Origin of the sequence: Labrys okinawensis, assembly GCF_002982075.1 — a bacterium.
Lineage (GTDB): Bacteria > Pseudomonadota > Alphaproteobacteria > Rhizobiales > Labraceae > Labrys > Labrys okinawensis_A.
Genome location: NZ_PUEJ01000006.1, coordinates 57,193 through 113,227, shown reverse-complemented (window position 1 = coordinate 113,227; position 56,035 = coordinate 57,193). Strand labels below are relative to the sequence as shown.

55 protein-coding genes and 1 tRNA gene (2 of these 56 running past the window's edge) are annotated in these 56,035 nt (G+C 66.0%); 35 read left to right on the top strand and 21 right to left on the bottom strand.

Features of this window, described 5'->3' with window-relative positions; translation table 11 throughout:
- The 6 genes from C5L14_RS17585 to C5L14_RS17560 form a co-directional block, all read left to right on the top strand.
- On the top strand, positions 1-2,048 hold the 3' portion of the coding sequence (locus C5L14_RS17585; RefSeq protein ID WP_105863365.1) for a DUF2126 domain-containing protein. Its footprint begins 1,327 nt before the window's first position; 2,048 of the gene's 3,375 nt are visible here — the last part of the coding sequence; its start codon lies beyond the left edge, outside the window; its stop codon occupies positions 2,046-2,048.
- A 160-nt stretch (positions 2,049-2,208) separates the two neighbouring features.
- On the top strand, positions 2,209-4,722 hold the full coding sequence (locus tag C5L14_RS17580; protein WP_105863364.1) for a circularly permuted type 2 ATP-grasp protein: 2,514 nt from the start codon (positions 2,209-2,211) through the stop codon (positions 4,720-4,722).
- Positions 4,723-4,844: 122 nt separating this feature from the next.
- Positions 4,845-5,192 carry an endonuclease domain-containing protein gene (locus C5L14_RS17575; RefSeq protein WP_105863363.1) on the top strand — a complete coding sequence of 116 codons (348 nt, stop codon included), beginning with the start codon at positions 4,845-4,847 and terminating at the stop codon, positions 5,190-5,192.
- Positions 5,193-5,445: 253 nt separating this feature from the next.
- The gene (locus tag C5L14_RS17570; protein ID WP_105863362.1) at positions 5,446-6,324 is read left to right on the top strand and encodes a transglutaminase family protein; all 879 of its coding nucleotides are present in this window, start codon (positions 5,446-5,448) and stop codon (positions 6,322-6,324) included.
- Between the two features lie 5 nt (positions 6,325-6,329).
- Positions 6,330-6,857 (top strand): molybdopterin adenylyltransferase, encoded by a 528-nt coding sequence (gene mog, locus C5L14_RS17565; protein ID WP_210203256.1) that lies wholly within the window; start codon positions 6,330-6,332, stop codon positions 6,855-6,857.
- 48 nt (positions 6,858-6,905) lie between these two features.
- A complete protein-coding gene (locus C5L14_RS17560; RefSeq protein WP_105863360.1) occupies positions 6,906-7,898 on the top strand; it encodes a GlxA family transcriptional regulator in 993 nt (330 codons plus the stop codon).
- A gap of 198 nt (positions 7,899-8,096) precedes the next feature.
- Here C5L14_RS17560 and hrcA read toward each other — a convergent pair whose 3' ends face one another.
- Complete coding sequence (gene hrcA / locus C5L14_RS17555; RefSeq protein ID WP_105863359.1) at positions 8,097-9,212, bottom strand: heat-inducible transcriptional repressor HrcA; 1,116 nt, start codon at positions 9,210-9,212, stop codon at positions 8,097-8,099.
- Positions 9,213-9,316: 104 nt separating this feature from the next.
- Between hrcA and C5L14_RS17550 the strand changes: the two genes are divergently transcribed.
- Positions 9,317-9,868 (top strand): DUF924 family protein, encoded by a 552-nt coding sequence (locus C5L14_RS17550; protein WP_105863358.1) that lies wholly within the window; start codon positions 9,317-9,319, stop codon positions 9,866-9,868.
- 162 nt (positions 9,869-10,030) lie between these two features.
- On the opposite strand, the gene C5L14_RS17545 is transcribed toward C5L14_RS17550, so the two are convergent.
- On the bottom strand, positions 10,031-11,434 hold the full coding sequence (locus C5L14_RS17545; RefSeq protein WP_105863357.1) for a cobyrinate a,c-diamide synthase: 1,404 nt from the start codon (positions 11,432-11,434) through the stop codon (positions 10,031-10,033).
- A 283-nt stretch (positions 11,435-11,717) separates the two neighbouring features.
- Here C5L14_RS17545 and C5L14_RS17540 point away from each other — a divergent pair, with 283 nt between their 5' ends.
- A complete protein-coding gene (locus C5L14_RS17540; RefSeq protein WP_068293755.1) occupies positions 11,718-12,146 on the top strand; it encodes an Hsp20 family protein in 429 nt (142 codons plus the stop codon).
- A 51-nt stretch (positions 12,147-12,197) separates the two neighbouring features.
- Positions 12,198-12,455 (top strand): DUF1150 family protein, encoded by a 258-nt coding sequence (locus C5L14_RS17535; protein ID WP_105863356.1) that lies wholly within the window; start codon positions 12,198-12,200, stop codon positions 12,453-12,455.
- 160 nt (positions 12,456-12,615) lie between these two features.
- Here the strand turns inward: C5L14_RS17535 and C5L14_RS17530 are convergent, their stop codons facing one another.
- The 3 genes from C5L14_RS17530 to C5L14_RS17520 all read right to left on the bottom strand — a co-directional run bounded on the left by C5L14_RS17530 (position 12,616) and on the right by C5L14_RS17520 (position 15,359).
- Positions 12,616-13,509: a DUF937 domain-containing protein gene (locus C5L14_RS17530; protein WP_105863355.1), complete on the bottom strand. Its 894-nt coding sequence runs from the start codon at positions 13,507-13,509 to the stop codon at positions 12,616-12,618.
- 348 nt (positions 13,510-13,857) lie between these two features.
- On the bottom strand, positions 13,858-14,589 hold the full coding sequence (locus C5L14_RS17525) for a DUF2459 domain-containing protein (protein WP_105863354.1): 732 nt from the start codon (positions 14,587-14,589) through the stop codon (positions 13,858-13,860).
- A gap of 101 nt (positions 14,590-14,690) precedes the next feature.
- Entirely contained in the window at positions 14,691-15,359 is a 669-nt protein-coding gene (locus C5L14_RS17520; protein WP_105863353.1) for a TetR/AcrR family transcriptional regulator, read from the bottom strand.
- An 81-nt stretch (positions 15,360-15,440) separates the two neighbouring features.
- On the opposite strand from C5L14_RS17520, the gene C5L14_RS17515 reads away from it, so the two are divergent.
- On the top strand, positions 15,441-16,178 hold the full coding sequence (locus C5L14_RS17515) for an SDR family NAD(P)-dependent oxidoreductase (protein WP_105863352.1): 738 nt from the start codon (positions 15,441-15,443) through the stop codon (positions 16,176-16,178).
- A gap of 91 nt (positions 16,179-16,269) precedes the next feature.
- On the opposite strand, the gene C5L14_RS17510 is transcribed toward C5L14_RS17515, so the two are convergent.
- Both C5L14_RS17510 and C5L14_RS17505 read right to left on the bottom strand, forming a co-directional pair.
- Positions 16,270-16,458, bottom strand: a complete 189-nt coding sequence (locus tag C5L14_RS17510; protein WP_146126942.1) for a hypothetical protein — start codon at positions 16,456-16,458, stop codon at positions 16,270-16,272.
- A gap of 141 nt (positions 16,459-16,599) precedes the next feature.
- Positions 16,600-16,842, bottom strand: coding sequence for a hypothetical protein (locus C5L14_RS17505; protein WP_146126941.1), 243 nt, complete (start codon positions 16,840-16,842; stop codon positions 16,600-16,602).
- Between the two features lie 328 nt (positions 16,843-17,170).
- Between C5L14_RS17505 and C5L14_RS17500 the strand changes: the two genes are divergently transcribed.
- A complete protein-coding gene (locus C5L14_RS17500; RefSeq protein ID WP_146126940.1) occupies positions 17,171-17,449 on the top strand; it encodes a hypothetical protein in 279 nt (92 codons plus the stop codon).
- 108 nt (positions 17,450-17,557) lie between these two features.
- Here C5L14_RS17500 and C5L14_RS17495 read toward each other — a convergent pair whose 3' ends face one another.
- Both C5L14_RS17495 and C5L14_RS17490 read right to left on the bottom strand, forming a co-directional pair.
- Positions 17,558-18,340 (bottom strand): alpha/beta fold hydrolase, encoded by a 783-nt coding sequence (locus C5L14_RS17495; protein ID WP_105863348.1) that lies wholly within the window; start codon positions 18,338-18,340, stop codon positions 17,558-17,560.
- A 234-nt stretch (positions 18,341-18,574) separates the two neighbouring features.
- A tRNA-Leu gene (locus C5L14_RS17490) sits at positions 18,575-18,659 on the bottom strand.
- A gap of 152 nt (positions 18,660-18,811) precedes the next feature.
- On the opposite strand from C5L14_RS17490, the gene C5L14_RS17485 reads away from it, so the two are divergent.
- Positions 18,812-19,375: an NUDIX domain-containing protein gene (locus C5L14_RS17485; protein ID WP_428832636.1), complete on the top strand. Its 564-nt coding sequence runs from the start codon at positions 18,812-18,814 to the stop codon at positions 19,373-19,375.
- Between the two features lie 63 nt (positions 19,376-19,438).
- Here C5L14_RS17485 and trpA read toward each other — a convergent pair whose 3' ends face one another.
- From trpA to C5L14_RS17470, 3 genes are all read right to left on the bottom strand, one after another.
- On the bottom strand, positions 19,439-20,284 hold the full coding sequence (trpA, locus tag C5L14_RS17480) for a tryptophan synthase subunit alpha (RefSeq protein ID WP_105863347.1): 846 nt from the start codon (positions 20,282-20,284) through the stop codon (positions 19,439-19,441).
- Between the two features lie 138 nt (positions 20,285-20,422).
- Positions 20,423-21,640 (bottom strand): tryptophan synthase subunit beta, encoded by a 1,218-nt coding sequence (gene trpB / locus C5L14_RS17475; RefSeq protein ID WP_105863346.1) that lies wholly within the window; start codon positions 21,638-21,640, stop codon positions 20,423-20,425.
- Positions 21,641-21,655: 15 nt separating this feature from the next.
- Positions 21,656-22,312: a phosphoribosylanthranilate isomerase gene (locus C5L14_RS17470; RefSeq protein ID WP_428832638.1), complete on the bottom strand. Its 657-nt coding sequence runs from the start codon at positions 22,310-22,312 to the stop codon at positions 21,656-21,658.
- 75 nt (positions 22,313-22,387) lie between these two features.
- Here C5L14_RS17470 and C5L14_RS17465 point away from each other — a divergent pair, with 75 nt between their 5' ends.
- Complete coding sequence (locus C5L14_RS17465; protein WP_105863345.1) at positions 22,388-22,855, top strand: hypothetical protein; 468 nt, start codon at positions 22,388-22,390, stop codon at positions 22,853-22,855.
- A gap of 163 nt (positions 22,856-23,018) precedes the next feature.
- Positions 23,019-23,723: a M15 family metallopeptidase gene (locus C5L14_RS17460; RefSeq protein WP_105863344.1), complete on the top strand. Its 705-nt coding sequence runs from the start codon at positions 23,019-23,021 to the stop codon at positions 23,721-23,723.
- Positions 23,724-23,728: 5 nt separating this feature from the next.
- On the opposite strand, the gene C5L14_RS17455 is transcribed toward C5L14_RS17460, so the two are convergent.
- From C5L14_RS17455 to C5L14_RS17445, 3 genes are all read right to left on the bottom strand, one after another.
- Positions 23,729-24,652 (bottom strand): SMP-30/gluconolactonase/LRE family protein, encoded by a 924-nt coding sequence (locus C5L14_RS17455; protein WP_105863343.1) that lies wholly within the window; start codon positions 24,650-24,652, stop codon positions 23,729-23,731.
- 146 nt (positions 24,653-24,798) lie between these two features.
- A complete protein-coding gene (locus C5L14_RS17450; RefSeq protein WP_105863342.1) occupies positions 24,799-25,893 on the bottom strand; it encodes a polyamine ABC transporter substrate-binding protein in 1,095 nt (364 codons plus the stop codon).
- A 288-nt stretch (positions 25,894-26,181) separates the two neighbouring features.
- A complete protein-coding gene (locus C5L14_RS17445) occupies positions 26,182-27,525 on the bottom strand; it encodes a glutamine synthetase family protein (protein ID WP_245443418.1) in 1,344 nt (447 codons plus the stop codon).
- 116 nt (positions 27,526-27,641) lie between these two features.
- Here C5L14_RS17445 and C5L14_RS17440 point away from each other — a divergent pair, with 116 nt between their 5' ends.
- Positions 27,642-28,367 carry a GntR family transcriptional regulator gene (locus C5L14_RS17440; RefSeq protein ID WP_210203255.1) on the top strand — a complete coding sequence of 242 codons (726 nt, stop codon included), beginning with the start codon at positions 27,642-27,644 and terminating at the stop codon, positions 28,365-28,367.
- Positions 28,368-28,401: 34 nt separating this feature from the next.
- On the opposite strand, the gene C5L14_RS17435 is transcribed toward C5L14_RS17440, so the two are convergent.
- A complete protein-coding gene (locus C5L14_RS17435) occupies positions 28,402-29,472 on the bottom strand; it encodes a siderophore-interacting protein (protein ID WP_105863339.1) in 1,071 nt (356 codons plus the stop codon).
- Between the two features lie 328 nt (positions 29,473-29,800).
- Between C5L14_RS17435 and C5L14_RS17430 the strand changes: the two genes are divergently transcribed.
- The 5 genes from C5L14_RS17430 (at position 29,801) to C5L14_RS17410 (ending at position 37,235) form a co-directional block, all read left to right on the top strand.
- Positions 29,801-32,143: a TonB-dependent hemoglobin/transferrin/lactoferrin family receptor gene (locus C5L14_RS17430; protein WP_105863338.1), complete on the top strand. Its 2,343-nt coding sequence runs from the start codon at positions 29,801-29,803 to the stop codon at positions 32,141-32,143.
- 7 nt (positions 32,144-32,150) lie between these two features.
- Positions 32,151-32,882 carry a hypothetical protein gene (locus C5L14_RS17425; RefSeq protein ID WP_105863337.1) on the top strand — a complete coding sequence of 244 codons (732 nt, stop codon included), beginning with the start codon at positions 32,151-32,153 and terminating at the stop codon, positions 32,880-32,882.
- A 15-nt stretch (positions 32,883-32,897) separates the two neighbouring features.
- The gene (locus C5L14_RS17420; protein ID WP_105863336.1) at positions 32,898-34,592 is read left to right on the top strand and encodes an ABC transporter ATP-binding protein/permease; all 1,695 of its coding nucleotides are present in this window, start codon (positions 32,898-32,900) and stop codon (positions 34,590-34,592) included.
- 139 nt (positions 34,593-34,731) lie between these two features.
- Positions 34,732-35,283 (top strand): sterol desaturase family protein, encoded by a 552-nt coding sequence (locus C5L14_RS17415; RefSeq protein ID WP_181161219.1) that lies wholly within the window; start codon positions 34,732-34,734, stop codon positions 35,281-35,283.
- A 98-nt stretch (positions 35,284-35,381) separates the two neighbouring features.
- Complete coding sequence (locus C5L14_RS17410; protein WP_105863334.1) at positions 35,382-37,235, top strand: class I SAM-dependent methyltransferase; 1,854 nt, start codon at positions 35,382-35,384, stop codon at positions 37,233-37,235.
- Between the two features lie 151 nt (positions 37,236-37,386).
- Here the strand turns inward: C5L14_RS17410 and C5L14_RS17405 are convergent, their stop codons facing one another.
- Positions 37,387-38,205, bottom strand: a complete 819-nt coding sequence (locus tag C5L14_RS17405) for an ABC transporter ATP-binding protein (RefSeq protein WP_245197183.1) — start codon at positions 38,203-38,205, stop codon at positions 37,387-37,389.
- A complete protein-coding gene (locus tag C5L14_RS17400) occupies positions 38,189-39,001 on the bottom strand; it encodes an ABC transporter permease (RefSeq protein ID WP_105863332.1) in 813 nt (270 codons plus the stop codon). The genes C5L14_RS17405 and C5L14_RS17400 overlap by 17 nt, the downstream gene beginning before the upstream one ends.
- Before the next feature lie 156 nt (positions 39,002-39,157).
- Between C5L14_RS17400 and C5L14_RS17395 the strand changes: the two genes are divergently transcribed.
- From C5L14_RS17395 to C5L14_RS17355, 9 genes are all read left to right on the top strand, one after another.
- Positions 39,158-40,303 carry a hypothetical protein gene (locus C5L14_RS17395; RefSeq protein WP_105863331.1) on the top strand — a complete coding sequence of 382 codons (1,146 nt, stop codon included), beginning with the start codon at positions 39,158-39,160 and terminating at the stop codon, positions 40,301-40,303.
- A gap of 124 nt (positions 40,304-40,427) precedes the next feature.
- Positions 40,428-40,712 carry an acyl carrier protein gene (locus tag C5L14_RS17390; protein WP_105863330.1) on the top strand — a complete coding sequence of 95 codons (285 nt, stop codon included), beginning with the start codon at positions 40,428-40,430 and terminating at the stop codon, positions 40,710-40,712.
- Positions 40,713-40,827: 115 nt separating this feature from the next.
- The gene (locus C5L14_RS17385; protein WP_281062577.1) at positions 40,828-42,039 is read left to right on the top strand and encodes a beta-ketoacyl-[acyl-carrier-protein] synthase family protein; all 1,212 of its coding nucleotides are present in this window, start codon (positions 40,828-40,830) and stop codon (positions 42,037-42,039) included.
- On the top strand, positions 42,036-42,455 hold the full coding sequence (locus tag C5L14_RS17380) for a hypothetical protein (protein WP_105863328.1): 420 nt from the start codon (positions 42,036-42,038) through the stop codon (positions 42,453-42,455). The genes C5L14_RS17385 and C5L14_RS17380 overlap by 4 nt, the downstream gene beginning before the upstream one ends.
- Positions 42,452-42,850: a MaoC family dehydratase gene (locus tag C5L14_RS17375; RefSeq protein WP_105863327.1), complete on the top strand. Its 399-nt coding sequence runs from the start codon at positions 42,452-42,454 to the stop codon at positions 42,848-42,850. The genes C5L14_RS17380 and C5L14_RS17375 overlap by 4 nt, the downstream gene beginning before the upstream one ends.
- A complete protein-coding gene (locus tag C5L14_RS17370) occupies positions 42,847-43,644 on the top strand; it encodes an SDR family NAD(P)-dependent oxidoreductase (RefSeq protein WP_105863326.1) in 798 nt (265 codons plus the stop codon). Before C5L14_RS17375 ends, C5L14_RS17370 begins: the two co-directional genes overlap by 4 nt.
- On the top strand, positions 43,641-44,765 hold the full coding sequence (locus C5L14_RS17365; RefSeq protein WP_105863325.1) for a glycosyltransferase: 1,125 nt from the start codon (positions 43,641-43,643) through the stop codon (positions 44,763-44,765). The genes C5L14_RS17370 and C5L14_RS17365 overlap by 4 nt, the downstream gene beginning before the upstream one ends.
- Complete coding sequence (locus tag C5L14_RS17360) at positions 44,693-45,997, top strand: glycosyltransferase family 2 protein (RefSeq protein WP_181161218.1); 1,305 nt, start codon at positions 44,693-44,695, stop codon at positions 45,995-45,997. The genes C5L14_RS17365 and C5L14_RS17360 overlap by 73 nt, the downstream gene beginning before the upstream one ends.
- A 36-nt stretch (positions 45,998-46,033) precedes the next feature.
- On the top strand, positions 46,034-47,365 hold the full coding sequence (locus C5L14_RS17355) for a glycosyltransferase family 2 protein (RefSeq protein ID WP_146126939.1): 1,332 nt from the start codon (positions 46,034-46,036) through the stop codon (positions 47,363-47,365).
- 9 nt (positions 47,366-47,374) lie between these two features.
- On the opposite strand, the gene C5L14_RS17350 is transcribed toward C5L14_RS17355, so the two are convergent.
- Together C5L14_RS17350 and C5L14_RS17345 are read right to left on the bottom strand one after the other, a co-directional pair.
- Positions 47,375-48,607 carry an MFS transporter gene (locus C5L14_RS17350; RefSeq protein WP_105863322.1) on the bottom strand — a complete coding sequence of 411 codons (1,233 nt, stop codon included), beginning with the start codon at positions 48,605-48,607 and terminating at the stop codon, positions 47,375-47,377.
- A 34-nt stretch (positions 48,608-48,641) separates the two neighbouring features.
- Positions 48,642-49,856 carry an aminotransferase class I/II-fold pyridoxal phosphate-dependent enzyme gene (locus tag C5L14_RS17345; RefSeq protein ID WP_105863321.1) on the bottom strand — a complete coding sequence of 405 codons (1,215 nt, stop codon included), beginning with the start codon at positions 49,854-49,856 and terminating at the stop codon, positions 48,642-48,644.
- Between the two features lie 194 nt (positions 49,857-50,050).
- Here C5L14_RS17345 and C5L14_RS17340 point away from each other — a divergent pair, with 194 nt between their 5' ends.
- From C5L14_RS17340 to C5L14_RS17315, 6 genes are all read left to right on the top strand, one after another.
- Positions 50,051-50,932 (top strand): transglutaminase family protein, encoded by an 882-nt coding sequence (locus tag C5L14_RS17340; RefSeq protein WP_105863320.1) that lies wholly within the window; start codon positions 50,051-50,053, stop codon positions 50,930-50,932.
- 178 nt (positions 50,933-51,110) lie between these two features.
- Positions 51,111-52,022 carry a LysR family transcriptional regulator gene (locus tag C5L14_RS17335; RefSeq protein ID WP_105863319.1) on the top strand — a complete coding sequence of 304 codons (912 nt, stop codon included), beginning with the start codon at positions 51,111-51,113 and terminating at the stop codon, positions 52,020-52,022.
- Between the two features lie 248 nt (positions 52,023-52,270).
- Complete coding sequence (locus C5L14_RS17330; RefSeq protein ID WP_105863642.1) at positions 52,271-52,687, top strand: DoxX family protein; 417 nt, start codon at positions 52,271-52,273, stop codon at positions 52,685-52,687.
- A gap of 43 nt (positions 52,688-52,730) precedes the next feature.
- Positions 52,731-53,582, top strand: coding sequence for a VOC family protein (locus C5L14_RS17325; protein WP_105863318.1), 852 nt, complete (start codon positions 52,731-52,733; stop codon positions 53,580-53,582).
- A 3-nt stretch (positions 53,583-53,585) separates the two neighbouring features.
- On the top strand, positions 53,586-54,563 hold the full coding sequence (locus C5L14_RS17320; RefSeq protein WP_105863317.1) for a glutathione S-transferase family protein: 978 nt from the start codon (positions 53,586-53,588) through the stop codon (positions 54,561-54,563).
- Positions 54,560-55,174, top strand: a complete 615-nt coding sequence (locus C5L14_RS17315) for an alpha/beta hydrolase (protein ID WP_105863316.1) — start codon at positions 54,560-54,562, stop codon at positions 55,172-55,174. Before C5L14_RS17320 ends, C5L14_RS17315 begins: the two co-directional genes overlap by 4 nt.
- 82 nt (positions 55,175-55,256) lie before the next feature.
- Here the strand turns inward: C5L14_RS17315 and C5L14_RS17310 are convergent, their stop codons facing one another.
- Positions 55,257-56,035 carry the 3' portion of a sensor histidine kinase gene (locus C5L14_RS17310; protein ID WP_105863315.1) on the bottom strand. Its footprint extends 475 nt past the window's final position, so only the last 779 of its 1,254 coding nucleotides appear in the window; the start codon falls outside the window, past its right edge; the stop codon is at positions 55,257-55,259.

Sequence of the window (56,035 nt, the reverse complement as noted above, 5' to 3'; positions counted from 1 at the left end):
TGGCCGAAGGCGTGGCGGAACGCCTGGGCATCGAGCCCGACTTTGCCGTGCCGGCCTATGAGGATGCCGCCCACTGGATCCTGCAGGAGGCCCAGCTTCCCGACAATGTCGATCCGATGGAGTCCAAGCTCGCCGATCCCGAGGAGCGCGCCCGCATCGCCCGGGTCTTCGATCGCGGACTCGACCAGCCGGCTGCCTATGTCCTGCCCGTGCAGCGCTGGAATACGGAGCGGCGCGATGGCTGGGTCAGCGAACTCTGGCGCATGCGCAGGGGGCGGCTTTTTCTGGTGCCGGGCGATTCGCCTGCCGGTTACCGGCTGCCGCTGTCGAGCCTGCCTCACGTCCCGCCCGCGGCCTTTCCGCATGTGCATGCGGCTGATCCGATCGTGCCGCGCGGCCAGCTGCCGGACCGGTCCGAGCTGTCGCGCCAGCTGCGGCGCATCGACGCCAACAATGAGGGCAGCCTCAAGCAGCAGGTGCAGGTCGGCCAGGAGTTCGGCACCGGTGTGGTGCGCACGGCGCTCGCCTTCGAAATCCGCGATGGCGTGCTGTGCGTGTTCATGCCGCCGGTGGCCGGCGTCCAGGATTATCTCGAATTGCTGGCTGCGGTCGAGGAGACGGCCGAGGCCAACGGCCTCACCGTGCATATCGAGGGCTATCCCCCGCCCTATGATCCGCGCATCCAGGTGATCAAGGTCACGCCCGACCCCGGCGTGATCGAGGTCAATATCCAGCCGGGCGCTTCCTGGGCCGAGACCGTGGCGATCACCTCCACCATCTATGAGGAGGCCCGGCTCAGCCGGCTCGGCGCGGACAAGTTCATGATCGACGGGCGCCATGTCGGCACCGGCGGCGGCAACCATGTCGTGCTCGGGGGCGTCACGCCCGCCGACAGCCCCTTCCTCCGGCGGCCGGACCTGCTCAAGAGCATCGTGCTCTACTGGCAGCGCCATCCCTCGCTGTCCTATCTGTTCTCGGGCCTGTTCATCGGGCCCACCAGCCAGGCTCCGCGCATCGATGAGGCCCGGCATGACAGCCTCTATGAGCTCGAGATCGCCATGGAGCGAGTCAGGGGGCCGCATGGCGGCAATACCGCCGGCGGTTCGGGTGACGACTTGCCGCCGCCCTGGCTGGTCGATCGCCTCTTCCGCAACCTCCTGGTCGACGTCTCCGGCAACACCCATCGGGCCGAGATCTGCATCGACAAGCTCTATTCGCCGGATTCTGCCACCGGACGCCTCGGCCTGATCGAGTTCCGTTCCTTCGAAATGCCGCCGGACTATCGCATGTCGCTGGCCCAGCAGTTGTTGCTGCGGGCGCTGATCGCCTGGTTCTGGCGCGAGCCGCAGGAGGGGGCCTTCGTGCGCTGGGGAACCCAGCTGCATGACCGCTTCATGCTGCCCCATTTCGTCTGGGCCGATTTCCAGGACGTGCTTGCCGATCTCGCCCGCGCCGGCTACGGCTTCGATCCGGTCTGGTACCAGGCGCAGCTCGAATTCCGCTTCCCGTTCTACGGCAAGGTCGATTATGAAGGGGTGAGCCTGGAGGTGCGCCAGGCCCTCGAACCATGGCATGTGCTGGGCGAGGAGGGCTTTGCCGGGGGGACGGTGCGATACGTGGATAGTTCAACCGAGCGGCTGCAGGTCAAGGTCGAAGGCTTCAATCCCGCCCGGCATGTCGTCGCCTGCAACGGCCGGCGCCTGCCGATGAACGCCACCGGCCGGTCCGGAGAGGCCGTCGCCGGCGTCCGTTTCAAGGCCTGGCAGCCCGCCTCGGGCCTGCATCCGACCATCCCGGTGCATGCGCCGCTCACCTTCGATGTCATCGACACCTGGTCGAACCGCTCGCTCGGCGGCTGCACCTATCACGTCGCCCATCCCGGCGGGCGCAATTACGAGACCTTCCCGGTCAACGCCTATGAGGCGCAGGCCCGGCGCCTCGCCCGCTTCCAGCCGATCGGCCACACGCCTGGCTGGCCGGCGGTGCCACCCGAGGAGAGCAACGGGGAATTTCCCTTCACCCTCGACCTGCGCAGGGCAGCGCGATGAGGGGGCGGGAAGAGCCGTCCGTTTCCGGCTGGGCGTTCACTTTGCCGGTGGCGCGCGACCCCTCATCCCCCTGCCGGGACCTTCTCCCGCAAGGGGAGAAGGGGTCTGGTTCTGACAGGCTGAGCTTTCCGAGTCGCATCCATCTTCCCGGAATGCCCTGATGCTCGCCCGGTCCCGCAATCCCGGCCTGCGCTCCTTGCTCGCGGACTACCGGCCTTTGCCCGATGTCGCCGACGAGTTGATGACAGCGGCGGGGGAGGTGCGTCCGCATTGGCTGCCGGTGCTCAACGAGATGGCGCGCTACCGGCCGGCCGTCGTCTCGCAGCGCTTTGCGGTTGCTGATCGTCAGATCAAGAATTCCGGGGTCTATTACCGCGTCTACGACACGCCGGACGGCCGCGACCGGCCCTGGCCGCTCGCGCATGTGCCGCTGGTGATTCCCGATGCCGAGTGGCGCGGCATCGAGGCGGGCATCGTGCAGCGGGCGCAACTGCTCGAAACCGTGCTGTCCGATCTCTACGGGCCGGCCACGCTGGTGCGGGATGGTGCCCTGCCGGCGGCCGTGATCGCAGGCAATCCCGATTTCCAGCGCGCCGTGGCCGGCAGCAGGCCGCTCGGCGGCGAGCATCTGGTCATCTACGCTGCCGATCTCGGCCGTGGCCCCGACGGTCGCTGGTGGGTGCTCAAGGACCGCGCCCAGGCGCCCTCCGGCATGGGATATGCGCTGGAGAACCGGCTCGCCATCTCGGCCGCCTTGCCCGCCCTCTATCGCGACATGCAGGTGGAGCGTCTGGCGGGTTTCTTCCAGGCCATGCGTTCCACCCTGGCCGCCAAGGCCGGGCGGGAGGGCTCGCGCATCGGCCTGTTGACGCCGGGACCCGCCAACGAGACCTATTTCGAGCACGCCTATCTCGCCCGCTATCTCGGCCTTCTCCTGGTCGAGGGCGCCGATCTCACCGTGCAGGACGGAACGGTCTATGTCCGCACCATCGAGGGACTGAAGCGCATCGCTGCCCTGGTGCGGCGCCTCGATGCCGATTTCGCCGATCCATTGGAACTCAATGCCGGCTCTCGGCTCGGCGTTCCCGGCCTGGTCCAGGCCGTCCGGCAGGGCTCGGTGGCCCTGGCCAACAGCCTGGGGGCCGGCCTGGTCGAGGCGCCGGCCATGCTGGCTTTCATGCCGGCGCTGGCGAGGCGGCTCACCGGCAACGACCTCATCCTGCCGAATGTCGCGACCTGGTGGTGCGGCGAGGCCGGCGCGCGCGAGGAGGTGCTGCGGCATTTCGAGCGGCTGGCCATCCTTCCGGCCTTCACGCGCGAGGTCGCCGGCCTGACACGCAGCGGCGCGAGTGTGGTGGCAGATCAGGACGAATCGGGCCAGGCGCGCCTGCGCGATGTCGTGAACGCCCATCCCCTCGAGGTGGTGGCGCAGGAAGTCGTCAGGCTCTCGACCATGCCGGTCTGGAACGGCAAGCGCCTGGAACCGCACCCCTTCACGCTGCGGGTCTACGCCGTCGCCACGCCGGAGGGCTGGAAGGTGATGCGCGGCGGCTTCTGCCGGGTGGGCGACAGCAATGATCCGCGCGCCCTGTCGATGCAGCATGGCGGACGCTCCGCCGATGCCTGGGTGACGTCGGAGCGGCCCGTCGATCATGTCAGCCTGCTGCCGGCGCCCGGCAAGGTGGCGATCAAGCGCAGCCTCGGCCATCTTCCGAGCCGGGCGGCCGACAATCTGTTCTGGCTCGGCCGCTATCTCGAACGCGCCGAGGCGACCTTGCGTGTGGTCCGGGCCGTGGGCGAGATCGCTGCGGAAGCCGATGAGGAGGTCGTCGCCGCCACCCAGCGCCTCACCGACCTGCTGGTCGCCTGGGGGGCAGCCAAGGGCGAGAAGGCGGAGCCGGCCGTTTCTCGCAGAACGGCCAAGGCGGTGATCGAGCCGGTGGCGATTGCCGAAGGCGTCCTGAGCGATGTGCTCGACGGGGAGGAATATGGCGGCATGCCCGCCCTGATCGGCGCGGCGGCGCGCACCGCTTCCGCCATCCGCGAAAGACTGTCGCGCGATGCGACCCAGGCCATCGCCGATCTCGGTGCCATGGTGGTCGGCGACCGCAACCTGCCCTCCGCCGACAGGGCGGACCGCTATCTGCACACGCTGGCGGCCTTGTCGGGGCTCGCCCATGAAAACATGAACCAGCTTGCGGGCTGGCGTTTCCTGCGCATCGGACATCATATCGAGCGGGCGATCCAGACCTGCCGCCTCGTCCGCCGCCTGGCCGATGAAAGCGCCAGCGCCGACATGCTCGATGCCTTACTGCGCGTGACGGACAGCCGGATCACCTACCGCGCCCGCTATCTGATGGGAACGCTGCGCCTGCCGGTGCTCGATCTCGTGCTGCTCGACGACGGCAATCCGCGCTCGGTCGCCTATCAGATCATCCACGCCGCCGAGCATCTGGCAGCCCTGCCGCGCACATCCCGGGACGGGGAAGTGGACGCGCTCACCCGCGCCATCCGCCTGATGCGCGCCGAAATCGAGACGACGCAGGCGGCCGACGTCGATGATCGCCTGATCCTCGGTTTCGAAAACCGGCTGCTTGCGCTGTCTTCGGAGCTCTCGGCCCGCTATTTCAACCAGGACGAAGCCATGGCCGAGATCGCCGAGGGGTTGGGATGATGGGGAGGACAAGCGTCGAGTGGGATGGGACGCCGAGAGATAGGACTCAGCGCCGGGATCCCCCTCGCCCCGTTCTTACGGGGAGAGGGTAAGGGTGAGGGGCAGCGCAGAGGATTGTAATTTTGCGCAGCGTTGATCCTTCGACCCACGGCCGCGCTCAACGCCTGCGCGAGCAAGCACCGAAGGCCGAGAGGCTCCTCTGGGCCAAGCTGAGAAACCGTGCACTCGCCGGCCAGAAATTCGTTCGGCAAATGCCGCTGGGTCCCTATTTCGTCGATTTTGCCTGTCGCGAGTTGATGCTGATCATCGAGATCGATGGAGCGACGCATTCGTCAGCCGAGGAAAGGGCTTATGATCGCGCTCGGGAACAATATCTGGCGGCGCAAGGGTATCGCGTCTTACGCGTGCAGAATGCCGATATCTACGAGAGCATCGATGGTGTATGCGAACTCATTCTGGCGACGATCTGAGATAAAGTCTTTGGTCGGCCGCGCTGCCCCTCACCCTTACCCTCTCCCCGTAAGGACGGGGCGAGGGGGCTCAGACGCCGCGTTTGAAGTGGAGACGGCGCATCTGGCCGAGCGGTTGTGCGAGACGATACCTCTCGGAGTATGGCAGCACATTGGAAGCCTCCCTCGCCCCGCTCTTGCGGGGAGAGGGTAAGGGTGAGGGGCAGCGCCACCCATAGATGAATCTGTCTGCATTTTCTGATGAGTTTCGCCCGTGCTCTATCTTATCCGCCACACCACGACCTATCTCTACCGCACCGAGGTCGCGGCGGCCCGCTGCACGCTGCATCTCCAGCCTGAGACCGGCGGCAATCAGCGGGTATTCTCGGCCCAGCTCACCATCACCCCCAGGCCCCTGGAGCAGACCGAGGCGGTCGACTTCTTCGGCAACCGCACCACCCATGTCCGCTTTGCCGGCGCGGCCACCCGGCACCGCTTCGAATCGCGCGTGCGCATCGAGGTCCAGCCGCGCGAGCCGCCCCATGCCCTGCTGACCCCATCCTGGCAGGAGATCAGCCAGGGGGCGCTGCTGGTGCCCGACCTCGGCGGTTCGGCCCCGGCGCATTATCTGTTCGCCAGCCGCTTCGTACCCCTGCTTGCCGAAGCGCGCGATTACGCGCTTGCCTCTTTCGAACCGGGGCGCCCGGTGCTCGACGGGGCCATCGAGATGATGAAACGCATCCATCGCGATTTCGTCTACGATCCCAACGCAACCGATATTTCCACCCCGCTCGACGTGGTGGCCCGCACGCGCCACGGCGTCTGCCAGGACTTCGCGCATTGGATGCTGGCGGGCTTGCGTGCCATCGGTATTCCCGCCGCCTATGTTTCGGGCTATCTGCGAACCCATCCGCCGCCCGGCCAGGAACGGCTGGTGGGGGCGGATGCCAGCCATGCCTGGGTTTCGGTATGGTGCGGCGCCGGGCTCGGCTGGGTCGATCTCGATCCGACCAATGCGGTGCCGGCGAATGAGGACCATGTGCGCGTCGCGGTCGGGCGCGACTATGCCGATGTCGCCCCGGTGGACGGCGTCGTCGTCGCCTCCGCCGGCCACAGCCTGCGCGTCTCCGTGGATGTCGCGCCTTTAGGATGAGCGAAATGACTGCCAGGATCGGAATTCTGACCATCTCGGATCGCGCCAGCGCCGGGATCTACGAGGACAAGAGCGGCCCGGCCATCACCGGCTTCATGCAGCGCGTGCTGACCTCGCCCTGGGACCCGGTGGCGCGCGTCATCGCCGACGAGCAGGATCTGATCGAGCGCACGCTGATCGAGCTCGCCGACGAGGCAGGCTGCTGCCTCATCTGCACCACCGGCGGCACGGGCCCGGCCCGGCGTGACGTCACGCCCGAGGCCACCGAGGCGGTCTGCACCAAGATGATGCCGGGCTTCGGCGAGCTGATGCGCCAGGAAAGCCTGAAATATGTGCCGACGGCCATCCTGTCGCGCCAGACGGCGGGCATTCGCGGCCGGACCCTGATCGTCAACCTGCCGGGAAAGCCGGCCTCGATCGAGCAATGCCTGATGGCGGTCTTCCCCGCCATTCCCTATTGCATCGACCTGATCGAGGGGCCGAGGCTGGAGACGGACCCGGCTGTGTGCAAGGCGTTCAGGCCGGGGCAGTGAAGGGATACGCGCCATGACGGCCTGTTTGGATCGCCCGGAGCCATAATCGTGTTCAAGCCGCATGCAGGGCCCGGGCCGATCCGGATCGATTTCCTGCTGGTTCCCCAATTCTCGATGATGGCGTTTTCCTCTGCCGTCGAACCTCTGCGCGTCGCCAACCGCATGGCCAGGCGGCAGGTCTTCGATTGGCGGGCATGGTCGATGGACGGCAAGCCGGTCAACGCCTCCAATGGCTGGCCAATTCCGGTGGGGGGCGCGCTGCCCGCCAGCGACGACATCCCGACCCTGATCGTCTGCTCCAGCTTCGAGCCGGAGCACTATGCCAGCAAGACGATGCTGGCGCGCTTGCGCCATCTCGCCCGCCGCGGCACCGAGCTCGGCGCGCTCGATACCGGCGCCTGGATCCTGGCGGCGGCCGGCCTGCTCAGCGGCGGCAAGGTCACCATGCATTGGGAGGCGGCGCCGGGCTTCGCCGAGGCCTTTCCCGACATCGAGATCAGCGAGGCCCTGTTCGAGGTGTCGGCCAAGCATTTCACCTGCGCCGGCGGGACGGCGGCGCTCGACCTGATGCTGGACATGATCGCCCGCCAATATGGCCAGGCCCTGGCGGTGGCGGTCTCCGAACAGTTCATCCACGACAGGCTGCGCCCGCGCCATGACCGCCAGCGCATGAGCCTGCCCAAGCGGCTGGGCGTCGCCAACAGCAAGCTGATCCGCGTGGTGGCGGCTATGGAGGCCAATCTGGAGACGCCGCTCGACGCCAAGGCCCTTGCGGCCCTTTCCGGCGTCTCGGCCCGCCAGCTCGAACGCCTGTTCCGGGCCGAGCTCAAGGATTCGCCGGTCAACTACTATCTGCAGCTCCGGTTGCAGCGCGCCCGCCTGCTGCTGCGCCAGACCGACATGAGCGTGATGGAGATCGCCATGGCCTGCGGCTATTCCTCCGCATCCTGTCTTTCGCGATCTTATCGCGCGCATTTTGCGGTGACGCCGCGCGAGGACAGGCGTGAGGGTGAAAATCCCGGCGTGCAGAAGCGATCCTGATCTCGGCTGCCGGCACGCCCAGGCAGAGGGGCCGGTCTACACAAAAGTGGCCCTGGCTTATGTCGTGTCCGGGTTTGACCTGGGCATCCAGTGGCTCGGCCGTCGTCATGAAGGATAGGCTGGGTTGCCGGGTCAAGCCCGGCAATGACAAGGCTCACGCCATAATCGAGGATCGGCCAGGAATTACCCGCATTGCCGTCAGGGCTTCAGCAGTTTCCCGATGACCTTGGCAGTATAGTCGACCATCGGCACCACGCGGGCATAGTTCAGCCGTGTCGGCCCGATCACGCCGAGCACGCCGACGATCTTCTGGTTGGCATCCCGGAAGGGAGCAGCGATCATCGAGGAGCCGGAGAGCGAGAACAGCTTGTTTTCCGATCCGATGAAGATACGCACCCCGTCGCCGCCTTCGGCGCGGCCGAGCAGATCGATCAGGTCCTTCTTGGCCTCGATGTCGGCGAAGAGCAGACGGATGCGTTCCAGGTCTTCGCCGGCGTGCAGGTCTTCCAGGAGATTGGCCTGGCCGCGCACGATGAGCTGGCGCGGCAGGTCGGAGGAGCCGCCGCTCCAGCTTGCCAGGCCGGTATTGATCAGCTTGGTGGTGAGGTCGTCGAGTTCGGCGCGCCCGGCGTCGAGGGCGCTGCTCATCTCGCGTTTGAGGTCCTCGATCGTCTTGCCGCGGGCGCGGGCGTTGAGATAGTTGGAGGCTTCCACCAGCGCCGATGTCGGCAGGCCGACCGGCACGGTGATCACGCGGTTTTCCACCGCGCCTTCCTCGGAGACCAGGATGACCAGGGCCTGGGTGGGTTCGAGGCGCACGAATTCGATATGCTTCAGCCGCTGGTCGCGCTTGCCGGTGACGACGACCCCGGCGCCGCGCGACAGGCCCGACAAGGTGGCCGAGGCTTCGATCAGCACGTCTTCAAGGGAGCGGGAGGGAGTCCTCGCGCGGATCTGGGCATCGATCTGCGCGCGGTCCTGAGCGGCGAGGTCGCCGAATTCCAGCATGGCGTCGACGAAGAAGCGCAGTCCCAGTTCGGTCGGCAGCCGCCCGGCGCTAGTATGCGGCGCCTGGATCAGGCCGAGCAGTTCCAGGTCCTGCATGACGTTGCGCACCGAAGCGGGCGACAGCGAGGTCGGCAGCAGGCGCGAAATGTTGCGGGAGCCGACGGGTTCGCCCGTTGCAAGATAGGAATCGACGATCTGACGGAATATCTCGCGCGAGCGTTCGTTCAGCTGAGTAAGTTCACTCGAAGGAAGGGTCGGCGTCACAGCGGACAAGGTCTGTCTCCTCGACACTAATGTGACGAGCATTCGGCGATTGTTCAATGGTGGAATTGCAGTTTCCGCAGCGCTATGCAGTGTCTCCGCTCGTTCGAGTTTCGCCTATCGTCTCGTCTGGCCAGAGGAAACCCGTCATGGTCGAATCAGTTCCGCCTTCCGCCCGTGCTCTCGTCGATTTTTGGGTCGATGCCGGCCCCGAGCGCTGGTTCGAAAAGGACGAGGCGTTCGACCGCGACTTTCGCGAGCGGTTCCTGCCCCTGCATCAGGCCGCAATGCGCGGCGAACTCGACGGATGGGGCGCGACTGCGCCGGGTGCCCTCGCGCTGGTGCTGCTGCTCGACCAGTTTCCACGCAATGCCTTTCGCGACACGCCTGCAATGTATGCCGGCGATCCCCTGGCACGGCGGGCCGCAGCAGCGGCGCTGGCGGCCGGCCATGACCGCAGCATCGACCCGCAGCTGCGCATCTTTTTCTACCTGCCCTTCATGCATTCGGAGGAACTCGCCGACCAGGAACGCTCCCTCGCTTTGTGCCGGACGCTGGAAGGCGACTATCTGCGCTATGCCCGGGAGCATCGCGACATCGTGGCCCGCTTCGGCCGCTTTCCTCATCGCAACGCCATTCTTGGGCGCATCTGCACGCCGGAAGAACAGCGCTTTCTGGATGACGGAGGATTTGCGGGCTGAGGCCCGGCATTCCAGTCGCAACGACGATTGCGGTGGCGTTTTCCGTCATTGCGGACGCAGCGCTAGAGCGTTTCGCGGTTTGGTGGAATCACCAAGAATCGCAAAGACGCGCCGAATTAAAGAGCTGGAGCAAAGCAGCTTTCCCCCTAAACGCGCTTTGCTCTAGGCCTTGTCGATCACGTGGAAGAAGGAGCCGGTGACTTGGCCGCGGCGCCCGCCCAGGGCGCCCAGGGGCGTGCCGTTGGCGTCGCTGACCTCGAAAAGCGGCGTGTCGTCGGAGCGCAAGGTTGTCGAGTAGTGAAACTCGTGGCCGCGCACCCGGCTGCCACGTGCGCCGAGTGGGCAATCCTGCTTCAGTTCTGCCAGGCGGTAGCCCAGATTCATGCGGCGCTTGGCGAAGCTGGTCTCGAGATCGAGCAGGCCGGTCATGCGATGAGCCGTGCCCTCGGCATCGATCAACACCCGGCCGAGCACCATATAGCCTCCGCATTCGCCGTGCACCGGGCGGGTTTGCGCGAACAGGCGCAGGGCTTTCTGGAAGCGGGTGGCGGTGGCGAGGCGAGCGCCGTGGAGTTCGGGATAGCCGCCCGGCAGCCAGGCGACGTCGGCATCCTCGGCCGGCCCCTCATCGGCCAGCGGCGAAAAGGGGATGATCTCGGCGCCCTGGCGGCGCCAGCCGGCGATGAGATGCGGATAGATGAAGGAGAAGGCGGCATCGCGGGCCAGGGCGATGCGCTGGCCAGGCGGGCGGAGGCCCGCTTCAACCGGCTCACCCGGGCGGAGGCCCGCTTCAATCGGCTCACCCGGGCGGAGGCCCGCTTCAGTCGATTCAACGGGGCGGCGGCCCATATCGCGCCCGGCCGTCGGCAGTCTCGTCGGCTCGGCCAGCGCCCGGATTGCGCCGATGTCGCAATGGGTTTCGACGAAATCGGCCAGAGCTTCAAGGCGACGGTCGAGCTCGACAGTCTCGTCGGCCTGGACGAGGCCGAGATGACGCTCGGGCAGGACGAGGTCGGCATTGCGGGGAAGCGTACCCACCACCGGCAGCCCGGCCTCCTCGATGCCTTTGCGTGCCAGGGCTTCGTGCCGGGGGCTCGCGACCTTGTTGAGCACCACGCCGGCGACCCGCACATCGGGACGGAAGCTGGCAAAACCCTTGGCCACCGCGCCGGCCGACTGCGACTGACCGGAGATATCGAGCACCAGCAGCACCGGCCATCCCAGCAGCGCTGCCAGGCCGGAGGAGGAGCCGTCCCCGCTGGCACCGTCGCTGATAACGCCGTCGAACAATCCCATCAGCGCCTCGCCGATGAAGAGCTCGGCATCGTTGCCGGCCTGCCGAGTGAGGCCGTCGATGAGGGCCGGGCGCATCGCCCAGCTGTCGAGATTATAGCTGACCCGCGAGGCGGCTGCGGCATGAAAGCCGGGATCGATGTAATCGGGCCCGCATTTCATCGGCTGCACCGCGACCCCGCCGCGGGCGAGGGCGCGCAGCAGGCCGAGCACCAGGGTGGTCTTGCCGGAGCCCGAGCGGGGAGCGGCGATGAGAAGGCCGGGAGGGATCATGTGCCGTTCCTGCCCCGCCCGGGAGCCGCACGCAAGAGCGTTTTGCGATTGAATGGAAGACGGGGGATCGCAGGCATCCTTGCCGGCTCTTCGTCAGTCTGGCGGAGCGGGTCCAGGAGCACGCGCCTTCCTCCAGAGGGTTCGATCCGGAAATCCTCACCGCAATTCGGGACCCCTCTTGAAACCCCTTTGTGCTTGCCCATATTGAGATTGTTCCGGAGTTGCCGGAACGGGGACGCCGTCAGGGTCCCGTCACAAAGTCGCTTCCTGCGAGGGCTTTGCAATGTCGCGCGTACCAACCTTGAACTCTCCCTTCCTGCTCGGCTTCGATGAGATCGAACGAGCCCTGGACAGGGTCGCCAAAGCCGCCAATGACGGCTATCCGCCCTATAATATCGAGCGAGTCGGATCCTGTGACCGGCCGCCGGAGAGGCTGAGAATCACACTCGCCGTCGCCGGTTTCAGCCGTGAGGAACTCGACGTCTCGATCGAGGAAAACCAGCTCGTCATCCGTGGACGGCAGGTGGACGACAAGTCCCGCGTCTTCCTGCATCGCGGTATCGCAGCCCGCCAGTTCCAGCGCACGTTCCTTCTTGCCGATGGCATGGAGGTGATGGGCGCCGATTTGAAGAACGGCCTGCTTTCCGTCGATTTGATCCGCCCGGAGCCCGAGCGCGTCGCCAAGCGCATCGACATCGCGGTGCGGGACTGACGGTCCGGTTGCCCCTTTTTTCCATTGTTTTTCAACGTTCAGGAGGTTCCCATGATCCGGAACGATAAGACTGCTGTGCCGACCCCCGAAATGCTGGCTGCCCTAGGCGCCGGGCATGTCGCCTATGTCAAGCCGATCATGTCGGAAGATGCCATGCGGCTCTATCCGCAGTTGGGCGAGATCCGCCCCGGCTTGAAGCTGTTCACCCTCAACGCCGCCGACGGTACGCCGATCATGATTGCCGATTCGGCCGAGGGGGCGGTCGCCAATGCCTGGCAGCAGGAACTGGTACCGGTTTCCCTGCACTAATATGAGCGGTCGCGATGTTTGACTCCCGCGTCATTGCGAGCGTAGCGGAGCAATCCAGGCGGCTTACGAGAAGTGCATCCGCGGGTCGCGGATCGAAGGCGGCGAAGCGCAGGCTTCGTCGCCTTTTTATTGTCGAGGCGCCCTTTGACTGCGGGATGCTTCAACCCAGCAGGCGTGGCGCGGGCATCTCGATCTGGCCGGTGGTGGCCGGCGCCGTCGCCTGAGGGCGTTTGTAGAGGAAGTACCAGGCGAGGCCGCCGACGATCAGGACGGCGATGATGAGGTAGAGCCAGGTCATGCTGCCGCTCGATTGCGGCGGGGGCGGGGGAGCGGCCTGGTGCTGCAGCTGGGGGCTGGGAGGCGGCCTGGTGTCGAGAGTCGAGCGGCTGGCCGGCGCTGCCGCTTCGGCGGATCCGAGGGTGGAGGTGCCCGCCTGCGCTCCCGGCGTGGCCGAGCCCAGCGTGGATTGGGGCGGCGTGGTGCGGAAGGCGCCGCTCACCGCCGTATCCAGCCCTTGCAGGAAGCCGCTGTCGGCGAGCCCTGCCGCAAGGCTGGCCGGGAGCGCCGCCGTAATCGCCTGTTTCTCCGCCGCGAAAAGCGAGGATATGGCATGGCCGTCCGCCCAGCTCTCCGGGGGCTGGTTGCCGAGGGCGCCGACGACTGCCGGGCCGACCAGGCCCAGCACGGAAGCGGCTGCCTGCGGCGGGGCGCCGGTGGCCTGTCCCAGGACATTGGCCAGCTGGTTGACGCCTTCGGTGCCCAGCAGGGGCGTGAGCACGTTGACGCCGCTCGCCAGAATATTGGCATCGCCGCTGATCACGCCGGCGGCCAGCGTATCGAACAAGCCTGGATCCTGGCTGGAGATCAGATCGGAAATGCCCCTGGCGCCATCCGGGGAAGAGGCCTCGCTGGCAAAGGCACCGAGCACGGAGGGAATGGCGGCGCCGACCAGTTTTTGGGCCAGCGCCGGGTCGATGCCGATGATTGCGGCGGTACGCTCGATCAGATCGGGGGTGATCAACTGGGAGACGAGGCTTGGAAGATTGATAGCCATTTTATTCCTCGTGTCAGCAATTCATGGACACCTTAGTACCCAATTGTCTCCGTTGCAAAATCCAAGGAGACGGTTGCGCCTCTTCTTGGGTCCGGCAAATGATTGTCAGGATGAGTTTTTCCGAAAATTCAAATTCCTTTACGGAATAGGAAAGATTTGAGTTTGGCGATGGGCTGCCACGCGGTGGACTCGCCTGGCCGATCGTCGGGCGGAGCGGCCGGGGCCTGCCGAGGCTCGGCACTTGTTAAATCACGGCCGACAGTCGCAATGAGGGCGGTTGACCGGTCAAGCATCAATCCCGTCGGTATAAGCGCGTCAAAACAAAGAATTAGAGAAAAACGGGCATTTCTAGCCTGAGTCGCCTTTGCGGAGCGGCCAGGTCACGCTGAAGCTGAAGGGGGCGAAGCGGGCATGGGGCAGGCCAGCGGCAGCGAGAGCCCCGGCCACCCACTGATTGCAGGTATTGAACGGTCCGTAGCGGCCTTTGGCGAGATAGAACGCCTCGAGCCCGACACCGCCCAGGCGCTGCTGGGCTCTGCCGGCGCTGTCCGGCTGCAGGCTCGCACGGATATGGGCGATCAGGGCCTGCCGGCCCTCCCTGTCGACCGCAAGGGGCAGGCAGTCGGGGTTGGCGACCGGCGGATTGACGGCGACCACCCGGAGGGCGGTGTCGTGCCGGCCGGCCAGGGCCGCCAGGGCCGTCGACACTCTGGCGTCGGCCCAGGTCGGCGTTTCCTGGAAAAAGACGAGGTCTCCCCAGCCGAAGGCAAGATAGGCGTGGGATGGCAGGTCGGGCGGGGTAACGGCCGGAAACAAGCCCGACCAATCGACCAGGCTATCCCGGCTCGGCAGCACGATGTCGGCATGGGCGAGGGAGGCGCACACATAGAGCGTCGGCTCCCCCTCGGCTTGCTGGGTCCGCCCCGCCGCAGGCAGGAGCGCGGAGCCGAGGGCTGCGAGCACGAAGACGAAAAGGGCCAGGAACGGCATGACCGCCAGCACGAACAGGAGGCGCAGGCTGCGCGAGATCCTCGTGCGTCCCACCGTTCCGGCCGCAAATCCACCGGCGGGATCAGGCATGCTGCGAAGACGCCTGCAAGGCTTCCCCCATGATGGTACAATGCGCGCGAAACGAACAAACCTATTCGATCATAAGGCCCGCATGGGGGAAAGACGAGGGGTCAACCCTCGCCGTCCCCGGGCCTGGCGGTCCGCGCGTCCCATCCCGCCATGGCGACATCGGCGACCGCCTCCAGCTCGGCGCGGCTCGCCCCGTCGCGGGCCAGGATCGACATGCCGTTCTGAATGGTTTGCACGAAGCGGGCGAGGGCGTGGAGATCGGTCGCGGCCGGGATCTCGCCATCCGCCACCGCCTGGCCGAGGCGGGTCAACAGCCGTTCGAGCGTGACGGCGCGCGCGGAGCGCACCAACTCGCCCAACTCGGCATGGCCTTCGCTGCCGACCGACGAAAGCGTGATCATGCAACCGCGGGGGATGTCCGCGACGCAGCCGGTCAGGGCGGCGGCCGAATCCATCAGGAGTGACCGGACGGCATCGCGCGCGGTCCCCGCGGCGTGAAACCTTGCCCAGACATATCCCTCATTGGTCTCGGCATAGTGGCGCAGCGCCTCGGCATAAAGGGCCTCCTTCGACTGGAAGGCGGCATAAAGGCTGGGCGCGCCGATGCCCATGGCATGCGTCAAATCGGCGATGGAGGTTGCTTCGAAACCCTTGGTCCAGAACAGGCGGGTCGCTTGCTCCAGTGCAGCGGCCCGATCGAAGGCACGCGGCCGCCCGCGCGCCGGGGGAGGCGCCGAGACGGCATCGGAGTTCGCGTCAGAATTTTGCATCGATCACTACATAAATCCATTGACCCTATTCGGCAATGGGCCTAGCATTTTTGTATCGATCACTAGATAAAGGCTGTGACCATGGAATTGTCTGGAAAGCGTGCGCTCGTGACGGGCGGGTCTCGCGGCATTGGCGCCGCAATTGCGATCGCCCTCGCCGAAAAGGGCGCGGATGTGGCGCTTACCTATGAAAAGTCGGCCGATCGCGCTGCCGAGGTCGTTCGGACGATCGAGGGCAAGGGCCGCAAGGCTGTCGCCATTCAGGCGAACAGCGCCGCTCCGGCGGCGATCAAGCGCTCTGTCGACCAAGCGGCCGAGGCGCTGGGCGGCCTCGACATTCTCGTCAACAATGCCGCGATCGCGCTTTACGCGTCGACAGCCGAGATCAGCGTGGAGGCGATCGATGCGATGCTCGGCGTCAACGTGCGCGGACCTGTGCTTGCCGCGCAGGCAGCCATTCCCCATCTTTCCGCTGGCGGACGCATCGTCACGATCGGTTCCGCGGGCGCCGAGCGCATCGTCGGACACCCCGGCACGTTCTATTATATGACCAAATCTGCCTTGCATTCGTTCACACGCGGCCTCGCCCAGGAGCTTGGGCCACGCGATGTCACCGTCAACCTGGTTCAGCCAGGGTCGACCGATACCGACATGAACCCCGCCAATGGCGAGTCCGCCGACTTCCAGCGCAGCCTGAGCGCGCTTGGGCGTTATGGCGCGCCGGAGGATGTCGCCGCCGCCGTCGCCTTTCTGGCGAGTCCCTCCGCACGGCACATCACGGGTGCCATTCTGACGGTGGACGGAGGACAGACGACCTGAGCGGGATGATCCTGCCGCGAGGGACCGGCCAAGGGCCGGTCCCTCCGACTGCGTCTCGGCGGAAATCAATCCCCCAGGACCGTTCCGTCGCTCACACCTTTTCGGTCAGGTTGCGATAGACCTTGGCCGGCCAGGTCAGGGCATCGGGAAGCGCCCGGGCGATGCTGCTGGCGAAATCGGAGGCCGAGCCGCTGTTCCACTGCCCCTGGACCACCGGCGCCAGTTCGACGCCCACGCCGATCAGATAGACGATGATCAACAAGGTTAGAATGCCACGCATGGTCAGCTCTCCGCAGGCGGCCATACACGACATGGCCTCACATTCGGCCGGAGTGTCGCCAAACTTCGTGGCGGCAGCGTGATCGCCCGCCAAATAGCGCGGGGAAGCGGTGCGCGGGGCGGAACGTGTCGTGATCGGCGCTCAGTCCCGCTCCCGGCCATTGCAATCGGCGGCTTCCTTCAGCCGCCCATAGACGCGTGCCATGGCCTGGCAGACGGCGAGCCTGGCCTTCGCGGTGGCGATGCCGCTCGTCGCGCAGCTTGGCGAGGCAAAGTCGGGACAGGAAATGCCCCGCTCCAGCCGCTCGGCCGAGAGGACGCCGCAATCCTCGAACATCAGGCAGGGCTCCTCGCCGCCGTGCTGACCGGTCAGATGCATTCCCATATCGTTCTCCCCTGGTTCTGTTTGTAGGCTAACAATCCCTCAGCAGCGTGATAGCGGCGTGACCGGATTGTTTGGAACCTTCCGTCGCAGGTCTTGCGCAAAGCCGGCCGCCGCGGAGATAATCGCGAGCCTTGTAACGTGGCGATTACACGCGATAAGCCAGTGATCTCCAGAGCAAAGCGCGTTTAAACGGAAACGCTTGTTTGCTCTCACTCTTTGGTTTGACGCGTTTTGCGATTCTTGGCGTCACCGCCAAATCGCAAAACGCTCTGACGCGCGCCTGAACGCACTTTGCCAGGCCTGCAACAACGCGACGGGGCTGCGGTATATGGCATTTCGACCCTTGGACTATGACGAGCACCCGACCGTTCTCGCGGCCGAGTATCAGCGTATCAAGGCGAGCCTATCCGACAACGAGGCGATGCTGCTGGCCTGCCTCACCAATGTGCTCAACGAACTGCCGGACTGGCTGGACGGGGATTATGCCGCCGGCAGTGCGCTCGACCATGCCAATACCGCGATCGAGGCGATGCTGCGGGGCTCCGGCCTGCTGCCGATTCCCCCGGAAGCGCGCGAACGGGCCGAGAGATTGCGCGACGACAGCTGACTGGCGCCATGGCTCTCTGAAGTCCGGCTCCGGGCGGCGGCGCTCCCGGCAGCGGCGATTTTCCCTGGCCGCGTGATGCGTCGGCATTTTCGAGGCTGGCTGTCGTATTCAGCCTGCCTGCCCTGTTGCTTCCAGGATCAATCCGGTGATCTCGTCGGGCCGGGAGATGAGGGAAAGGTGACTCGCCGGAACCTCGATGGTTGTCGCGCCCATGCGCTTGGCCATGAAACGCTGCAGGTCGGGGTTGATCGTGCGATCCTCGGTCGACACGGCATAGAAGCTGGGTTTGGCGCGCCAAGCCGCACCGGCTGCCTTGCCGGCGAGCAGTTGTTTGCGGAAAGGTTGCTGCACGGCATAGAGCAGCCGGGCCTTGTCGCGCGGCAGATCGCCGCCGAAATCGCGAAGGAAGGCCTCCTCGCCCAACCACCCTTCGTCGCCGTCGAACACGATGCCGGCCGTCGCCGGCGGTGTCGGATAGGTCTTGGCCAGAGCGGCATAGTCCTCATTGGCATCGGGCGCGCGGGCGGCGACGTAGACCAGTGCCGAGACGTTGGGATGCAAGCCCGCCTCCGTCACGATCATGCCGCCGAAAGAGTGGCCGACGAGCACCGTCGGCCCGTCCTGCCTCGCCAGCACGCGCTCGGCCGACGCCACGGCCTCGGGCAGGGACGTCAACGGATTTTGCACCGAGATTGCGTTCAGGCCCTTGGCCTGCAGGCGCGCAATGACCTCGCTCCAGCAGGAGCCATCGGCGAAGAGGCCGTGCACGAAGACGACGTTCCGCGCGCGGACGGGCTTGCCCATTCCGGCCGCGGTCGACTTTTGCGACATGATCAATGATGCCGCAACACCGGCGGCGAAGGTTTTCGAGAAGGTACGACGGTTCATCATGGTGCTTTATTCCAGGCGCTTTCCGATGCAGGACGGAACGTGATGCGTTCCGGTGGAGTCTTCGCTCCGGCAGGCCTGATCGTTACGCTCCCGCGCTGTTCTTGCCGAAACCGGCGCAAAGATGATTCCGCCGCCATCCCTTTCCTGCGCCCCGCAGGATCCGGCCTGCGCCCTGGATTTAGGCAATAAAAAAGCCCCTTCCAAATCAACGATCTGGAAGGGGCTTTCCGAAACTGGTGCCCAGAAGAGGACTCGAACCTCCACACCTTGCAGTACACGGACCTGAACCGTGCGCGTCTACCAATTCCGCCATCTGGGCGCGGGGGTCTTCTAGGGGGGCGGAGAGCCGATGTCAACGCCCATTTGCAGTTCTTGCGACAGCTTGATGAAAGCACCGTGAAACGGGCGTTCCGCCTTGCGTTTGACACCTTGCTGGGCTTGTCTGCGCGGAATTCGAACGGAGTGATTGCCTTGCCTGCAGCGATTCTCGACGAGGCCCTGCTTTATGACGGCTGGAACCGCCTGCTGATGGTCAAGGCCCGCACGCCCGGCGGCGCGGTGATTCACCGCAGCGTCGAGGACCACGGCGATGCGGTGACGGTCCTGCCCTTCGATCCGGAGCGCCGCCAGGCGCTGCTGGTGCGCCAGCTGCGCGTGGCGATTCTCAAGGGGCATGGCGTGCAGGCCTCGCTCGAAGCACCGGCCGGCGTCCTCGACGAGGACGATCCGGCCGATTGCGCCCGGCGCGAGGCGATGGAGGAGGCGGGGCTGGCATTGAAGGCCCTGGTCCCGCTCGGTGCGGCCTTCGTGATGCCGGGCATCTCGACCGAGAAGATGCACATGTTCCTGGCCGAATATTCGGCGGCAAGCCGCGTGGGGCCGGGCGGCGGCCTGGCGGAGGAGAACGAAGAGATCGAAGTGGTCGAGATCGGGCTCTCGGAATTGGCCGCCATGGCCGACCGCGGCGAGCTTTGCGACCTCAAGACCTACAGCCTGGTGCAGACGCTCCGGCTCAGGCGGCCGGAGCTGTTTTAGGGGTTGATCGCGTGGGCCCCATCCCTTCTCCCGCAAGGGGAGAAGGGCATAGGTATGCGGGCCTTATTTCCTGACGCTGCGGGCGCCCTTGGCGATGTCGCCGACCAGCGCGAGCACGGCCGGGACGGTCTTGTCGGTCGCCTTGTTGTCGGCATCGAGGCTGGTGCGCACCGCTTCCACCAGAGCCGAGCCCACCACCACGCCGTCGGCGCCCTCGGCGATGGCCCGGGCGTGCTCGGCGGTCTTGACGCCGAAGCCGACGCAGACGGGCAGGTCGGTATGCTGCTTGATGCGGCCGACGGCGCCGGCCACCACGCCGAAATCGGGCGTGGCCGAACCGGTGATGCCGGTGATCGAAACATAATAGACGAAGCCGGAGGTGTTCTGCAGCACCTTGGGCAGGCGCTTGTCGTCCGTGGTCGGCGTCGCCAGGCGGATGAAGGCGATGCCGGCCTTCAGCGCCGGCAGGCAGAGCTCATCGTCCTCTTCCGGCGGCAAATCCACCACGATCAGGCCGTCGACCCCAGCCTCCTTGGCATCGACCAGGAAGCGTTCGACGCCATAGATGTAGATCGGGTTGAAATAGCCCATCAGGATGATCGGCGTGGCGTCGTCGCCCGGGGTCTTGTCATTGCCCTTTCGGAATTCGCGGATGACGCCGAGCGTCTTGGTCAGCGTCATGCCCGCCTTGAGGGCGCGCAGGCCCGCGGCCTGGATGGCCGGGCCGTCGGCCATCGGATCGGTGAAGGGCATGCCGAATTCGATGATGTCGGCGCCCGCCGCCGGCAGGCCGGCGAGGATCTCGGCGGAGGTCTCGATATCGGGATCGCCGGCGGTGACGAAAGTCACCAGGGCGGCGCGCCTTTCGGCGGCCAAAGCGGCGAAGCGGGCGGTGAGGCGGCTGGTCATGGGGTCACAAGCTCGGAGCAGGGGGCGGCAGGATGGGATGACGCCCCGGGACCGCCGGCATCCTGCCGGCCTCTTCCGCTCCCACGGGCGCAACGTTTCCAAGAGCCGGCAGGATGCCGGCGGTCCCAGTGAAGAACATCACAGCGACGTTCCCAGAATCTCGGCAACCTGCGGCACGTCCTTGTCGCCGCGGCCGGAGAGATTGACCACCATCAGATGATCCTTGGGCCTGGCAGGCGCGAGCTCGGCCACCTTGGCGAGGGCGTGGGCCGATTCGAGGGCGGGAATGATGCCCTCCAGGCGCGACAGCAGCTGGAAGGCGTCCAGCGCCTCCTGGTCCGTCGCGGACAGATAGGTCGCCCGGCCGATTTCGTGCAGCCAGGAATGCTCCGGCCCGATGCCGGGATAGTCGAGGCCGGCGGAAATGGAATGGGCTTCCTCGATCTGGCCGTCGGCGTCCATCAGAAGATAGGTGCGGTTGCCATGCAGCACGCCGGGGCGGCCGCCGGCGATCGAGGCGGCGTGCAGGCCGGTGAGGCCGTGTCCGGCCGCTTCCACGCCGATGATCTCGACGGAGGGATCGTCGAGGAAGGGATGGAACAGGCCCATGGCGTTGGAGCCGCCGCCGATGCAGGCGATCACGCTGTCGGGCAGGCGCCCTTCGGCCTCCATCATCTGCTCGCGGGTCTCGCGGCCGATGATCGACTGGAAGTCGCGCACCATGCCCGGATAGGGATGGGGGCCGGCCACGGTGCCGATGCAGTAGAAGGTGTCGTGCACATTGGTGACCCAGTCGCGCAGCGCCTCGTTCATGGCGTCCTTGAGCGTCTTGGAGCCGGACTGCACCGGGATGACCTCGGCGCCGAGCATCTTCATGCGGAAGACGTTGGGCGCCTGGCGTTCGACGTCGACGGCGCCCATGTAAACGACGCATTTCAGGCCGAAGCGGGCGCAGAGCGTGGCCGTGGCGACGCCGTGCTGGCCGGCGCCGGTCTCGGCGATGATGCGCGGCTTGCCCATGCGGCGGGCCAGCATGATCTGGCCGAGCACATTGTTGACCTTGTGCGAGCCGGTGTGGTTCAGCTCCTCGCGCTTCAAATAGATCTTGGCGCCGCCGAAATGCTCTGTCAGCCGCTCGGCGAAATAGAGCGGCGAGGGGCGTCCGACATAGGTGGAAAGATGCCCCGCCATCTCCTTGTGGAAGGCCGGGTCCGCCTTGGCCTCCTTATAGGCCGCCTCCAGCGACAGGATCAGCGGCATCAGCGTCTCGGCGACGAAGCGCCCGCCGAACTGTCCGAAATGACCGCGCTCATCGGGTCCGTTGCGGAAGGAATTGAGCTTGGGGGTCTCGGTCATCGTTGCGGCCTGTTGTCAGCGGGATGACGTGAAGCTGGCGCGCGCCGTCTCCACGAAAGCCCTGATCTTGTCGGGGTTCTTCACGCCGGGCCGGTCTTCGACGCCCGACGAGACGTCGACCCCGTCGGGGGTGCTGATGCGGATGGCTTCGGCAACATTGGCGGGATCGAGCCCGCCCGATAGCATGAAGGGCAGGGTGCGGTCGAGATGCTTGAGCAGCGTCCAGTCGAATGTCAGGCCGTTGCCGCCGGGATGGGCGGCATCCTTCGGGGGCTTGGCGTCGAGCAGGAGCCAGTCGGCCACACCGCGATAGGCGGCCGTCCCTTCGAGATCGGTGGCGGCGGAGACGCCGATCGCCTTCAGGACCGGCAGGCCGTAGCGCGCCTTGACGGCGGCCACGCGCTCCGGACTTTCCCTGCCGTGCAACTGCAGGGCGTCGGGAGCGAGTGCGGCGACGATCGCATCGAGCCTGATATCGTCGGCATCGACGGAGAGGGCGGTCTTGCGGGCGCGGCCCGACACCTGCGCGCCCAGCTGCGCCGCCAGATCATAACCGATATGGCGGGGCGATTTCTCGAAGAACACGAAGCCGACCATGTCGGCGCCGGCAGCGAGCGCCGCTTCCAGCGTTTCGGGGGTGGAGAGGCCGCAGATCTTGATCAATGCCATAATCAGGTCGAGATAGTTGCATCCGGCGCGCAATGCCAGTGAAATTACAGGCAGCATAGAGTCGGGGAGAGCAGGGGAATGTTCCCGAAAGGGCTGTTTATTGGCGTTTTGACCGCGCTGGCCGGTCTGGCAGGCATCGCTGGGCCTGCCTCGGCGGCGCTGTGCTATGCCCGCGACTATGATACGGCCCATTTGGTCAAGCATGTCGACCAGCGCGTCACCCGCATCACCGTGCGCCTCCTGGCCGACAATGGCTCGGGCATCGGGGTCGGCCTGTGGTTCCGGGGCGACAAGCGTCAATGGTGGGCGGGCGGCGGCTGCCGGCAGCAGGGAGCTGTGTTTTCCTGCAAGCTCGACGGTGACGGCGGCGCGCTCACGGCGACGCAGAATGCCAAAGGCATCCGTCTCGACGTCCCCGCTGCCGGCCTGCAGGTTGAGCATCCCGATGCCCAGGGCAATGCCAGCTTCCAGGTGGTCGACGGGCCCGAGCATCGGGTTTTCCTGCTCTGGCCGGCGCCGGAGGCGACATGCGAGCCGCAGAATTGAGGGCTGGCCACCATCCCTCATCCCCTGCCGGGACCTTCTCCCGCAAGGGGAGAAGGAAGCAAATAGGTTGAGGCCATTGATTGCGTCGATCGCTCTTCGTCCCCCTCGGAACATGACCAACAAAATCCCTTCTCCCCTTGCGGGAGAAGGTCCCGGCAGGGGGATGAGGGGAGCAGCACTTCCCTCGTTTCTGCTGACGACCATCATCGCCATCAGCCTATTCTCTGCGCCCGCCCTTGCTGCCGACCTGCCGCCCGGCTTCGTGCGCCTGGCCGACATTGCCCCCGGCATCCGCCAGGATATGCGCTATGCCGGTTCGCATAATTTCGTCGGCCGGCCTGTCGCCGGCTATGAAAGCCCGGCCTGCTGGCTCAAGCGCGAGGTGGCGCAGGCGCTGGCCGCGACGGCCCGCGACCTCGAGAAGCGCCAGTGGCGGCTCGTCGTCTATGATTGCTACCGGCCCAAGCGCGCCGTTGCCGATTTCGTCGCCTGGGCCGGGGATGCCGCGGACCAGCGGACCAAGTCCGAGTTCTATCCCCGCACGCCGAAGTCGAGGTTGTTCGCGCTCGGCTATGTCGCGCGCACATCGATGCATTCGAAGGGCATCGCCGTCGATGTCGGAGCGGAACAGGTCGATGCGGCCGGGCGGGCCGCCCCTCTCGATTTCGGCGGTGGCTTCGATCTGTTCGACGAGACGTCCTGGACCGCGAGCAAGGCGGTCCCGGCCGAAACCGCCGCCAATCGCCGAATCCTGGCTGCTGCCTTCGCCGCCCATGGCCTCGTCAATTACGCCCGGGAATGGTGGCATTTCAGCCTGCCCGGCGCCGCTGGGGCGCCGGGTTATGACGTGGTGATCAGGGAGCCCTGAGCCCGTTATTTCTTCGGCCGCTTGGCGCCCTGGGTGTTCAGATACACCGCATAGAGAGACGTGGTGCCGCAGATATAGAGGCGGTTGCGCTTGGGGCCGCCGAACTCGACATTGGCGACGACTTCGGGGATGAGCACCTTGCCGAGCAGCGTGCCGTCGGGGGCATAGCAGATCACGCCTTCGCCCGACGAGGTCCAGACATTGCCGTGGATGTCGACGCGCAGGCCGTCGAACAGGCCGGCCGGGGAGGTGGCGAAGACCTCGCCGCCCGAGAGCGTGATGCCGTCCGCGCCGACGTCGAAGACGCGGATATGGCGCGGGCCGTCCTCGACATGGGTGGCGCCGGTGTCGACGATGTAGAGCCTGGATTCGTCGGGCGAGAAGGCTAGGCCGTTCGGCTTGACGAAGTCGGTGGCCACCGCCTGCAGCTTTCCGCCGCGCGCAGGGATGCGATACACATAGGACGCGCCGATCTCGGAGGGAGCGGCATCGCCCTCATATTCGGAATCGATGCCATAGGTCGGGTCGGTGAACCAGATGGAGCCGTCCGACTTCACCACCGCGTCATTGGGCGAGTTCAGGCGCTTGCCCTCATATTTGTCGGCGAGGATGGTGCGGCTGCCGTCATGCTCGATGCGGCTGACGCAGCGCCCGCGATGCTCGCAGGCGATCAGCCGGCCCTCGCGGTCGACGGTGTGCCCGTTCTGGTTGCGGCTGTCATGGTCATAGACCGAGACCGAACCGTCCGTCTCGTCGTAGCGCATCAGCCGGTTGTTGGGGATGTCGGACCAGATCAGATATTTGCCGGCCGGAAAATAGGCGGGCCCCTCCGCCCAGCGCGTACCCGTATAGAGCTTGTCGAGCTGGGAGTTGCCGAAGATGAGCGCCTTGAAGCGCGGATCGACGACCACGAATTCCTTGGGGAGCATGTCGGTTCCTCGTTCGTTTTGGTTGGCCGCATGGAACGACAATTGCCCGGCAAAATCAATTCATCGGACAAAAGAAAACGGCGCGGAAACCGCGCCGTTTGAGATCCCTCCAGTGTGCCGGAATTCCGGCGCGCATTGGTATCGGTTCACTGGCCCGTCTTGACCCGGGTCCAGGTGCGGGTGACCAGTGTCTGGACCTTGGCCGCGTAGGGTTGCACGGTGTAGGTCTTGGCCAGCATCTCGTCGTTGAGATAGATCTGCGGATTGTCGGTGATCGCCTTGTCGACCAGGGGCTTGGCCGCCAGCACGCCGGAGGCGAACTTGGTGGCATCGGCATTCTTGGCGGCGACGTCCGGACGGATCATGTAGTTGATGAAGGCATGGGCCGCGTCGACATGCTTGGCGTCCTTGGGAATGGCCATGGTGTCCATCGACATCAGCGTGCCTTCCTTGGGCACGACATAGTCGACCTTCACGCCGTTCTTGGCTTCCTCGGCGCGCGCCTTGGCCTGGTAGGTATCGCCGGCCCAGCCGATGGCCAGGCAGATGTCGCCGTTGGCGAGCGCGTTGATATATTCGGACGAGTGGAACTTCTTCACATAGGGCCGGACGGATTCGAGCAGCTTGCCGGCGGCCTCGATGTCCTTCTTGTCGGTCGAGCCTGGTTCCTTGCCGAGATATTTCAGGGCGGCGGTCAGGACGTCCTCGGGGCTGTCGAGGAAATAGACGCCGCAATCCTTGAACTTGGCGAGGTTCTCGGGCTTGAACACCACGTCCCAGCTGTTCAGCGGCTTGTCGCCATAGACGGCCTTGGCCTTGTCGACATTATAAGCGATGCCCGTGGTGAACCAGGTGTAGTCGACGAGGTATTCGTTGCCAGGATCGTAAACCGCAAGATTTTCCATGATCTTGGGCCACAATTCCTTGTAGTTCGGCAGTTTGGACTTGTCCAGCTTCTGGAATACGCCGGCCTTGATTTGGCGCGATGCGAAGGTCGCAGAGGGGAAGACGACGTCATAGCCGGAATTGCCGGCGAACAATTTGGTTTCCAGCACTTCATTGGAATCCATGGTGTCGTAGACCACCTTGATCCCGGTTTCCTTGGTGAAATCTTCGAGCACGGTCGGGCCAATGTAATCCGACCAGTTATAGACGTTGACGACCTTGTCCTCGGCCATGGCCTGGCCCGCGAGCAATGCCACGGCCGTGGCCGCGAGAGCCAGTTTCTTGAAGGCTGACATCGGGAACACCTCCTCTGGGTGAGCGCCGCGCATTCCCGGACGCGACGCTGTCGTGCGAAAGCTAGAACTCCTGCTGAATCTGCTCAAGCCTTCCGAAGGGTTTTTCGTGATGTTTAATGAGGCAGAAGCAGTTCGGGACAGGAGCGGATGTTCAAGGCGGTCCATGCCAAAGGCTGTAGTCTTGACCGTCTCGAGGGGTGGATCCGTCATCCCCGGCCTCGCCGGAAGCGGCAGGAAGGGACGGCGGACGGAACTTCATGGCCGCCGGTCGAATGCGGGCGAGCCGTTCTATAGATAGGTTTCGTACTCCAGGCTTGAGATCCGGCGCTCGAACTCGGCGCATTCGAGTTCCTTCATCACCGCATAGATTTCGGCGAAATGCGCGCCGAAATGCCGGCGGGCGAAGTCCGAGGCCCGGAACAGGGCGACGGCTTCCTGCATCGAACCCGACAGCCGGGGGGCGCCGAGATCATAGGCATTGCCGATGATCGGCTCGGGGGCCGGCATCTTCGTCTCCATGCCTTCGTGCATCGCCGCCAGGATGGCGGCGAGGACGAGATAGGGATTGGCGTCGGCGCCGGCGATGCGGTGCTCGATGCGGGTGGCGGCCGGGCTGCCATTGGGGATGCGCACGGCCACCGAGCGGTTGTCATAGCCCCAGGTCAGCGAGACCGGCGCATAGGAACCCGGCATCAGGCGGCGGAAGCCGTTATAGCTCGATACGAACAGCAGCGCCGTCTCGGGCATATGGGTCAGCATGCCGCCGACGGCATGGCGCAGGGTTTCGGCGCCGGTATCGGGCTTGGCGAAGACATTGGCGCCTTCGGCATCGAGAAGGCTGGCATGGATGTGCATGCCGGAGCCGGCGGTGTCGAGATAGGGCTTGGGCATGAAGCTGGCGCGCAGGCCGTGCTTGCGCGCCACGCCCTGAATCATCCGGCGCAGCAGCACGGCGTCGTCGGCCGCCGCCATGGCATCGTCGCGATGGTAGAGATTGATTTCGAACTGACCCGGAGCGGCCTCGGAAATCACCGAATCCGCCGGCAACCCCTGGATCTTGGCCGCCTCGCGCATCTCCTGGATCACCGGCGCGAAGGTGTCGAGATCGGAGATCGAATACATGTTCTGGCGGGCGGGGCCGGTGTCGCGGTGGAACACCGTCTTGGGTGTCTCGCCCGGTTCGCCGCCGCCCTGCAGCAGGTAGAATTCGAGTTCGAAAGCCACCACCGGCTTGAGGCCGCGGGCGGTGAACTTGTCGAGCTGGGCCTTGAGGATATGGCGCGGATCGAGCATCCAGGGTCGGCCATCCGGCAGATACATCGAGATCAGCGCCTGCATGGCGGGTTGGGGAGACCAAGGCACCGGCTTGAGCGTGCCGGGAACCAGGCGGCACAGGCCGTCCTTGTCGCCGGTCTCGATGTGGATGCCGGTTTCCTCGACCTCGCGTCCCCAGACATCGAGGCCGAACATCGATTGCGGCATCGCCACCCCGTCCTTGAGGACCTTGTCGATCGCCGAACCGGGCAGCCATTTGCCGCGGAGAATGCCGTTGGTATCGGGAAGCAGCACTTCGATGACGTCGACTTGCGGGGCTGGAGACAAGCCTGCCGCCTCGCCGGCGAGTTTGTTCACGCCGTGCGTTTGGAATCCCATGGTACACCGGGGTTGTGAATGCGTCGCATCTTGACGCATCCTTCATCTGGACTAATTGTGATCACAAATTTGTGCCATGTCAAATGGAGTCCGTTTTGCCCAAGCCGAGTTCGCCCAAGCCGAGTTCGCCCACGCCGAGTTCGAAGTCGAGTTCGCCGAAGCCGGGCAGCAGCGAGCCCGCCGGCAAACTGGCGCCCGTGCATGACAAGGTCTATGCGGCGATCCGCAGCGGCCTGGTCGGCGGGCAATTCGTCCCGGGCCGGGCCGTGACCCTGCGCGGCCTGGCCGAGATGCTCGGCGTCAGCCCGATGCCCGTCCGCGCCGCGGTGACGCGATTGGTCACCGAAGGCGCCCTGACCCTGACCGCGACGCGCCGGGTCAGCGTTCCCGTGATGACGCCGGCCCGCTTCGAGGAACTGGTGCGCGTGCGCATGCTGCTGGAAGGGGAAGCCGCCGAAAGGGCGCTGCCCGCCATCGACGCCGAACGCCTCGCCGCCATCAGGGCGCATGACGACGAGGTCGAGCGCTGCCTCGCCGAAGACGATGCCGAAGGCTATATGCGAGCCAACCACGCCTTCCATTTCGCCATCTATACGGCGGTGCCCTCTTCGGTGCTGCTGCCCCTGATCGAGACGCTCTGGCTGCAATTCGGCCCGTTCATGCGGCTGGTCTATGAGGACCTCGACATGAGCGGGCTCGTCGATCAGCACCATCGCGCCATCATTGCGATCGAGCGGGGCGACGCCAAGGGCCTGCGCGACGCCATCGAGGCCGATATCGGTGATGGCATGCGCATCATCGGCAAGACGGCGCTGGGCTGAGCAGGCTTGGCAAGCGGTGCGCCGTATCGCTGCTTCAGTGGCCAGGTTCGCCGCGATGCCAGTAGGCGACGGCGCTGACGGCATGTTTGGGAAGCCGCAGGACCTGGCGCCAATGGTGGCGCAGACGCCGTGCCGTCTCCGCTTCCGCGCCGAGCCAGCACTGGAAACGGCCTTCGGAGGGAAGGGGCGCCGCGATGGCCGCCTCGGCCAGGAGGTCGCTCTCGCCGGCCGGCCGCCCCCGCCTCAGCAGCCATTTGAGTTCGACGCCTGCCGGCGGCACGAGGGCCTGGATCTCGTCGGCATCCGCCACCTCGATCAGGGCCAGCCCGCGCGCTTGGGCAGGCATGGCCTCGAAGATACGGGCAATCGCGGGAATGGCCGTCTCGTCGCCGGCGATCAGGTACCAGTCGGCCTCGTCGATCTCGCCGCCGCCAGGCCCGATCATGCCGACGATGTCGCCGGGCATGGCCCGTGCGGCCCAACCCGAGGCAATGCCTGCATCGCCGTGCAGCACGAAATCGACGTCGATCTCGCCTGCTGCCGCGTCGATGCGCCGGATCGTGTAGAGGCGTTGTGTCGGCCGGCGTTCTTCCGGCGGCCAGGTGCGGCGCCCGTTCTTGGCAGGGCGAGGCCATTCCGGCTTGTCCAGCCCTGCCGGCGGAATGAGTAGGCGGATATGGATGCCATCCCGCGTGAAGCGCTGAAGATCCTCCCCGGCAAGGGTGATGCGACGGATCAGCGGCGTCACCTGAGCGACCCGCCTGACCTGCATCTCGCGAAGGCCGGGTAGAACGGTAATATCACACCCGTCGCCCGTCCACGCCAGTTCGGGCTTTTCGGCCTGTGCCGCCTTTTCGAGGCGCAGACTCAGCATGAATTTGAGAGCCGACAGGCCCTGTTCCGTCGCGGCCTCGGCGCGGATCGTCAGTTCGCCCGGACGCGCGGCGAGATAGGCGGTTCCCCGCCCGCGCGGCAGCTCGACTTGAGCAGTTTCCCCTGTGCGCCTGGTGGGAAACTCGTCCGTCTCGAAGTCGTTGCAAATTGAATTCAAGTATTCATTTCCAAGACTTGTCTCGATGCGAAGCTCGGAATTCAGGATGCTCATGGCGATATATCTCGGTGGGGAAAGCTGTCGGCAAGCCGTCACTCTCCTATCGTGACTCAGAAAATGATTCAATATCAATATTTTAGATGAATTAAAACCTGTGCAGCAACGGATGTTCGCGAGGCCTGGCGACGATTGCGGCCAAGGATCGAACGTTAGTATGCCAAATTGTGCAGTTTGAAGTTTTTCCGAATAAACTGTGTACTAAGTGTGCTTGTTTTTTTTGCATATATTGGAATTTTTATAATTATCGTACAATTTATTATTTTGTGTTGATTCATGTTGCTTGTATCGTGTTTATGCCCTCGGGGTTTACTTGGGGGTTGAAATGGAGACGAGGATCATCGTGGCGGCAGGCCTCCTTCTGGCAGGCTGTGCAATGGCGGCCCGGGCGCAGGAGGCCGAGCCGCGGCAAGACCATCCCGCCGCTCCGGCGCCAGCGGCGCAAGCCGGCACTGACGAGCCGGTGATGCTGGAGCCGGTTACCGTTGTGGCGGAGCGCGCCAAGCGCCAGCTTCTCGACGTTCCGGCCACCGTGACGGTGATTTCGGACAAGGAGCTGAAGTCGCATATGGTGCGCGACATCGATGACCTCACCCGCTACGAACCGGGCATCACCGTCGGCCGCAACAGTTCGAGCACGGATCCCTTCGGCGGCAATGGCGGCTTCACCATCCGCGGCGTGGGTGGCAACCGCATCCAGATGCGCGTCGACGGATCGCGCATCCTCGACGGCAACACCGACGGCACGCGCGACTTCGTCGACCTGCCCTTCATCAAATCGGTCGAGATCATTCGCGGGCCTGCCTCGGCGCTTTACGGCACCGACGCGGTCGGCGGCCTGGTTGCCTTCACCACCAGGGACCCTGCCGATGTCATCAAGGAGGGGCGCAGTTGGGGGCTGGAAGCGAGCACCAATTTCGACAGCTACAACAAGGCGCTGGTGAATACCGTCCTCGGCGCCTGGCGGGTCTCTCCCAATCTCGAGATCCTGCTGGGTTATTCGGTCAAGAAGGCGAGCGAGGCCAAGCTCTCACGCGCCCGGGCCGATGGCGGCCGCTATGGCTGCCCGCGCTGGGTCGAATACGGCGCCATCGATTGCGGCAGCTTCAACCCGCTGGACGAACTCGGACAGAACTTCCTCGCCAAGATCGTCTGGCGGCCCACCGAATCACTGGAGCTGAAGCTCACCGGCGAGATCTTCGATCGCAACAGGGATGCCGATATCCTGTACAATCGTGGGCCGGTCACGGTGCGCACGCCCGCCAATCCCAATCCGCCGCAGCTGCCTTTCATTCATTCCTACACGGCCGACCAGAAATTGACGCGCTACCGCATCGCACTCGACGGCCTGTGGAAGTCCGACTACGCCTTCGCAGACCAGATACGCTGGAACATCACCTGGTCGCCGCAGCGTCGCGAGGTCACCGGCCGCGAACACCGCACCCTCGCCAATGGCAATCAGCAATATCAGGACAATGTCACCGAGTTCGGGCAGCGCTTCCTGCAGGCCGGCCTGCAGATCGATTCGTCCTTCAAGCTCGGGCGCAGCGACCATAAGCTGGTCTGGGGCTTCGACGGCGAATATGGCTACACCGACTATGTCCGCAATCGCACCACGCGCGTGTTCACCCCGGGGGGCGTACCGGTCTCCAACACCACCGTCGTGCCCTATACCTGGAACTTCGCCGATTCCAACACCAAGCGGCTCGACGCCTTCGTGCAGGACGAGATCAGCCTGCTGGACGGCAAGCTTCTGCTGACCCCGGCGCTGCGCTATTCCTGGAACCAGATCACGCCCAAGCCCAAATCGGACTACCGGCCAGTGCCGGGCTATGTGCTCAGGCAGCGCGACGAGGCGGCGCTGACCAAGAAACTCGGCATCATCTACAAGCTCGACGAGACCTATTCGGTGTTCGGCCTCTATGCCGAAGGCTTCCGCATGCCCAACGCCGAGCAGCTCTATACCGGCTCCTCCTCGGGCCAGCCGGACAACAATCTCGTGCCGGCGCCGAACCTGAAGCCGGAGCGGGTCCGTTCCTTCGAGGCGGGACTGCGCGGGCGCTATGGCTGGGGTTATTTTTCTCTATCCGCCTTCCATGCCGACTACACCAACTTCATCCAGAATTTCGTGGAGATACCGGCCAGTTCGGGGAACGGGCTCGACTATACCTGGGCCAACCGCGCCAAGGTCCGGCTGAGCGGCATCGAAGGTTCCGCCGAGGTGCAATGGGCCGAACACTGGAGTTCCAGCCTCAGCCTCACCTATCAGTACGGCGACCAGAAGACGACGCGCGACGCGCCCTGGACCCCGTTCAACGGCGCCAGCCCCTTCACCGCCGTCGCCAGCCTGCGCTGGACCAGGCCGGAGCAAGGGCTGGAAGTCGAGATGATCGGTACCTTCGCTTCCAAGGTCAGCCGTGCCAGCGCTCCCGATATCTTCAAGCCCGGCGGCTATGCCGTCTTCGACCTTCTGGGCAGCTGGAAGCCGACCGAGAACGTCACGCTAAGGGCCGGCGTCTTCAACATCGCCGATACGCGCTATTTCCGCTGGCCGATGCCGACCACCTATAGCCGGACGGCGAGTTCCAACGTTGCCTTCTCCAATCCGCTCGAATTGCAGACCGCCGCCGGCCGCACGTTCAAGCTCGGCGCCAACATCACCTTCTGAGGGCATCATGAGTCAGCAAAGACTGCAGCGCGAGCGCCTGCTGCATCCGGCCGCCGATGTGCTGGAGGCGGTGGGACGCCTCGGCCGGGTGATGCTCACCACCAGCCGGGGCGGCGCCACGCATGAGCGCATGGGCACGGTGGAGCGGGTCGTACGCTCGGGCCTCGGCATCCGGCTGGTCGGGGCGGCCCATGATGCCGAGATCGACGCGGCGGCGCTCGGCGCCGTCATCCTCGATCGGACCGGCCGCATGAAGGACAAGGCGCTGCCGCGTCTGGATTTCCACGGCAGGGACGGTGCGGTGCTGTTCAGCCTGGTCGGCCTCGATGGACTCGAGCCTTTCGATGCGGGCATCGCCGACCTGCGCGGCATGCCGGCCGAGGCGGCGGTGCCTGCCGCGCCGGCGGAGCGCGGCGAAATGGCCGAGGCCGACCCCGGCGCCATCCCTTTCGAAGTCGCCCGCTGCGCCGGTGTGCCCGTCGGCATCGAGTTGCAGCGCGAGGGGCTTCGGCAGGCCTGGTCCGGCATCATCGAGGCGGTCAAGCCGGCCATGGGCTTCATCAATGTGATGCAGCCCGATTTCCACCTGCATCTGCGCGCCGGGGCCGTGGCGGCCTGGCGCATGCGGGCGGGCCGGGCCGGAGCGGGCGGGGTGGAACTGCTGGCGGAAAATGCCGGGGGCGACTGGATCGGGCTGGTGGTGCGCGGCCCGGAGGCTGCCCTGATGCGCCGGAACTGAACGAAGGTTGATTCGATGCCACCGATCCTGCACCAGATGGGGCGATTGCTGCGCCTCTGCGTCACCGGGCCAGGCGGCTGGGCCGGCCTGGCCCTCCTCCTCGTCGTGCTCGGCCTCAATCTCGGCGGCGTCTATGTCAGCCTGTTGATGATCGACTGGACTGCCCAGTTCTTTGGGGCCCTCGAAAAACGCGATGCCGGCGCGGCGGTCGGTCAGATCGGCGTATTCGGCCTGCTGATCGCAATCGGCGCGGTGATCCATCTGTCGGCCGTCTATCTGCGCAAGAGCGTGCAGATCCGTTGGCGGCGCGCGCTGACTTCGGCCGCGCTCGACCGCTGGCTCGGCAACAGGACCCATGTGCGCCTGCGCCACGCCGCCGCCGCGCCCGACAATCCCGACCAGCGTATCGCCGAGGATTGCCGGCTCTTCGTCGACAAGTTCACCGAGGAAGGGCTGGAACTGGTCTCCAATCTGGTGGGACTGGTTTCCTATGTCGCTCTGCTATGGTCCCTGTCCTCCTTCCCGCTCGCCTTCACCTTGTTCGGTGTGGCGGTGGAAATTCCGCGTTACATGGTGTGGGTGGCCCCACTCTATGTGCTGGTCGCCTGCGGGCTCACCCATTGGCTCGGCCGTCCCCTGCTGCGGCTCAACATGCAGCAGCAGAGCCGGGAGGCCGATTTTCGTTTCGCGCTCGCAAGGCTGCGCGAATCCTCCGACGCCGTGGCGCTCATGGAAGGGGAGGCGGCCGAACGGCGCCTGCTCGATGCCCGCTTTGGCGCCATCATGGGCAATTGGCGGGCCTTGATGAACCGCGATCTCATCCTCGGCTGCTTCACCCGGCCCTATCACACCACCGTGCTGCGCATTCCCTTGTTCCTGGCCCTGCCGGCCTATCTTGCCGGGCATGTCGCACTGGGCGGGCTGATGAAGCTCGCTTCCGCCTTCCAGAACGTGGTCACCACCCTGTCCTGGTTCATCTTCTCCTACCGCGACCTGGCTGAACTCGCCGCCGCCATCCGCCGTCTCGACGGCTTCCTCGATGCCCTCGGCCGGGCCGCGGAGCGCGAGGGCGTCCGGACCGGCAGGAGCGGGCTCGATCATCTTTCCATCCAAGGCCTCGCCTTGGCCACGCCCGAAGGCCGTCCCCTCAACATCCTGTCGGATATGAGATTGGAGAGGGGCGAGAATGCCTGGCTGGCCGGCGCGTCTGGCCTCGGCAAGAGCACCCTGATCAAGGCGATGGCCGGCCTGTGGCCACATGGCGAGGGACGGGTAACCCTGCCGGCCGGCAGGCGGATCGCCTTCCTGCCGCAGGCGGTCTATCTGCCTCTCGCGGATCTGCGTACCATCCTCGCCTATCCGCAAGATCCCGGGGCACTGCCGCGGCAAGCCTATGCCGAGGCGCTCGAACTTGTCGGCCTCGAGCATCGGCTGCCGGGTCTCGACGATGGCGAGCCGCCGCTCGGCCTTTCCGGCGGCGAGCAGCAGCGCCTGGCTCTGGCCCGGCTGATCCTGTCGCGGCCGGACTGGGCCGTGCTGGACGAGCCGACCAGCGCCCTCGACGCCGCCGCCGAGGCGCAATTGTTCTCGGCGCTGCGGGGCGCGCTGCCGCAGACCAGCTTCGTCGTGGTGGCGCATCGCGAGCCGGCCGGCCTGGGGCCGCTGCGGCGAATCGAGCTTGAGCCGCACAGGCTGGAGGCCGCCTCATAGAGAGGCATGATTTTTGCTTTGTTCACCCGCGACGAGAGAGGGCCGAGCGCGCTGCTAGGACGCAGCACTTTGTCCTCAAACTGTCGCAATCGCGGAGAAATATGCTCTAGCTTCCAAAGTGCATCGAATGGTGAAGCGCATGCGTTTGAACAAAATTCTCTATTTTGGCGATTTTGTACTCTGCCCTGCTGCGGCCTTCGGCCTGCTTCTCTTGACTCTTCTGCAGCATGACGCCACCGCCGCCGGCATCTGGGCGATGGCATTCGTGCTGGGCTGCATCGGCTGGACTTTCGTGGAATATGCCGTGCATCGCTGGGTTTATCACGCGGTACCCTTCTTCGACCGCATGCACGATGCCCATCATCAAGAGCCCAAGGGCATGATCGGAGCGCCGTCTTTCTTGAGCGTCGGCGTGATTTTCCTGGTGTTCTACTTGCCGCTCTATTTCGCCAGCCAGGCCTTTGCCGGCGGCTTTACCAGCGGCATCCTGCTGGGCTATGTCGCCTATATGCTGGTGCATCACGCCTCCCATCACTGGTCGCCGCAGCCGGGCAGTCTGCTCTATCGCCTGCGCTTGGCGCATATGGTGCATCATTATCGCGGCGAGGAAGGCAATTACGGCGTGGTCACCTCGTTCTGGGACCATATCTTCTCCACCTATGTCGAACCGCAGCGGCGGCGCGCATCCTGATCGGGCAGGCGGTTGGCCCGGCGATCCCGTCAAATCGCGAAACGCTTCGTATTCCGGCATTGATCAGGCCGGCGCCGGTCGCGTAGGGTCGGGATCCCATGCCCAATCTCGTACACGACATTGTCCGCTACCAGAACAAGCGCGGCGGCGCCCACCGAGCCGGTACCCTTACGACGTGGCCGCTCGAGCGTATGGAATATTATCTGAAGGATCACTTCAAAGGGCAGCCGCTACGCTCCGTCGAAACGGGTTGCGGTGCCTCCACGATATTGTTCTCCCATTACGCGCAAGAGCACACCGCCTATTGTTACGACGACAGGGCCGAGGAGAATTCGAGCGTCAATTTCGCGCTCGGATTTCCGGGACAGAAGAAGAATGTGAACTGGATCTTCGGGCCGACGCAGCGGACGATTTTCAGCAACCCGCTTCAGCATGACGTCGACATCGTCCTGATCGATGGCCCCCACGGCTATCCGTTTCCGGAATTGGAGTATTTTGCCTTCTACCAGCACCTCAAGGTCGGCGGCATCCTGATCCTCGACGACATCCACATCCCGACGATCAACAATCTCTATCGGTTCCTGATGCAGGACGACGGCTTCCACCCGCAGGGGCTCGCCGGAGCGACGGCCTATTTTCAGCGGAGCGCCAGCCCCGCCTTCAACATGGAAGGCGATGATTGGTGGCTGCAGCGCTACAATGTACAGAAGTTCCCCGCGCGCCGATTCGATCGCATCGAGGAAAATTTCAAGCTCCCTGTTAGAATCGACTTCCAGGGAAAGCTCAATGAACCGCCGCCATTCCTGGCACGCGGCTTTTCGCTTCAGAACGGGCGGCCCGTGACGGAGGGATACACCTCGCTGATCCAGTTGAAACTCGGGCTGAAGGCACCGACGAAGCTGACCTTCGATATCGAACTGAGGCCGATCGGTGTCAGCGAGCGGCGTAAGCAGTTGTCGGAGCAGCCGGGCTTCGGCGTGGTCGTCGACAACAGCGAGATCGGCTCCTACGACTTCGAGGGCGCTGGCCGGCGGAGGATACGCTTCGAGGCACAAACCCGGGGCAGCGACGTCGTCGAAGTGGAATTCCGGCATCATGGCCTCATGGCGGGCAACGCCCTGCCCGATTGGGAGAAGTCGGAATCCTTCGACAATCGTTATCCCAATTTCTGGCTCGATTCGATCGATGTCGCTTTGGATGATCGGCTTGATGTCAGGCCCAATCTCATCAGCCGTGTCGACGGCAGCGTGATATCGTTCGATTACAAGGCCGAGCGCGTGAGCTTCCTCGTCAATGACGAGGCTGATTCGGTGCAGGCCTTCCATGCCAGCGGACAATTCTACGAAGCCGAGGAACTCGAACGCATTCGAGCGCGCCTTCCTGACAATGCCGGCATCCTCGATGTCGGCGCGCATCTCGGCAACCACACGGTCTTCCTCGGCAAATTCGCCGACGCCCGCATGATCGTCCCGATCGAGCCGCAACCGGGGGCCGCGGCCTGCCTGCGCATCAATTGCGCCTTGAACCGGCTGACCAATGTCGACCTCTCCTATCTCGGCATTGCCCTGAGCGATCAGGCCGGCACCGGGCAGACCTTCACCCACAGCAAGCACAATACGGGCGGCACGGTGATCCGGCAGGCCGACGAAGGCCCGGTGCAGATCGCCAGGGGGGACGATCTCTTCGCCGGGCATGACTTCGATTTCATCAAGATCGATGTCGAGGGCATGGAGTTGAAGGTGCTGGGCGGGCTTGAAGCCACCATACAGCGTTGCCGCCCGATCCTGTTCGTCGAGGTCACCGAGGCCAACGAGGCCCAGTTTCGCCGTCTCGTCCGGGACTGGAACTATGCGGTCCTGTGGTCCGGCCAGACCTATCCCAAGCTCACCAATTTTATGCTCGAACCCGGCAAGCCGGCCAAACCGGCCAGGCGATGGTTCTGGCGGTCATAGAGAAGGCGGGCTCTTCAATTTAGGTTGCGCTGCCCCTCACCCTTCCCCTCGCCCCGCAAGAGGCGGGGCGAGGGGAAGGGTGAGGGGCAGCGCAAACGTTTTTCGGATTCCGAAGCGGGAGGAGTATGCCTCCACCTCCCTGCTATTCGCCTCAGGTCATGAAGGCGAAGCGGTTGGGATCGTCGGCCTCCTCGGCCAGCGCCTTGCGATAGTCGCGGATGACGGCATGCGTCTCTCCGTCGGCCCTGAGGCGGCCGCGGTCGATCCAGATCGTGCGTTCGCACAGCTCCGCCACCTGGTCGAGATCATGGGAGACGAACAGGATGGTGCCGCGCTGGCGGAAGGCGCGGATCAGGGTGCGGCAGCGCTCGCGGAAGGCATCGTCCCCCACGGCGAGGGCCTCGTCGACGATCAGCACGTCCCCGTCGGCATGCGCGCAGATGGCGAAGGCAAGGCGGGCGCCCATGCCGCTGGAATAGAGCTTCACCGGTTGCTCGAAGAAATCGCCGAGGCCGCAGAGTTCCTGGATGGCGGGCAGCCTCTCGGCGACCTGCGCACGCTTGAGGCCGAGAATGGCGCCCGAGAGATAGCAGTTCTCGCGGCCCGTCAGTTCGTAGTCGAAGGCGGCGCCCAGCGCCAGCACCGGGGCGATGCGCCCCTTGACGGTGAGCGTGCCGACAGTGGGGGCGGTGATGCCGCACAGGATTTGCAGAAGGGTCGATTTGCCCGAGCCGTTGCGCCCGACGATGCCGACCGCGGCGCCCTTGGGAATGGCGAAGCCGATCTCCTTGAGCGCCCAATATTCGTCGTAATAGCGCCTCTTGCCGCCAAGCAGCACCTGCTTCACCTGGTCGATCGGGCGGCGGTAGAACTGATACGCCTTGCCGAGATCGCGGCACTCGACCGCGAGGTCCTGGACGAGATCGTGGACGAGATCTTGGGCGAGCGTCTGTTCAGATGATATCGACAAGGATCGTCTTCTTTCGCATGAACAGGGTCCGGCCAGCATAGAATACCGCAAGCGAGGCGGCGAGGCAGGTCAGGTAGAGCAGGCCATCGGGCCAATTGCCGCGCAGGATGGCGGTGCGCATCATCTCGATGATGCCGGTCAGGGGATTGAGATAGAGCAGCCAGCGCCAGCCTTCCGGCACATTCGAGGCTTCGTAGAAGACGGGCGTGGCGAACATCGCCACCGGAATGATCGAGATGATGAGGTGGTTGAGATCGCTGGTCAGCGCGCCGATGGTGGAGAGGATCCAGACGATACCGAGCAAGGCGAGGCCGAGCGGCAGGAGAATGAAGGGCAGCGCCAGCCAGGACCAGTGGATCGACTGGTCGATCAGGATCTGCCCGGTCAGCAGCACGGCGAGCGCGATCAGCATGTAGACGCCGCCGCGCGCCACCGCGATCCAGGCCAGGATTTGGGGCGGGAAGATCGAACGGCGGATGATGTGCTTGTGCTCGGCCAGCAGGAGCGGGGCGCGATAGGCGATCTCGGCGAAAAAATTGAAGACGACCAGGCCGACGAAGATTGAGAAGGCATAGCCGAAGCGCCCGCCGCTGTCCTGGGCGGCGCCGACCTTGAGCGCGCCCGAGAAGACCAGCGTGTAGATCGACAGCATCACCAGGGGCGCCAGCACGGCCCAGGCCCAGCCGAACACGGAGCCGCGAAAGCGCACCTGCAATTCGCGGGTCAGGATGGCGCGAAACAGTTCGCGCTGGCGCCAGATATCGGCAAAGGGCTGCAGCAGGGGCTGGGTTTCCATGAGGGCATGCCATACCCAAAGGGCGGAGGCGGAACAAGAGGCGCCGAGGGCAGGTCTTCGGATCGGCTTGGCCTTTCCGGCGGGCGGCGCGGTTCCAGGCGGGTCCGAAGCTCCGCCCCCGTTGCCTTTCCGGCCCGAACTTGACAGAAGGGCGGCATGCCCGTCAGCGTCCGCCCCGTTTCCTCCAAGCGCGAACTCCGGCAGTTCCTCGCTTTGCCGCGACGGATCTATGCCGAGTTCAGCGATTATGTCGCGCCGCTCGATCATGATCGGGCCCAGTTGATCGACCCCGCCAGGAGCGCCTTCTGGACCCATGGCGAGGCGGCGTACTGGCTTGCCTATGACGGGGAGGGCAGGGCCGTCGGCCGCATCTCCGCGCAGATCGATCATCTCGCCACGGGCGCCCAGCATGAAGGCATCGGCTTTTTCGGCTGTCTCGACGCGGTGGATGATGAGGAGGTGGTCGTCGAACTGGTGCGGACCGCCGCCGCTCATCTCGCCGGCAAGGGCAGGACGGTGATGCGCGGCCCCTTCACGCTGTCGATCAATGCCGAATCAGGCCTGCTGATCGATGGTTTCACCGCACCCGCCATGGTGCTGATGCCCTGGCACCCGCCTTATCTGCGCGGCCATCTGGAAGCGGCGGGGCTCAAGCTGGTGAAGACGCTGCACTCCTACGGCTTCGACCGGCGCCGCAGCGATCTTGCCGAGCGGCTCGAAAAGCTCGGCATGGAGCGTCGCCGCAAGGGGTTCGACATCCGCGCCATGCGCATGGACCGGCTGGCCGAGGATGCCGAGCTCGGGCGCCTGTTGTTCAACGGCTCCTGGGCCGCCAATTGGGGGTTCGTGCCGGTCTCGCAAGCCGAAATGGCGGCGATGATCAAGGCGTTCAAACCCCTGCTCAAGGCCGATTACGGCGTCTTCGTCGAACGAAACGGCGAGTTGCTCGGCTTCGCCCTCTTCCTGCCCAACATCTTCGAGATCACCGGCGACCTCGGTGGGGCGCCGTCCCCGCTCGGCTGGCTGAAACTGGCCTGGCGCGGCCTGACGCGGCGGTTCACCGGCGGCCGCGCCGTGCTGTTCGGGGTGGCGCCGCGCCTCGTCGGCTCGGTCTCCGGCGCCAGTGTCGCGCTCATCCTGGTGGACGAATTGATGCGCCGGGCGGCCATCACCGGTGTGCAAGATTTGGAATGCGGTTGGATTCTTGACGACAACTATGCCATGACGAGCGTAGTTGAATGGCTTGGGGCCCGGTCGACACGCCGTTTCGGCGTCTTTGAAGCATCGATTCAGTCCCATTAGGCCCGTAGCGTTTTGTGGTTTGACGGCATTGCCAAGAATCGCAAGACGCGTTGAAACAAAAAGCTTGAGCAATCGAGCGGTTAGCTAGAACGCGTTTTGCTCAAGGGACGTGTCCAGGAAGAAGATGTCGACCCATACCCAAGATAACATCCTGTCCGATCCGCAGCGTGTCTATGACGAGGTCGTCAACCTGATCGTATCCGAGGGCATGGTGGATCGCGAGAAGGTCACGCCGGATGCCACCTTCGAGACGCTCGGCCTCAAATCCATCGACATCGTGATGATCCTCACGGCGGTGGAGGAGAAGTTCGACGTCTATATTCCGATGGACGGTTCGATCGCCGAAGCCAAGGATCTCAAATCCTTCATCGACGGCGTGCTGGCACGCATCGCCAGCGAGAAATCCTAGGACAAACCGCGATTTTCCCGAATCGGACTTTCTGTTTAACTCTTTGTTTTGACGCGTTTTCCTAGTCGAAAAGTCTGTCGGCTTCTCTGGAAAACGCTCTGGAACGGGCTCTGGTTTGAGTAGAACACGCGTCTACATTACCGGCATGGGAGCGGCGACGGCGGCGGGGCTGGGCGTGCCGGCGCTGTGGGAGGCCGCCCGCGAGGGCCGGAGCGCCATCGGCCCACTCGAGGTGGCACGGGAACTGCGCCACAATATCCGCATCGCCGGCCAGTTGCGCGGTTTCGACCCGGCCGCCCATATCGAGCCCGACGTGCTGGCCTTTTGCGACCGTTTCACCCAGCTCGCCATCGTCGCCGGCGACGAGGCCCTGGCCCAGGCCGGCTTTGCCCGCGGCGACCGGCAGGGCGAACGCACGGCCACCATCGTCGGCACCGGCATCGGCGGGGGTGAGACCATCGAGATCGGCATCCACAACGCCTATGTCACCGGCCAGCGCCTCGATCCCTGGAGCGTGCCGCGCCTGATGCCGAATGGTGCCGCTTCGCAGCTGAGTGCCCGCCATGGCGCGCGGGGCCCGTCCTTTGCGGTGGCCAGCGCCTGCGCCTCCGGCACGCAGGCCATCGGCCTCGGCGCCCATTTCATCCGCGCCGGCCTGGTCGACCGGGCCGTGGTCGGCGGAGCCGAGGCCTGCATCACCGCCTCGGGGATGAAGGGCTGGGAAGCCCTGCGCGTGCTCTCGCCCAATGCCTGCCGTCCCTTCTCCAAGGACCGCAACGGCATGGTACTCGGGGAAGGCGCCGCGATATTCGTGCTGGAGAGCGAGGAGAGTGCCCGGTCCAGGCGGGCGGCGCCGCTGGCCGAACTGTGCGGCTACGGCACGTCCAGCGATGCCGGCGACATTGTGCGCCCGGATGCCGGCGGCGCGGCCTCGGCCATGCGCCAGGCCCTCGAGGATGCCGGTCTGGAGCCGGAGGCGATCGGCTATGTCAACGCCCATGGCACCGGCACGCTCGCCAACGACGCCACCGAAGCCGCCGCTCTTGCCGCTGTTTTCGGCGGGCATCTGCCCGGCCTGCCCGTCTCTTCCACCAAGCCGGTGCATGGCCACGCCCTGGGCGCGGGCGGCGCCATCGAGCTGGCGATCACGGTGATGGCCCTGCGCGAAGGCGTGGTGCCACCGACCCTCAACTGGACAACGCCCGATCCCCGATGCGATCTTGATTGCGTGCCAGGGCAGAAGAGGGCGGTGACGATGCGCCATGCCATGACGAATTCCTTCGCATTTGGCGGCATCAATGCGGTGCTGATCGTCGGACAGGCATGAGCGCGCCGCCGCCTCTGCGGATCGGACCCATCGCCGCCCGGGTCGAGGCGGATGCCGTGCGGCGCTATCGCGAGGCGACTGCCTTCGACGGCATGACGGGCGAAGGAATGGCGCGTGACGGCGACGAGGTTCCCGCGACCTTCCCGGCGATCTGGCTGTGGCACCCGGCCGCCAAGGCTGCCTTCGAGGATCTTGCCGGCGAGGAGCATCTCATTCCCGTGCTGATCGCCCAGCGTTTCAGCTATCGGCGCGCTTTGCGCATCGGCGAGGAGATCCGCTTCGTGATCACCCGCCAGGCGGATGCCGCCCTGCCCGACGATGTGCAGATCGAGGCGCATATCGAAGGCTCGGATGGCGAGGTCATCGCCGATTTCGCCGCGACCTATCGGTTGTTCCAGCCGGAGCTGGCGCAATGAGTGCCGTGATGCCGCCCCTCGTCATCGGCCCGATCGGCCCGGCCACGGTCGAGGCGTTCGCCCGCGCCTCCGGTGATACCAATCCGCTGCATGTCAGCGCGGCCATTGCCCGCACCATCGGCCTCCAGGCCGCGCCCGTGCACGGCATGCTGCTGGTTGCCTATCTGCACGAGGCGGTGCGGCGCTTTCTGCCCGAGGCGACCGTCGCCGGCCTGTCGACCCGCTTCATGGCCCCGGTGCCCGTCGGGGCGAGCGTCGAGATATCAGGGCGGACGGTCAAGCGCCACGAAGACGGCGGGCCGGCCGTGCTGCGCCTCTTCGTCAAGACGGGGAACGGCGTGCTCGCCTGCATGGCGGAAGCGACCTTGTCGCGCGCGATGGAGGACGGATCGTGAGCCGCCGGACCGTGCTGATCACCGGAGCCAGCAGCGGCATCGGCAGGGCCCTCGCCCTCGAATATGCCGCGCGCGAACATTGTCTTCTTCTCGTCGGCCGGGATGAGGCGCGGCTGGCGGACATTGCCGAGCTCTGCCGGGCCCGTGGCGCCACGGTCGTCGCCGGCCGGATCGATGTCCGCGATCGCCAGGCGCTTGCCGGCTGGATCGTGGCCCGGGACGGCGAGACGCCGATCGACCTGGCCATCGCCTGCGCCGGCATCGTCTCGGGCACCAGTGCTCTTCGGCCGCTCGATCCCGGCGAGGCGATGCGCGCCGTGCTCGCCGTCGACCTGATGGGGGCCGTCAACACCATCGAGCCGGCTCTCGAGGCCATGCGTCCCCGTCGCCGCGGCCATGTCGCCCTGGTCGGCTCGCTCGCCGGCCTGCGCGGCTTTCCCTCCTCGCCGGCCTATTCCATGGCCAAGGCTGCGGTTCATGCCTATGCCGAAGGTATCCGGCCGGCGCTGAGGCGGGAAGGCATCGCGGTCAGCCTGGTCGCGCCCGGCTTCGTCACCACACCGCTCAACCGGGATCTGGTCGCACCGCAACCCCTGAAGATCAGCGCCGCGAGGGCCGCCGGCATCATCCGTCGCGGGCTCGACCGCGGCAAGCCGGTGATCGCCTTCCCCTTCATCCTCTATGCCGGGATGCGCCTGCTCACTTTGATGCCCGCCCGTTTCGGCGACTGGCTGCTCGATCGCCCCGGTGTCGATGTGCCGCTGACGCACGAAAAGGAGGTGGGCGGGCCATGACCTTGCTCACGGGCCTGGCCGCCCTGTGGTGGGCTGGCCTCATCCTCCTGCTCCTCGGCTCGGCCCTGCTGGCCTCGATCCAGCCGGCGCTTGCCGCCGGCCGTGCCGGTTCCCGGACGCAAGAGCTCTTTTCCGTGCTGGTGCCGCTCCGGCGCGCCGATGAAGCACAGAATGAGGCGAACCGCCGGCTCGGTGATCTGGATCACCCTGGCCTTGAGATCCTTTTCTCGGTGAGCCGTGAAGCAGGATGCGGGGCGGCCTCCTATCCTCCCTCTCCAGGGGAGGGTATGGAGCGGTTGCGCGCCTCGCTGCTCTTCACCACGCCCATTCCCGGCGCCAATCCGAAGATCGCCAATCTGATCGAGCCGGTCGAGGCGGCGGCCCATGACCTCCTGCTGATCAAGGATGCCGCCACCATTCTGCCGCCCGGCGCTCCGACCGCGATGATGGCGAGCCTGGTGCCGGGCGTCGGGCTGGTCTGTGCCGTGCCGGTGGCGCGGGCTCCCGGCAATTTTGCGGCCATGCTGGAGGCCAGCCTTGTCAACACCTATGGCGGGCGGCTGCTGCTGGCGCTCTCCGCGCTCGGGGGTGGGGCCGGCATCGGCGCGGCCATGCTGCTGCGGCGCGGCGATCTCGCGGCCGCCGGCGGCCTGCGGGCGATCCTCGACGCCGTTGCCGACGACCACGCCTTGGCAAAGCTCCTGAGGAACAGGGGCCTGCGCCCGGTCTTCGCCGGCGCGACCGTCGACCAGGACCTCGGCGCCCGCCGGCCCGCCGAGATCTGGCGGCGGCATCTGCGCTGGGCGATCTGCCGGCGGCTCGAAGAGCCTCTGGCCTTTGCCGCCGAGCCCCTGACCGGCCTGCCTGCCGCCTGCCTCGCGGCGCTTGCCGGTGCCGCCTTCCTCGGTCTGCCCGGTATGCCGCTCCTCCTGCTCACGCTGCTGATCTGGCCCGCGGCCGAATGCTGGCTCGCCTGGCGCAAGGGCTGGCCGCTTTCCCCGGCCATGCCGCTCGCCGTGCTCGCCAGGGAGGCGATGATGCCGGCGCTGTGGCTGAACGCCTTGCTGGCGCGGCGCCTTTCCTGGGGCACGGCCACGATCGCGCTCGCGGGGCGGGGCTGATGCTGCTCGTCATCGATGCGATCGGCCTTGTCGCCGGCCTTTTCCTTGTCGTCCTGCTCGGCCAGCATCTGCGCCTTGCCTGGCGCGCCCGCCGCTACCGGACGCCCCCGATGCGGCAGCACGCCGAGCCCGTGCCTATCCTCCTGCAGATCCCCCTCTACAACGAGGCCGGCTCCGTCGAGGGCGCGCTGGCTTCGGCCCTGGCTCTCGACTGGCCGGCCGACCGGCTGACCATCCAGCTTCTCGACGATTCCACCGACGAGACAGCTGCCCTTGCCGCCGCCGCCATCGCCCGGCTGCCGCCCGGCGGCCCGGCGGTGCAGCAGGTCAGGCGTCCGAGCCGGGACGGCTTCAAGGCCGGCGCCCTCGCCGAAGGCATGAGGCGCTGCGATGCCCCGCTGATCGCCATCCTCGATGCCGATTTCAGGGCGCCTTCCGATTGGCTGCGGCAGGCAGCCGCGGTGTTGGCCGCCGATCGGCGGGCCGCCTTCGTGCAGTTCCGCTTCGAATTCGGCAACCGCGACCAGAACTGGATGACCTCGGGCCAGCAATTCTCGGTCGACACGCATTTCCTCGCCGAGCAGGCCGGCCGGCAGGCCGGCGGCGACATGTTCCAGTTCAACGGCACCGGCGCGGTCTGGCGCCGTGCCGCCATCGAGGCGGCCGGCGGCTGGTCCGCCGATACGCTGGCCGAGGATCTCGACCTGACCTTGCGAACCTATGCCGCCGGCTGGCACGGCCAGCTCGTGCTGGAGGCGCCACTGAGTTGCGAAGCGCCGGCCGACCTTGCCAGCTGGCGCGTGCAGCAGGCGCGCTGGTCGACCGGCTTCGTCCAGGTCGCGCGCAAGGGGCTGCCGCTCGTCTGGGGCTCCAAGTGGACCCTGGGCGCCAAGTTCGGCACCAGCCTGCTGCTCGGCCTGCAGCTCGGCCTGCCCTGCCTCGTGCTGGCGGCCGGCGCCTTCGTGCTCGACGGCCTGCTGCGCGGCTTCGGCAGCGGGCATGCCCTTCTGGCGGCGGCCGCCGCCCTTTATGCCGCGACTTCCGCCATCCTCATCACCCTGCCGCCATTTCTGCGCTTGCGCCGGGGTGGTATCTTCCGCTACGGGGCAACCCTGATCGCAATTCCGGTCCTGCTCATCTTTTTGGCTTTGGCCAATTCGGTGGGTGTGATCGCCGCTCCCTTTGCGGGCCGACACGATTTCGTGCGCACGCCCAAGCGTGGTGACCGATGACAGGCTGTAAGCGAGTGTGGGGCTGAGAGACGGAGTTTGACGGGTTTGTGGGAGAGTTTCTGGGCGATCGCCGGCTGGCTGGCGGTGATATTGGCCGTGATATCGTTGTTCGGCTGGACGGTCACCTTCGGCTCGACCCTGGCGACCTTCTATCTCGTCTTCAAGCATTGGCGCCTGCGCAAGGCCGGCATGGAGGCCGAGCGCCGACTGCTGGCGCATGGCCTGCCCACCGAAGCCGAATTGCCGGATGTGGTGGTGCAGATCCCCACCTATAACGAAGGCGCCATGGTGGCCCGTGCGCTCGATGCCGCCACCGCCCTCGACTGGCCGCGCGAGCGCCTGCATATCCAGATCCTCGACGATTCCACCGACGGTTCCACCATCTTCGCCAATGAGGAGGTGGCGCGGCGCCGGGCACAGGGCTTCGACGTGGTGCTGATCCATCGCAAGGATCGCAGCGAGTACAAGGCCGGCGCGCTCGCCAATGCCATGACGCTGACGCCGCACGGCTTTTTCGCCATTCTCGACGTCGATTACGTCCCCGATCCCGACTTCCTCAAGAAGACCATGACCTGCCTGCTGGCGGATCCGCAGCTTGCCTTCATCCAGGCCCGTTTCGATTACATGAACCGGGACGCCAATCCGCTGACGCGCACCCAGGCGGTGCTGCTCGACGCGCATCTCGCCATCGAACAGGGCACGCGCTGCTGGGCCGGCCATCCCCTGCCGTTCAACGGCACCTGCGGCGTCTGGCGCCGCGAGGCCATCGAGGCGGCGGGCGGCTGGCGCGGCGGCACGCTCGCCGAGGATCTCGATTTGTCCTACCGGGCCTGGCGCATCGGCCGGCGCGGCTCCTTCCTGATGAGCGTGCCGGTGCCCGGCGAGCTCCCGGAGACGATGAAGGCCTGGATGGTTCAACAGCAGCGCTGGACCAAGGGCTTCGGCGAGGTGATGCTGCGCCTGCTCTGCCCGATCCTCGCCGACGGTTCGCTCTCGCTCGCCGATCGCCTGAAGGCGGCGATGCACCTGGGGGTGTGGTGGTCGGGCCTGGCCTGGGCCGTGGCCTTGCCGGCCGGCATCGGCGCGATCGTGCTCGGAGCGCCGCTGCGCTGGGAACTGGCCGGCATCCTCGTCGGCCAGCTCCTGATCGGCTATATCGCCCTCTTCGTGTTTCTCAGGGCCGGCAATCTGTCGCTGCGGCCCGGGCAAACCCGTCTTTCCGACTTCGTGCGCGAATTCGTGCAGGTTTCCCGCGATCTCTTCCGGATCGGTGCGGCGATAGGGCCGGCCCAGCGCGAAGTGATCTTCAGGAAGCGCAGCGAGTTCGTGCGCACCCCCAAGTCCACCCCGGCGCCGAAGGTGGTTTGAGTTCGTGCCTCAGGGCGCTCTGAGCCGCGCCCGGATCCCGAACAGGCCGGCCATGGCGAGGGCGGCGAAGCCGGCGCCGGCGAAGAAGGTGCCGCCCGGCCCGGTCATGTCCCAGAGCAGGCCCGCCAGCACGCTGGCCGCCAGCAAGGCGAGGCCGGTGACGAGATTGTAGACGCCGAAGGCCGTCCCGCGCAGCTCGGCCGGGGCCGCCGTGGCGATCAGGGCGGCGAGCAGCCCCTGGGTGAAGCCCATATGCAGGCCCCACAGCGCCACGCCGATGCCGACACCGATGATACCGGGGGCGAGGGCGAGCACGATATCGGCGACGATCAGCAGGACGAGGCCGAGGATGAGCAGGAGGACGCGGTCCATGCGGTCGGCCAGGATGCCGACGGGATAGGCCGAGAGCGAATAGGTCAGGCTCATCACCACCAGCACGACGGGGACCAGGGCGAGGGGCAGGCCGATCGACTGGGCCTTCAGGATCAGGAAGGCTTCGGAAAAACGGGCCAGGGTGAAGACCGCCGCGACCGCCACGACCCACCAATAGGTCGCGCCCAGGCGGGCGAGCTCGTCGCGGCGGAGCGGCATGCGCACGCGCCGGAGCGCCTGCGGCCGCGGCGGTTCCTCGACGAAGACCAGGATCAGGGCGACGGCGGCGAAGGCCGGGATGACGGCGATCCAGAACACGGCCTGGAAATGGTCCGCCGTCAGCCACATCAGGCCGATGGCGATGAGCGGGCCGGCGAAAGCCCCGATGGTGTCGAGGGATTGCCTGAGGCCGAAGGCCGCCCCGCGCAGATGCGGCGGCGCGAGATCGGCGACCAGCGCATCGCGCGGCGCCCCGCGGATGCCCTTGCCGAGCCTGTCGATGAAACGGGCGGCTACGAGCCAGTCGAGCGAGGCGGCGAGCGGGAATATCGGCTTGGTGCAGGCGGCGAGGCCGTAGCCGATCGCCGCCAGGAGCTTGCGCTTGCCGAGCCAGTCACTGAGCGCACCCGAAAACACCTTGGTGATCGAGGCCGTCGCCTCGGCAATGCCCTCGATGATGCCGACGGCCAAGGTGGAGGTGCCGAGCACGGCGACCATATAGACCGGCAGCAGCGCATGGATCATCTCCGAGGAGACGTCCATCAGCATGGAGACGAAGCCGAGCGCCCAGATGCCGGCGGGGAGCTTGCGACTGGTCGAGGAGGGAGAGGCCGGCTCGTCCGGGACGGCCGATCGGTTAGGCTGGTTCATCAGGGCGGCTCGGGAATGAATGGGGCCGTAAGCGCTAAGCCGCCGGCCTGAGCACGCCGGTCTGGCGGCCGGCCGCGGCGATGATGTCGAGGGCGGCCTCGATATCGGCGGCGCCGTGGGCGGCGGAGACCGAATAGCGCAGCACCACCTCGCCATTGGGCGTGGCCGGCGGGATCAGCATGTTGACGTAGAGCCCGGCGCGGAGCAGGGCGGTCCAGGTATCCAGCCCGGCCTTGATGCCCGGCATGCGCACGGCGCCGACCGGGCCGGGCGGGGCCAAAGGCGGCAGGCCGAGGCCGGTCAGGCCGCGATGCAGCGTCTCGGCATGGGCGGACACGGCGGCGCGGCGCTCGCTGTCGCCCGCGATGATCGACAGCGCCTGCCGGGCGGCGGCCACCACCGGCGGCGGCAGGGAAGCGGTATAGAGATAGCTGCGTGCGGCAAAACGCAGGGCCCGGAAGGCCGGATCGCTGGTGACGCAATAGCCGCCGACCACGCCGACGCTCTTGGAGAAGGTGCCGACGATCACGTCGACCCTGTCCTCCACGCCCTGGGCTTCGGCGACGCCGCGCCCTCTGGCGCCGTAGAGCCCGAGCGAATGGGCCTCGTCGACCAGCAGCACGGCGCCGGTTTGCGAGGTCACGGTGCTGATCGCCTCAAGGCTGGCGACATCCCCGAGCACGCTGTAGAGGCCCTCGACGATGACGAGCGTGCGGCTGGCCGCGATGCCGCTTTCCGCGATGACCCGGGCGAGATCGGCAGCGTCATTGTGCTTGAAGGTGAGGATCTTCGCGCCCGAGAGCCTGCAGGCATCGAAGATCGAGGCATGGCAGTGGGCATCGAGCACCGCGGCGTCGCCCTCGCGCACCAGCCCGCCGATCGCGCCGAGATTGGCCATGAAGCCGGTGGAGAACACCACGGCGTCGCGCCGGCCATAGAGCTCGGCGATGGCCTTTTCGAGCTCGACATGCAGGGCCTGATTGCCGCTGGCGACGCGCGAGGCGGTGGAGCCGGTGCCGAAGCTCGCCAGCGCGGCGCCGGCGGCCTCGATGCAGGCGGGATCGAAATTGAGGCCGAGATAGGAGTTGGTACCGAACATCAGGGTCTCGCGCCCCTCGATCATCGCCCGAACCGGGCTCAGCACGCGCTCGATCACCACGTTGAGCGGTGTAAGGGCGCCCCCGGTGGAGCGGTCGAAAATATCGGCGAAACCCTGCGATCGTGCCCTGATGCCCGGCGGCCCTGCCATCGTCACTCCTTGTTTCCAAGCCAATCCAACGGATTGGCTCGAGTGTCTTTATGATTCGCGGCGAATTCGCCAGATCATGAAACTCGATCGCCCGGCAAGAGTTTCCCAATCGCCGGCTCGTTCGGTCTTACCCTATTTTTTCGTATCGTCCATCCGGACCGGAACGAATCTGCTGCCTGAAGGGAGTTCGTGCCTTGAAACGCCTGATCGTCAGCCATCGCACGACCTATCGCTATGCCGAATCGGTCAGCTTTGGGCCGCACCGCATGATGCTGCGCCCGCGTGACAGCCACGAGATGCGGCTGATCTCGGCCACCCTCTCCACCTCGCTGCCGGCCGAATTCGTCTGGACCTATGACGTGTTCGGCAACGAGGTCTGTACAGGCGTGTTCACCGGGCAGGCCAGCGAATTGTCGATCGAGAGCCGGCTCGAGATCGAGCGCTTCGCCTCGGCCGTGCCGACCGCCCATTTGACCGGCGGGGAGGCACCCTTTCCCGTGACCTATTCGGCCGACGAGACCATCGATCTCGGTGCCGCCATGCTCGCCTCGGCCGACGACTATCCCGACGATCTCAGGCTCTGGATCGCCGGTGCCCCCAGGCGCCATCCGGGCGGGGCGCGGGATCTGCTCACCGGCCTGTGCCAGGAGATCCATGGCGAGTTTGCCTATGTCACGCGTTTCGAGCAGTCGACCCAGGACCCGGCCTTCACCTTCGCGAACCGCAGCGGCGCCTGCCGCGACTTCGCGGCCCTGTTCATCGCCGCAGCCCGGCTGCTCGGCTTCGGCGCGCGCTTCGTCTCCGGCTATCTGTTCGATCCGCCGCCGGAGACCGGAGCGCCCGTGCTGCAGGGAGCGGGAGCAACCCATGCCTGGGCCGACGTCTATCTGCCCGATATCGGCTGGATCGAGTTCGACCCCACCAACGGACTGGTGGCGTCCGACCGGCTGATTCGCATCGCCGCCGTGCGGGAGCCGCACCAGGCCATACCGATATCGGGTTCCTTCATCGGCACGCCCTCCGCCTTCATCGGGCTCTGGGTCGGCGTGGATGTCGAGGAGGTGGAAGGGGCTTGAATCCCTCACCCCCAACCTGAAACAGCTCGACCTTTGTCATGCCGGGGACAAGCCCGGGCATGACAAACCAACCCTCGCGCTTTCCCAGTTGAAATTGTTGCGTTCGACGGCCATTTCTTCCATCTTCGAGCGGTTTCTGTAAATTCTGACTATATTCGCTCCAGACCGGAAGCAATGCATGGAACGGCTCGAATGCGACCGCATGTTCGTGGCAGTGCTGGAGGCCGGCAGCTTCTCCCATGCGGCGGCGCGGCTCGGTACCAGCTCCGGCCAGGCCTCCAAGCTGGTGTCGCGGCTGGAAGCCGATCTGGGCGTGCAACTGCTCAAGCGCACCACGCGGGCCCTGTCGCCGACCGAGATCGGCCGTGCCTATTACGAACGCATCAAGGCCGTCCTGGAGGAATTCGATGCCCTCGACGCTTCCGTCCGCAGTGCCTCGGGCCTGGCGGCCGGGCGCATCAAGCTCTCCGTGCCCCTCAGCTTCGGCACCATGCATCTGGCGCCGGCCTTCGTCGCCTTCGCCAAGCTCTATCCCGACATTCAGCTCGATGTCGGTTTCACCGACCGCGTGGTCAGCCTGGTCGATGAAGGCTTCGACATGGCGATCCGCATCGGCAATCCCGGCGATTCCAGCCTGATTGCCCGCAAGCTCTGCGAGACCCGCATCGTGACGGCGGCGGCGCCCGCCTATCTCGCTGCCCATGGCGAGCCTCTGCATCCGCTGGAGCTGACGCGGCACGAATGCGTCATCGATACCAATTTCAGCGACCCGCTGAGCTGGCGCTTCCAGGCCGATGGCGCGCCGCTGCAGGTGGGGGTCAGGGGGCGGCTGCAATTCTCGAACGGAGAGGCCAGTTTCAAGGCGGCGGAAGCCGGGCTCGGCATTGCCTGTGGCCCGAGCTTCCTGGCCGGTGAAGCGCTGCAGGCGGGTCGCCTCAAGCCCCTGCTGCGCAGCTTCGAGCACAGGCCGCTCGGCGCCTACGCCCTCTATCCGCCCGGCCGCCATCTGGCGACCAAGATCCGCGTCCTCGTCGACTTCCTGGCAGAACGCTACCGCGGCAGGCCTCCCTGGGAGCAGGGGTGGTCCTGAAACCGATCCGCGTAAAGTTCGACGCACCATCTCCGTGATTGCGCGCTGAAGCGAAGCAATCCAGCGGCTTAAAGGTGGAGGGTCTACGGCCCATGGATTGCTTCGCTTCCGCGCGCAATGACGGTCAGCTATCATGGATCTCGATATAAATTCCGATATGGAAGGAATATTCTGTCTGGTACCGGGATAATCTCCGGGATGGAAATGGTGCAGTGTGCGGGCAGCAATCCTATCCCCCGGAGACGATCATGTTCGACACCCGCACTGCTCCCTATGCCGCCCTCCTGCTGCGCCTGGCGCTCGGTATCCTCTTCCTGGCCCATGCCGGGCTGAAGATCTTCGTGTTCACGCCGGCCGGCACCGCCCAGTTCTTCGCATCGCTCGGCTTGCCGCCAGCGCTCGCTTATGTGACCATCGCCTGGGAGGTCATCGGGGCCCTCGCGCTCATTCTCGGCGTCTGGCCGCGCCTCGCCGCCCTGGCCCTGATTCCCGTCCTGGCGGGCGCCATCGCCACCGTGCACGGCCCGGCCGGGTTCTTCTTCACCAATCCCAACGGTGGCTGGGAATATCTGGCGTTGTGGATCGTCGGCCTGCTCGCGCTTGCCTTGATCGGCGACGGCGCCCTGGCGCTGCGGCCGACCCCTTCGCGCGGCGCCGCCAGCTAACGCGGTACCCCTCGCGTCAACCCGCCCTCATCAGGAGGATGCCATGTCAGCCAGTGACGCACCCCTCAGCATCGGCGCGGTCAGCCTGACCGTGCACGACCTCGATGCCGCCAGCCGCTTCTATGAACAGGCGATCGGCCTGCAGCCCCTGTCGTCGGAGGCGGGCCTGCGCCGGCTTGGAGCCGGCGACGCGGTCCTGCTGGAACTGCGCCACGACCCACAGGCCCGGCGGCGTTCGCCCCGCGAGGCCGGCCTGTTCCATACGGCCTTCCTATTGCCCAGCCGAGCCGATCTCGGTCGCTGGCTCAAACATGTCGTCGAGACGCGGCTGCCGCTCCAGGGTGCTTCGGATCACCTGGTCAGCGAGGCGATCTATCTGTCCGATCCCGAAGGCAACGGCATCGAGGTCTATGCCGACCGCCCGCGCAGCGCCTGGACCGTCGACGGCGGCACGGTGGCCATGTCGACCGAACGCCTGGACGTGCAGGACGTGATTGCCGAAGCCGGCACGACACGCTGGCAGGGCTATCCTGCCGGCGGCATCGTCGGCCATGTGCATCTCCAGGTCGGAGCCATCGAGCCGGCGGATGCCTTTTTCGGCGGCGTACTCGGTTTCGATCTCACCGCGCGCTATCCCGGCGCCAGCTTCTTTGCGACGGGCGGTTATCACCATCATCTCGCCGCCAATATCTGGAACAGCCGCGGGGCGGGCGAGCGCGCTTTCCCCTCGACGGGCCTGGCCGAGGTGGAGATGATCGCAGCCGATGAAGAGATCCTTGCCGCCCTGCGGAACCGGGTGCAGGCTGCCGGCGTTGCCATCAGGGAAAAGGCGGGCGGTTTCGCCCTGCACGATCCCTGGGGAACCTCGTTCTCCGTCGTCACCCGCAAAGGCTGAGTCATGCTGGTCAACGGAAAATGGAGCGCCGACTGGCATCCGGTGCAGGCGACCGACAAGCAGGGCGGCTTCGTGCGCCAGGCCTCGAAATTCCGCAACTGGGTCACGCCCGACGGCGGCGCCGGGCCCACGGGCGAGGCCGGCTTCAAGGCCGAGGCGGGGCGCTATCATCTCTATGTCGCGCTGATCTGCCCCTGGGCCTCGCGCACCCTGATCGGGCGCAAGCTCAAGGGCCTCGATGACGTCATCTCCGTCAGCGTGGTCGAGCCGGCCACCACCGAGCAGGGCTGGCGCTTCGGCACCTATCCCGGCGCCACGCCCGACACGGTGAACGGCGCCACCTATATGCATGAGATCTACACCCGCGCCGATCCCACCTATACCGGCCGCGCCACCGTGCCGGTGCTGTGGGACAAGCAGCGCGGCACCATCGTCAACAACGAGTCCGCCGACATCCTGCGCATGTTCAATGACGGGTTCGGCGCGCTCGCCCGGGGCGAGATCGATCTCTATCCCGGGAATCTGCGCTGGGAGATCGACGCCCTGAACGAGGCGATCTATCCCAGCCTCAACAACGGCGTCTATCGCGCCGGCTTCGCCACCACGCAGGAAGCCTATGAAGAGGCCTTCTGGGGGATCTTCGCCATGCTGGATCGGCTGGAGCGGCGCCTCACCGCCGGCGGCCCCTTCCTGTTCGGCGCCCGCCTGACGGAGGCCGATATCCGCCTGTTCGTGACGCTGGTGCGCTTCGATGCCGCCTATCACGGCCTGTTCAAATGCAATCTCAGGCGACTGGCCGACTATCCGGCGCTCTCGGCCTATCTGCGCGCCGTGCTGGCCGTCCCCGGCATTCGCGACACCGTCAGCATCGATCACATCAAGCGCGGCTATTATTCGATCAAGGCGCTCAACCCCAATGGCATCGTGCCTGTCGGCCCCGATCTGCCGGGCCTCGCCGCCGTCGAGGCCAAGGCGGCATGAGGGACAGTCTGATCATCCTCCTGCATGGCGTGGGCAGCAATGGCGGCGACCTCATGCATCTGGGTGACATCTGGCGCGAGATGCTGCCGGGCGCCGTGCTGGCCGCGCCGGACGCGCCCTTCGCCTCCGATGCCGGCAGGGGACACCAGTGGTTCAGCGTCGCCGGCGTGACTGCGCAGAACCGCGGCGGGCGCGTTGTCGCGGCGCGCCCGGCCTTCGACGCAACCTTGCGGGATGTGATCGATGGGCACGGCTTTTCGCAAGCGCCCGGTCGCGTGGCTCTGGCGGGCTTCTCGCAGGGCGGGATCATGGCGCTCGACGCGCTTGCCTCCGGCCGCTGGCCGCTGGCGGTCGTTGCCCTTTCCGCCAGGCTGGCGACTCCGGAGCCGCTGGCGCCGGCGGCCGGAAGCGCGGTTTTGCTCGTTCATGGCGAGGACGACAGGATCATTCCTGCGCGCGAAAGCCAGGCGGCTGCCGAGCGCCTCGAGCGAGCAGGCGTCGACACGGAGCTTTTCATCGAGCCTGGCCTCGACCACACCATTTCGCCGGAAGGCGCCATGAAGGCAGCCGATTTCCTGGCCCGGCGCCTCGGCACCCAGGCGCATGCGTGAGGTTGGTGCTGCGCCACAGCCGGTTTGTCGGATGGCTGGCGCAGCCCCTCACCATGATCTCCCGTCTCGGAGCATTCCACCTTCACGCCAGCGGCAGTTCCACCACGAAGCGGCTGCCGCCGCCTTCGCGGCTTTCGCAGCGTACCGAGCCCCGGTGGCGCCCGGCGATCTGGCGCACCAGCGCCAGGCCGAGGCCCCAGCCACCGGCGGTCTCGCTGCGGCCGACGGGCCGGTAGAACGGCTCGAACAGATGCTCCCGCTCTTTCTCGGCAATGCCGGGGCCGCGGTCGCACACCTCGATGCGGGCCTGCCCCTGGTCGCTGGCGATGGTGATTTCCACCGGCGGCTTGCCGTGCTTGCCGGCATTCTCCAGGAGATTGCGCATCAGCCGCCGCAGCAGCGTGGCATCGCCGCGGATTTCCACCGGCTCTCCATCGGCGGCGGCGCCGGTGCGGGCAGCCTCTTCGGCCGCCAGGCCCAGGAGGTCGACCGGTGCTCCTTCGAGCGGCGTGGCGGCGGCATAATCGAGCCGGCTGGCGAGCAGGATTTCCTCCACCAGCTGGTCGATCTCCTGCAGGTCGCGGTTGATCTCCTCGCGCACCGCCGCGCTGGGCTTGTCCGCGCCGATTTCCACCGCCATGCGCAGCCGTGCCAGCGGCGAGCGCAATTCGTGGCTGGCATTGGCGAGCAGCGCCTTCTGGGAATTGACCAGGGCCTCGATCCGGCTGGCGGCGCCGTTGAAGCTGCGAGCCACCATGGCGACCTCGTCGGTTCCCTGTTCCGCCACGCGCCGGCTCAGGGCGCCGCTGCCCCAGCTTTCGACACCGGCGCGCAGCGTTTCGAGGCGGCGCGTCAGCCGCG

Coding starts and splice junctions, on each gene's coding strand:
- C5L14_RS17325 (WP_105863318.1), top strand. CDS start 52,731: ATGTCAGCCAGTGACGCACCCCTCAGCATCGGCGCGGTCAGCCTGACC.
- C5L14_RS17495 (WP_105863348.1), bottom strand. CDS start 18,340: ATGATGAACCGTCGTACCTTCTCGAAAACCTTCGCCGCCGGTGTTGCG.
- C5L14_RS17505 (WP_146126941.1), bottom strand. CDS start 16,842: ATGGGAATGCATCTGACCGGTCAGCACGGCGGCGAGGAGCCCTGCCTG.
- C5L14_RS17465 (WP_105863345.1), top strand. CDS start 22,388: ATGTTCCCGAAAGGGCTGTTTATTGGCGTTTTGACCGCGCTGGCCGGT.
- C5L14_RS17515 (WP_105863352.1), top strand. CDS start 15,441: ATGGAATTGTCTGGAAAGCGTGCGCTCGTGACGGGCGGGTCTCGCGGC.
- C5L14_RS17535 (WP_105863356.1), top strand. CDS start 12,198: ATGATCCGGAACGATAAGACTGCTGTGCCGACCCCCGAAATGCTGGCT.
- C5L14_RS17390 (WP_105863330.1), top strand. CDS start 40,428: ATGTCGACCCATACCCAAGATAACATCCTGTCCGATCCGCAGCGTGTC.
- trpA (WP_105863347.1), bottom strand. CDS start 20,284: ATGACCAGCCGCCTCACCGCCCGCTTCGCCGCTTTGGCCGCCGAAAGG.
- C5L14_RS17410 (WP_105863334.1), top strand. CDS start 35,382: ATGCCCAATCTCGTACACGACATTGTCCGCTACCAGAACAAGCGCGGC.
- C5L14_RS17330 (WP_105863642.1), top strand. CDS start 52,271: ATGTTCGACACCCGCACTGCTCCCTATGCCGCCCTCCTGCTGCGCCTG.
- C5L14_RS17450 (WP_105863342.1), bottom strand. CDS start 25,893: ATGTCAGCCTTCAAGAAACTGGCTCTCGCGGCCACGGCCGTGGCATTG.
- C5L14_RS17375 (WP_105863327.1), top strand. CDS start 42,452: ATGAGTGCCGTGATGCCGCCCCTCGTCATCGGCCCGATCGGCCCGGCC.
- C5L14_RS17455 (WP_105863343.1), bottom strand. CDS start 24,652: ATGCTCCCCAAGGAATTCGTGGTCGTCGATCCGCGCTTCAAGGCGCTC.
- C5L14_RS17545 (WP_105863357.1), bottom strand. CDS start 11,434: ATGATCCCTCCCGGCCTTCTCATCGCCGCTCCCCGCTCGGGCTCCGGC.
- C5L14_RS17550 (WP_105863358.1), top strand. CDS start 9,317: ATGGTCGAATCAGTTCCGCCTTCCGCCCGTGCTCTCGTCGATTTTTGG.
- C5L14_RS17425 (WP_105863337.1), top strand. CDS start 32,151: ATGAGTCAGCAAAGACTGCAGCGCGAGCGCCTGCTGCATCCGGCCGCC.
- C5L14_RS17380 (WP_105863328.1), top strand. CDS start 42,036: ATGAGCGCGCCGCCGCCTCTGCGGATCGGACCCATCGCCGCCCGGGTC.
- C5L14_RS17315 (WP_105863316.1), top strand. CDS start 54,560: ATGAGGGACAGTCTGATCATCCTCCTGCATGGCGTGGGCAGCAATGGC.
- C5L14_RS17500 (WP_146126940.1), top strand. CDS start 17,171: ATGGCATTTCGACCCTTGGACTATGACGAGCACCCGACCGTTCTCGCG.
- C5L14_RS17525 (WP_105863354.1), bottom strand. CDS start 14,589: ATGCCTGATCCCGCCGGTGGATTTGCGGCCGGAACGGTGGGACGCACG.
- mog (WP_210203256.1), top strand. CDS start 6,330: ATGACTGCCAGGATCGGAATTCTGACCATCTCGGATCGCGCCAGCGCC.
- trpB (WP_105863346.1), bottom strand. CDS start 21,640: ATGACCGAGACCCCCAAGCTCAATTCCTTCCGCAACGGACCCGATGAG.
- C5L14_RS17395 (WP_105863331.1), top strand. CDS start 39,158: ATGCCCGTCAGCGTCCGCCCCGTTTCCTCCAAGCGCGAACTCCGGCAG.
- C5L14_RS17430 (WP_105863338.1), top strand. CDS start 29,801: ATGGAGACGAGGATCATCGTGGCGGCAGGCCTCCTTCTGGCAGGCTGT.
- C5L14_RS17435 (WP_105863339.1), bottom strand. CDS start 29,472: ATGAGCATCCTGAATTCCGAGCTTCGCATCGAGACAAGTCTTGGAAAT.
- C5L14_RS17540 (WP_068293755.1), top strand. CDS start 11,718: ATGTCGCGCGTACCAACCTTGAACTCTCCCTTCCTGCTCGGCTTCGAT.
- C5L14_RS17420 (WP_105863336.1), top strand. CDS start 32,898: ATGCCACCGATCCTGCACCAGATGGGGCGATTGCTGCGCCTCTGCGTC.
- hrcA (WP_105863359.1), bottom strand. CDS start 9,212: ATGCTCGTCACATTAGTGTCGAGGAGACAGACCTTGTCCGCTGTGACG.
- C5L14_RS17510 (WP_146126942.1), bottom strand. CDS start 16,458: ATGCGTGGCATTCTAACCTTGTTGATCATCGTCTATCTGATCGGCGTG.
- C5L14_RS17345 (WP_105863321.1), bottom strand. CDS start 49,856: ATGGCAGGGCCGCCGGGCATCAGGGCACGATCGCAGGGTTTCGCCGAT.
- C5L14_RS17365 (WP_105863325.1), top strand. CDS start 43,641: ATGACCTTGCTCACGGGCCTGGCCGCCCTGTGGTGGGCTGGCCTCATC.
- C5L14_RS17415 (WP_181161219.1), top strand. CDS start 34,732: ATGCGTTTGAACAAAATTCTCTATTTTGGCGATTTTGTACTCTGCCCT.
- C5L14_RS17320 (WP_105863317.1), top strand. CDS start 53,586: ATGCTGGTCAACGGAAAATGGAGCGCCGACTGGCATCCGGTGCAGGCG.
- C5L14_RS17460 (WP_105863344.1), top strand. CDS start 23,019: ATGAGGGGAGCAGCACTTCCCTCGTTTCTGCTGACGACCATCATCGCC.
- C5L14_RS17580 (WP_105863364.1), top strand. CDS start 2,209: ATGCTCGCCCGGTCCCGCAATCCCGGCCTGCGCTCCTTGCTCGCGGAC.
- C5L14_RS17400 (WP_105863332.1), bottom strand. CDS start 39,001: ATGGAAACCCAGCCCCTGCTGCAGCCCTTTGCCGATATCTGGCGCCAG.
- C5L14_RS17520 (WP_105863353.1), bottom strand. CDS start 15,359: ATGCAAAATTCTGACGCGAACTCCGATGCCGTCTCGGCGCCTCCCCCG.
- C5L14_RS17530 (WP_105863355.1), bottom strand. CDS start 13,509: ATGGCTATCAATCTTCCAAGCCTCGTCTCCCAGTTGATCACCCCCGAT.
- C5L14_RS17350 (WP_105863322.1), bottom strand. CDS start 48,607: ATGAACCAGCCTAACCGATCGGCCGTCCCGGACGAGCCGGCCTCTCCC.
- C5L14_RS17335 (WP_105863319.1), top strand. CDS start 51,111: ATGGAACGGCTCGAATGCGACCGCATGTTCGTGGCAGTGCTGGAGGCC.